The sequence below is a fragment of the Bacillus sp. UMB0893 genome (assembly GCF_002858905.1).
GTDB lineage: Bacteria > Bacillota > Bacilli > Bacillales > Bacillaceae > Bacillus_P.
The window spans coordinates 375232-432902 of record NZ_PKLB01000002.1 but is presented as its reverse complement, the minus strand read 5'-3'; the positions used below and the strand labels follow the sequence as shown (position 1 = coordinate 432902).

Below are 57671 nucleotides of genomic sequence, written 5' to 3'. Positions count from 1 at the left end.
TTTATTTCACCAGACAAGCCAAGTCCATCTGATCAAAATGCTTATACCGAAAAGAAAGAAGTCATTGCACCTTTCCAAAAGAAACTAAAGCAAATGATTGAAAAAACGCTTGAACATAAAAAGATATCACCAAGAAGCGATTTGCATACGGGAAGATTAAGCAAAAAACTGCTGAAGCTTCTAACGGACGAAAATCCGCGTTTATTTTATAAAAAGAAACAGCCTTCTGCACAAATTGACGCAGCGTTTTGTCTGCTTGTTGATTGCTCCGCTTCTATGTTTGACAAGATGGAACAGACAAAACTTGGGATTACCCTGTTTCATGAAGCATTGAAATCTGTATCAGTTGTTCATCAAGTTGTTGGATTCTGGGAAGATACAAATGAAGCAACTGAAACAAAGCAGCCAAATCATTTTAAAACAGTGATTGATTTTCCTTCTTCTCTGCAGAAAAAAAGAGGACCCGAAATCCTGCAGCTCCAACCTGAAGAAGATAACCGTGACGGGTATGCGATCCGTCATATGACGAAGCAGCTTTTATCCAGAACAGAAAGCCAAAAATTCTTGCTTGTCTTTTCTGATGGAGAGCCCGCTGCAGCCGGCTATGAACAAAACGGGATTATTGACACACACGAAGCCGTGCTTGAAGCAAGAAAACGGGGGATTGAGGTTATCAATATTTTTCTTGCAAATGGAGAAATTGACGAAGGGCAGCAAAAAACGATTCAAAACATTTACGGCAAGTTCAGTATTGTCGTTCCTGACATTGAGAAACTGCCAGAAGTACTGTTTCCGATTCTGAAAAAATTGCTGCAAAAAAGTATTCACGCTTAAGAGTGTCTGAAAAAGACACTCTTTTTGTTTTGTGCCGCTTCGTTTGCTACTATATTAAAGAGAGGGGGGATAATAAGTGAAAAATGTGATTCCAATCTTACGGATTTTTTTATGAGAAAAAAGCTAAAGAATTTTATCTTGATTATTTGGGATTTAAGGTAGACTGGGAGCATCGCTTTCAGCCGGATTTCCCTTTGTATCTTCAACTATCAATAGAATCTGTCCAAATTCATCTCTCAGAACATCATGGTGACTGCAGTCCGGGAGCTGCCATTAGAATTGAATGCAAGGATCTTCAAAATTATCATAGTATACTCAATTCTAAAGTATATTCATTTGCAAATCCTGAAATAGAAAAAATACCCTGGAATCTGAATGAGCTAACGGTTCATGATCCTTTTTCAAATCGGATCATTTTTTATCAAAATACATAAGATATAGATGAAAATTGAGAAAGTTTGTCGAAAATCATACGAAAAAGAAGACCATTTACACATGAAAATTAAAAAAGGCAGGACTTTTGTTTTTTGAATTCACTTTTAATTTTTGTTTTTCAGTATTATTTACAAATTTCTTAAGATACTCCTTTGATAAAACGGTCAAGGAATGTTAAAATGGAAATGGAAGCGTTTTAATCCAAACCTATCATTCTTTGAAAGATAGGATAGTATATTACAATAATATCCATTTGAATCTGTTTTCATTACATGAAGCAGATTCACTACCATTGCTGGGGGTTATGTAAGATGTCAGGAACTACAACAAAGCGCAAGATTCGACTTGAGGATTTTCATGGACCGAACCTTGGCTATGTCCTGGAGCTGTTTGATCAATATCAGCAGAATCCAGAGTCGGTTGATGAAGAATTAAGAGAAATGTTTGATGGATGGGATGCACCGCCGCAAGTTCAAGTTAGCAATGAAACATCAGCTGCTGATGTATCTTCTGTCCAAAATGTAACAAGTGCGGACAAAATGAAGAAAATTGCCTATGCAGTGAAGCTTGCTGATGACATTCGAACTTACGGTCATTTAAACGCTTCAATATACCCATTTGAAAATCCCAAAAAAGAGTTTCTTCAGCTGAAAGATTACGGGCTGACAGAGGCTGACCTAGAAGAGATTCCAGCATCCATTCTTTGTGCGGATGCACCTGAAAACGTTAAGAATGGTTTACAGGCCATTCAGTATTTAAAAGAAGTTTATACGAAAACAATTGCTTTTGAATTTTCACACGTTCACCGTTTTGAGGAAAAATACTGGCTCAAGAAAATGGTCGAATCCGGTGAAATTTTCAAAAGCCACTCAAATGAAAAGCGTGCAGCCATCCTTCGCCGTCTATCAGAAGTTGAAGGGTTTGAGAAATTTTTGCACCGTACATTTGTCGGACAGAAGCGCTTTTCAATTGAAGGGCTCGATATGCTTGTTCCAATCCTTGATGAATTGATTTCAAACGCAGTTCATGCTGGAACAAACAATGTAAATATCGGGATGGCTCATAGGGGACGCCTAAACGTTCTTGCTCATGTTCTCGGCAAGCCGTATGAAATTATTTTCTCTGAATTCCAGCACTCTCCAAATAAGGAGCTTGTTCCTTCTGAAGGATCCGTTGGAATCAACTATGGCTGGAGCGGAGATGTAAAGTATCATCTCGGAGCTGACCGTCAGATTACAGATGAAAGCACAAAACGCGCAAGACTGACTCTTGCAAATAATCCAAGCCATCTTGAATATGTAGATCCAATCGTAATGGGCTACACTCGTGCTGCACAGGACGATCGCAAAACAACTGGTTATCCAAAACAAGATGAGAAAGATTCCATGGCGATTTTGATTCATGGAGACGCTGCATTTCCTGGTGAAGGCATTGTGGCTGAAACACTGAATTTGAATTCATTAACAGGCTATCAGACTGGCGGATCAATCCATATTATCGCCAACAATATGATTGGCTTTACTACAGAAAGCAGCGACTCGCGCTCAACGAAGTACGCAAGTGACCTTGCAAAAGGGTACGAAATTCCGATTGTTCATGTAAATGCTGACGATCCAGAAGCATGTCTTGCAGCAGTGATGATTGCGATTGAGTACCGCAAGCTCTTTAACCGTGACTTCCTGATTGATTTAATCGGCTACCGCCGCTTTGGCCATAATGAAATGGATGAGCCTGCGACTACACAGCCGCAATTATATGAAAAAATCCGCAAGCATCCGACCGTGCGTGCTCTGTATGCTGCGCAGCTTGAAGAGGGCGGATATTTAGATAAAGACAAGATTGCAGAAATCGATCAGCAGACATTGGATAAATTTGATACTGCTTATCAAAAAGTGCCATCTAAAAAAGTTACGCAAGTTCATGAAATTGAGCTGCCTGAAATCGTTAACAATGGACTTCCAAAGCTGAAAACATCAGTTGATAAAGAATCTCTTTTACGCATCAATGATGAGCTAGTGAAATGGCCAGAAGACTTTAACGTTTTTGATAAATTAAAGAGAATTCTTGAAAGACGCGCAAACATCTTTGTCGGCGAAGAAAAAGCGGACTGGGCATTAGCTGAGACTCTGGCATTCGCGACAATTTTGGAAGATGGAACACCGATCCGTTTATCTGGTCAGGATTCTGAACGCGGCACATTCTCTCAAAGACACTTAATGCTTCACGACAGTGATACAGGCAATGTTTATTCACCATTGCATACACTATCTAAATCAAATGTTTCGTTTGCTGTTCACAACAGTCCATTATCAGAAGGATCTGTGCTTGGCTTTGAATATGGCTACAACGTATTTGCTCCTGAAACACTAGTGCTTTGGGAAGCTCAATACGGAGACTTCGCCAATGCTGCACAAGTTTTCTTTGATCAATTCATTGCTGCCGGACGGGCAAAATGGGGACAAAAATCAGGGCTTGTGATGCTCCTTCCTCATGGATATGAAGGACAAGGACCTGAGCATTCAAGTGCAAGACTCGAAAGATATCTGCAGCTTGCAGCTGAAAATAACTGGACAGTTGCTAACTTGACAAGTGCTGCACAATACTTCCATCTATTAAGAAGACAGGCTGCAATCTTAAAGCGTGAAGAAGTTCGTCCGCTAGTGATCATGACACCGAAAAGTCTGCTGCGCAATGCTCAAACCATTTCTACTATTGAAGAATTTAGCGAAGGGGAATTCCATTCTGTTGTGGAACAGCCAGGACTTGGACTGAACTACACGGATGTGAAGCGCATTGTTTTATGCAGCGGTAAAATTGCAACAGATTTAACAGATAAATTAAAACATCTTGAAGAAGATGTGAAAAATATTCATGTTGTCCGAGTCGAAGAATTATATCCGTTCCCTAAAAAGGACATCACGGCTATCCTTTCCCGCTACGAATCATTAGAAGAAATCGTATGGGTACAGGAAGAACCGATGAACATGGGTGCATGGACATATATCGATCCTGAACTTCGTGAAGTAGCACCAGCTGGTGTAAAAGTGAATTATATCGGAAGAAAAAGAAGATCTTCAACTGCTGAGGGAGATCCAAACGTCCATAAAAAAGACCAAGAACGCATCGTAACAGAAGCATTGACGTGGAAAAACGAAGGGAGAATTTGATCATGGCTGAAGTAATCGTACCAGAATTAGCTGAATCTATCTCAGAAGGAACTATTGCACAATGGCTGAAGCAACCAGGGGACTACGTTGAAAAAGGGGAATATCTGGTTGAGCTTGAAACAGATAAAGTAAACGTTGAACTTACAGCTGATTATTCTGGTGTGCTGAAAGATGTTGTCAAAGATTCAGGAGACACGGTTCTAGTTGGCGAAGTGATTGCTGTTATTGACGAAAATGGTGAAACAGCATCTGCGCAAACAGAAGAAGTAAAAGAAGAACCGAAAAAAGAAGAGACGCCAAAAGCCTCTGCTCCTAAAGAGGAAAAGCAGGAGCAAACTGAAAGCAAATCACAGCGTCCAATCGCTTCTCCGGCGGCACGCAAGCTTGCAAGAGAGCGCGGAATCGATTTAACTCAGGTTCCTTCAGGTGATCCGCTTGGAAGATTGCGCAAACATGATATTGAAGCATATTCTCCAAATGAAGCGGTACAGAAGCCTGCTGCGCCTCAAAAAGCGCCTGAAGCTAAGCCTGCTGCAAAACAAGCTTCTGATTCTTTTGACAAACCTGTTGAGCGCGAGCGGATGTCACGCCGAAGACAAACAATTGCTAAACGCCTGGTCGAGGTACAGCAAACGGCAGCTATGCTGACAACATTTAACGAAGTTGACATGACAGCTGTTATGGACGTTCGTAAACGCCGCAAAGATAAATTCTTTGAACAGCATGATGTTCGTCTCGGCTTTATGTCTTTCTTCACAAAAGCGGTTATTGCAGCACTTAAAAAATACCCATTATTAAATGCTGAAATTCAAGGTGATGAACTTGTCATAAAGAAATTCTATGATATCGGAATTGCTGTTTCAGCTCCAGAAGGCCTAGTTGTTCCAGTTGTACGCGATGCAGACCGCAAATCTTTTGCCCAGATCGAAGGCGCAATTGGCGACCTTGCAGGAAAAGCGAAAAACAACAAATTAACAATTGGCGATCTTTCTGGAGGTACATTCACAATCACAAACGGCGGCGTTTTCGGTTCTCTTATGTCAACACCAATTTTGAACGGACCGCAAGTCGGAATCCTCGGCATGCACAAAATTCAGCTTCGTCCAGTTGCGATTGACAAAGATACAATGGAAAACCGTCCTATGATGTACATTGCCCTATCATATGATCACCGTATCGTTGATGGAAAAGAAGCTGTAAGCTTCCTTGCAACAATTAAAGATCTTCTTGAAGATCCTGAATCTCTTCTGATTGAAGGGTAATGATATAAAACCTCCAGACTTTGATCTGGAGGTTTTTTTATCCATAGATTTAAATGAAATTTCCAAAGAGAAAGCCCAACAGACTCTTTCTAGTATAAGAAATACAGCAGGATTGTCGTTACAAATCCTACCCAAATGGAAAGTAAGAAGCAATAGCCCATAATATGCCTAATATGAAGACCGACTACACTCAAAATAGGAAGTGCCCAAAACGGCTGAATAAGATTTGTCCATGCATCCCCCCATCCAACTGCCATTGCAATTGTTGCGGGTTCCACACCTAATTCCATTCCAGCTGGAACTTGCAGGGGCCCTTGAAGCGCCCATTGTCCACCTCCAGAGGGTGCCAGCATGTTGACAATACCGGCTGTCCAGTACGTAAAGATATCGAACGTTTCTTTATTTGCAACAGAAATCATTCCGTCAATGATCATTTGTCCTAATCCTGAGCTTGCAAGAACTGCTATAATGCCGGCATAAAAAGGAAACTGCAAAATAATAGGGGATGTCGAGGTTGATGCTTCCTTGAATGCTTCCCCAAATTGCCCAAGTGAACCATGAAGAATAAGTCCAAGAGATAGAAATAAGAGATTGATAATATTTAAGTCTAAATCACGGCCATTTATAAATTCACTTACCACATAAATTAAACCAATAGCTCCTATTGTAATTCCTAGTACAGGTGTACGTTCCAGCTTTTGTGCTGGTGTATCTGCAGTTTCAGGTTCTTTGCTTTGTTTTTTTTCATTCATTTCATTTGCGAGATAAGGTTTAATATTTGTTTTTGGTGCCATAAAGCATATAAATATCGGCATAGTGACAAATAATACAGCGAAAATGATGATAGTCGAAGGGGCAAATATTGTATCAGAAGTGGGAATTACCCCCATCATATCTTCCAAAAAATGATCCTCTGTAGCAACTGTTAAGCCTATTGAACTGGACAAACCGGCCGTATATAAAACGGTAGGAGAATAAGCAGCAGCAACTAAAAGGGGAAAATGGGCCTTTTGGTTTCTTTTTCCAATTTCACGAACGAGAATCGCTCCCACAACAACTGCAAGACCCCAATTAATATAGTATGCAATAGCTGTGACAACAAAGGTTAAAATATATGCTTTATTTGGTGTATTAGCTAATGCTGAAAGAGATTCCAGTCCTTTTCTGACAAACGGAACTGCAGCCAAGACCATTCCTGTCATTAAAAGAAGGACCATTTGCATCGTAAAGGCAAGGTATGTCCAGAAACCATCACCAAATGACTTAAATAGGGTAATCGGTTCAGCAGGATTTGTAAAAAAGCCAACAATAAAAACGAACAAAGTGAGGAGAACAGCAATAACAAAAGCATCAGGCAAATAACGCTGAACACCTTTTGAGACACGGTCAGCAATAGAAGATAACACAACATCACTCCTTTCCGTATTTGGTACAGTATATTCTTTTATTTACCAAACATGTCCAGGACCTTTTAGGATGTCCTTTGTCAATAATGAGTGATTCTCATAACTGTATTTATAATAAAAACAAAAAGAGCACTACTTTATGCTCTCAGAGTGTAGACAAAATCACTTTTAGAAAAAAACATTTCAAAAAAGCGGTTTTTCACAGTCTCATTATCCAGATTTGGATTCTTTTAAGAAGTTATGCTACTAAATATGGGCTCCATCCAAAATACAAAAAGCAGCTGCCGACTTTGTCGACAGCCTGAGAGCACTACTGGTGCTTTTTTTGAATCTGTATCTTCTATTTAATCTTGTATCGGGAACCAGCCCGGTGTATTCACGATAGCCTTCCATAAAGGATCAGGTACTACAAGGCGGGATTGAGCATTTCTATCAAGCTTTGTTTCGATTTCATTTTCTCGTCCTTCAGCTACTTTTGACACCCAATCAGGATCGATAATTAACTCGCGTCCAAGGGCGATTAGCGGAATTCCAGTGCTCATGGCTTTAAGAGCATCTTCTGCAGAATAGATTGATCCAACGCCGATAACAGGAACATCTTTGCCAACACGCTCTTGGATAATTTCCATGCGTGAACGTGTATCATCAATTCCGCGTCTTGGGGCTGACCAGAATTCCATTAAAGAAACGTGCAGATAGTCTAGATCTTTAGCAGCTAATGCGTCTATTAGAGCTAAAGTGTCTTCCATTGTAATCCCTGGTGTTTCCGGCTCTTCTGGAGAGAAGCGGTAACCCACTATGAAAGAATCTTTTGCATGCTCTGCAACGGTTTTTTTCACTTCGTCAACAATTGCAAGAGGGAAAGCAAGTCTGTTTTCGATGCTTCCGCCGAATTGGTCTTCACGTCTGTTTGAATGAGGTGAAACGAATTGCTGAATAAGATATCCGTTGGCACCGTGAATTTCTACGCCGTCAAATCCAGCTTCAATTGCACGGCGAGCCGATTCCCCAAAATCACGGATGATGCTATTAATTTCATCGATTGTTAAGGCACGCGGAGTTGGAGCTTCTCCTGATGGATGCCCTTGTTCTGCAGCAATTGCACTGGCGCTGACAACATCACCATTTGGCACTAATTCTGCAGGAACCATGCGGCCGCCATGGAAAATTTGCAGGACAGCTTTTGCACCTTGTTCTTTTATGGCAGATGCCAATCTCTTTAATGAAGGAATCATGTCATCAGAGTCACTGCCGAATTCACCAGGAAATCCTTTTCCGCCAGGTGTCACATAAGCACATGCTGTGATCACCATTCCAACACCGTTTGCGCGGCGGCTATAGTATGCAACCTCTGCATCTGATACAGTTCCGTCCTCGTTAGAAGAAAAGTTTGTCATTGGTGCCATGACAATTCGATTTTTTAAATCTATACCGCTTTTAAAAGAAAGCGGCTGGAAAAATCCTTGATACTTTGAATTCATAATTCTCGACCTCCGTATTCGTGTTATCTTTTCCATCATACTTATTCAGTTTGAAAGTTGCATTAAATATGCTCATTAGAATTTGTTTAATATCTGTTTATCATTCATTATTTAAGGTAATGGAGTGTGGAACTATGAAAAAAATTGAAGTTGAAGTGATACAAGGACGCGGAAACTATTATGACCTTGGAGTAAAACAAGGAATCATTTACAAGCATTCAAAACTCTTTCTCAACCACCAGAAAAGAAGAGCGAAATCAGCAAAGTCTTATCAAGCAGACATACATGAAGCACAAGCTTGGTTCAATCGATTCGCTCCCGGACTGTGGAGTGAACTTGAAGGATTATCAGAGGGATTAGGCTGGCCGATTGAAGATGTTGTTCATGAATACAGCGGGTTTCAGGCAGACTGGAAAAAATCAGGCTGCAGTGCGCTTATGCAAAATGGGTATTATGCAAGAAACTATGACTATCATCCTAAAACGTATGAAGGCCGCTTCTTAATATGGCAGCCGGAAAATGCATATGCCAGCATTGGATTTGCAACAAGGATGATTGGCCGCATTGACGGAATGAACGAAAAGGGGCTTGTAATCGGCTATCATTTTGTGAATCGGTTAAAGCCAGGAGCTGGTTTCATTTGCTGCACCATTGCAAGATTTATTTTAGATACGTGCAAAACGACTGCCGAGGCTGTGGAAAAATTAAAGGAAATTCCTCATAGGCATGCATTTAACTATTCCATTTATGACGCAGGCGGAAATGCTGCAGTTGCAGAAGCCTCAAGCAGAGGTGTTTCAGTCAAGTACCATAAAAATATGGTTTGCACGAATCATTTTGAAAGCGAAGAAAAATTAAGAGAAAACCGCCATCATATCTTTGAGTCTTTATCAAGAAAAGAAGTGCTGTCGAATGAACTCTCCCCTGAATTAACTGCGATTCAAGCGTATTCTTTATTTAATAGAACGAACGGTCCGATTTTTAAAAAGGAGTATCATAATTGGTCCGGCACGCTGCATTCTGCAGTCTATTTGCCAAAAACCCTGCAGGTTATTGTCGGGGTTGGGGGAGACAGCCATCCGCTGCTCTTATCGTTTAAGGATTGGCTGCAAGGATCAAATAGCTATATCAAAAAAATCAAAGGAATTCTGCAAACGGAAATTGAACTGCCTTTTGAAAGATGACGTTTGAGTCAATGTCATAGTTGGGTACACTGATAAGAAGAGTTGGGGGGAGTAAATATGCAGCAAGTAATCTACATGATGAACCAGAATGAGCGGCTCTTATATAATAAGTGGGATTCTAATGTAGAAAGTCCATTATTCGTAGACAGAGAAGAAAAACAGCAGCTCTTCGGTATGATCTTTAAGATCATCAGTCAATCAGATGAAAAATCAGCAGATGAGTTAAGAGAATGGTATGAGCGCTATTTTAAACAAGATGGTTCTCTCACATACCTTGTTGAAGCCGTGCAGCGGTTCAGAAGATCATTGATAGAGGTCGTTTTAACTGCCAATGATTCCGATATTAGTCTGAACGAATTATATCAAACCGCTGATCAATGGTTTGATCCAATCATTGCTACTCTTGTCAGTGATTGCTCTAATTCATGGAATGAAGAATACCGAAAGCAGCAGCATATCGTAAAAGAACTGACTGCTCCGATTATTCCGATCTCAGCAAGCATTTGTGTCTTACCGCTGATCGGCAATATAAATGATGAAAGAGCGTATGACATAAAGGAAAATCTCCTTGCAGGTGCAGAACGGTATAAATGTGATAATATTTTTATCGATATTACTGGTGTTCCAGTCGTGGATACGTTTGTAGCAAATCATCTGATTCAGGCAGCTGAAGCTGTTCATTTACTAGGTGCAAACTGCATGATCGTAGGTATACGGCCTGAAATTGCCCAAACGCTTATTAATCTCGGAATCTCGATGGATAATATCCAGACATTTTCAAATTTAAGCACAGGCATTCAATTTGTGGAAACGAAGAATACTTAAAGACAGCGTTTATAACGTTGTTTTTTTTTTGAGAAAATTTCAATTTACATAATATTATTATGTTGAATAAGGAATGATCAGTCTAGTCGAACACAATTTAGCGGCAGGTGAAAATGAGATTCTATAATCAGCAGGCTTGTTTATTTAGCAGTATGAAAAAGGGAATCTCTTAATTTTGTAGAATATGGTAAAGGGAAAATCAAAAGGGGTGGCAGACCATGATAACCTTTAAGAAACCGGATGTTGAGCAATTTTTAAAAGTGTTGACGATACAGGATTTTGTTGTTTCGCCTGATAAAAGACAATTGGTGTTCAGCACAAATATCAGCGCCCATTTTAATTTATGGGCGATGGATTTGCCAAATCAGTATCCATATCCGCTAACTTCTATCAACCAAGCCTGCAGCAGCATTCTTTATCATAAAAAATCAAAGTTTATCTTAGCGGGTTTTGATTGCGATGGAGATGAAAATACGCAGCTTTACGCCATTTCTTCTAAAGGCGGATCACAGGTGCCGATCAGGTTTGAAGAGGGCGAGCGTCATATGTTTCCTTTCTTTTCAAAAGATGGAGAGTCACTCTACTATACATCTACTAAGCAGGGGCATGATACACATCTCGCAGCCTACCGATATGAGCTTTCTGCTGAAAAAGAGGAAATGCTGATTGAGGGAACGGATACAGCTGTGTATTTGATGGCAGTTTCACCTGATGAAACTAGTTTTGTCTATTCTAAAAACTACGGGAACACGTCTTCTTTACTGTTTGTGAGAACAAAGGGAGAAGATGTCATGGCTACCCCAGAAAGTGAAATACAATTTACTCAAAGCGATCCCGTCTATATCTCAGAAGAAGAAATTTATTTTATCACAAACTATGAGTCTGATTTTTCTTACTTAGCAAAATTTGAATTACCTAAACGTGAGTTTTCAAAGGTGCTTCAGCTGGAAGGTAAAGATGTCAGCTCGATTAAATATGATTCTTTTTCACAGCAGATATACATCCTTGCGGCCAAAGGGGTTGCAGATGAATTATATTCGTACGATGTAACAGATCAAACGTCAGTAATCATTGACATGCCGGTGGCTCGTGTAAATAAAATTGAAGTGACAGATGAAGGTGAGCTGTTTATACTCGGTCAATCTGCCACACAGCCATTAAATATTTTCTGCAGAATGCCGTCTCACAGCTGGTCGCAAATCACAAATCATGGGGTAACAGGGCTTTCACCTGAGGATTTAATTGAGCCTGAAACCGTGACATACTCTTCCTTTGATGGACTAAACATTGAAGCTTCTCTTTACAAGGCACATGCTGAAAACAGCAATGGACATATGATTATTTGGCCTCATGGCGGACCACAGTCAGCAGAAACCCATTCATTTAGAGCACTTTTTCAATTTTTGCTGAACAGCGGATACAGCATATTTACCCCTAATTTCAGAGGTTCATCCCGTTATGGGTTATCCTTTATGAAAATGGTTGAGGGAGAATGGGGAAATGGGCCCCGTCATGATATGGTCGCAGGAATCGACTGGCTGATCGAGCAGGGATTAGCAGATAAAGAAAAAGTATTTTTGATGGGCGGCAGTTTTGGGGGTTATATGGCGCTGCTCTTACATGGGCGTCATTCAGAATACTTTAAAGCGGTCGTTGATATATTTGGGCCGAGTGATCTTTTTTCATTTATAAACAGTGTTCCTGAATTTTGGAAGCCAGTCATGGATCAGTGGGTTGGAAATCCTGAGCGGGATCGTGAAAAACTGATTGATTTTTCACCGATTACTCATATAGATGGGATGACGAAACCAATGCTTGTCATTCAGGGCGCAAATGATCCTCGGGTTGTCAAAGCGGAATCGGATCAAATTGTTGAAGCTCTTAGACAAAAAGGGCGACAAGTAGACTACATCGTTTTAGAAGACGAGGGACATGGTTTCAAGAAAAAAGAAAATGAAATCCTCGTCTATCGAGCGATTGCTGAATTTTTCAATCAGTTTTTATAATAGAAGGTGAACGAATGAAAAATAGAAAAATCGCCATTGTGACGGGTGCAAGCCGGTTAAAAGGAATTGGGGCTGCCATTTGTCTTGAGCTTGCTAAAGCAGACACTGATATTTTCTTTACTTATTATCGGCCATATGATGCAGAACAGCCTTGGGGTTCAAAAAGTGAAGAGGCTGATTTACTAGAGTCACGTATTCTAAATGAAGGAGTGCGCTGCGCAAGTATGGAGCTTGATTTAACATTAACAGATTCATTTCCGGACTTGTTCGATGAAGTGGAGAGAAAACTTGGAAAAGCTTCGATTTTAGTGAATAATGCTGCTTACTCTACTAATACCGATGTAGAAACGATAAAGTCAGAAAGCCTGGATCTTCACTATTTTGTAAATGTCCGAGCACCTCTGTTATTAAGTGTTGAGTTTGTGCAACGATTCCAGGATGGTCAGGGAGGTCGCATTATTCATATGACATCAGGACAATCTCAAGGTCCTATGCTTGGCGAGCTTGCATATGTCACAACAAAAGCAAGCATCCCTGATATGACAAAAACACTTGCTGCAGAGATTGGCAATAAAGGGATTACCGTAAATGCCGTGAATCCAGGGCCAACAGACACAGGCTGGATGACGGAGGAGTTAAAAAAAGGGCTGGTTGATAAATTCCCAATGAAGCGAATTGGTCAGCCTGAAGATGCTGCAAGACTAGTTTCATTTTTAGCAAGTGAAGCAAGCGAGTGGATTACAGGGCAGACGATTCATTCTGAGGGCGGGTTTTTGAGAACTTAAAAGAAGAATGGAGATTGCCAATCGGTTATTTTTCGGCACTCTTCTTTCTGCTTTAAAAAGGATTTTAGCATTCAAAGTGGAATCTCTAGTACGGGAGGGATATATATATGACAGTCATCAAACTAGCAAAAGAATACTACCGTGAAGCAATTAAACTATCAGAATATGCATTTCAGTATAAAGTACCCGAAGAAAGCATTGAAAAAAGACTTCAAATGATAGAGAAGCATCATGAGGTTTATGGAATACTAGAAGGGGATGAACTTGCGGCTAAACTCCATCTTCTTCCGCTTGAAGTGTATCTAGGAGAAACGAAATTGAAAATGGGCGGTATCGCTGGTGTAGCAACTTATCCTGAGTATCGCCGAAGCGGTTACGTTAAAGAAATGCTTACATATCTTCTGGATACAATGAAAAAAGAGGGATACAGCGTTTCAATGCTTCATCCATTTTCAGTGCCATTTTACCGTAAATACGGGTGGGAACTGTTCAGCAGCAAACTTAAGGCTTCATTGAAATCAGAAGACCTTATTATGAAAAAACAAACAGCAGGAAAAATTAAACGCTATAAAAAAGAAACGCATTCAACTGAAATAGAGGAAATGTATGCTCAATTTGCTAAGCAATTCTCTGGCATGCTGGTTAGAGAAACATCTTGGTGGCAGGAGTCCGTTTATGATGAATTGACAGCAGCTGTTTACTATAATGAAGCAGGCGAACCAAAGGGGTACATGCTGTATGAAGTGAAAAATTCCAAAATGAAAATCGAGGAATTTATTCCGCTAAATCCTGAAGCAAGAAACGGCTTGTGGAATTTCATTTGTCAGCACGACTCTATGATAAAAGAGCTTGAGATCATTACATATGAAAATGATCCGTTATTGTTTTCACTGAATGAACCAAGAATCAAGGCTGAAATAACTCCATATTTTATGGTGCGGATTATTGATGCGGAAAGCTTTCTGAAATCGTATGATTTTTTATGGACCGATAATGAGGATCAGCTCCTCTTGAACTTGTCTGACCCGCATGCATCTTGGAATAACGGGACGTATTTGATTAAGAATCAGGAAGTCAGCAAACTAAGTATAAAAGAAACTGAGACATTATCAGGAAAAGGCTTGTCATTGAATATTAATACTCTTTCAACTGCACTGTTTGGCTACAAATGCCCGCTTGATTTACATCAAATCACCCATATTGAGGGATCAGCAGAGGATGTGCAAAAGCTGCAAATGCTTATTCCTAATAGACAAGCCTACTTCTATGATTTCTTTTAAATTCAAATCAAAAAAGAGAGAATCAGATTAGAGATTCTCTCTTTTTTGATTCCGATAATGACTCAAAGCAAGCAGCGGGAAAATTTTATTGTAGCCAGGATAGCGGATATAAAATTGCTTTGGAAGACCGATGCCTGTTGGGTAAGTGTTGCTTCTTTCATCAAAAGGCTGCATGAGACGACTGATTCCTTTTTGTATGGATACGTCATTCTTATCGAGCACACATAAAAGTGCATCAAGCGCCCAGGCTGTTTGAGATGGTGTGCTAAAACCGAGCGGGAGGTAGGTTTTTACTTCACAGCTTCTGCATGATTCACCAAAGCCGCCATCCTCATGCTGGATTTTCAATAGCCATTTAACAGCTTTCATAATGGCCGGATGAGAGTTTGATAGACCTGCAGCTTTTAATCCGGTTATAGCAGCCCATGTGCCATATATGTAGCAGACACCCCATCTTCCATACCATGATCCATTTTTCTCCTGATGATTTTCAAGCCAGGAAACGGCTGCTTTTACAGCAGGATGATTTTTCGTCAGGCCTGCAAAATTTCCAAAGTATTCAAGAACACGTCCTGTCAAATCAGCTGTTGATGGATCTGTTGCCGCATCCTTGGCATTTTCAAGGGGGATGGAAGCAAAAATAGGATTATTGACATTTCTTTCAAATGCACCAAAACCCCCGTCTCGGTTTTGCATAGATATAAGCCAGGATGATCCTTTATTCCATGCCTCGAAGTACATAGAATCACTCATGGATGGTTGTGTAATGGCACGGAGGGCGGCAGCTGTATCATCATTGTCAGGATGGTTTGTATTGATATTGGAAAATCCCCATCCTCCAGCCTTTGCCTCCGGATTATGGATTCGCCAATCGGCTTTTTTCGTGTGCTGGCGTGAAAGCAGGTAAGTGGAAGCACGTTTAATCATTGGATCTTCAGAAGGTACATTTGCTTTCTGCAGGCTATAGCTGAGCAGGGCTGTATCCCAGACAGTTGAAGTCGAATTTTCGAGAGTGGTTATTTTCTCATCTTCATAAAGAAGGGATTTCAAACCTGAAATAGCTTGCTGTATTTGAGCTGATTTTTCCTTATAGCCTAGTGCAAGCAGGGCGTAAATCATAAAGAACGTGGCGCTTGCATAACTGAAGAGAGTGCCATCTTTCTCAATTCGCTGCAGCATGTATTTTTCAGCTGCCTTTTCTCCCAATGTGTGATAATAAGCAGGAAAAGATAAGAATCCTCGAATCATGTTTCTAATATGGCCTGGATTCATGCGTTCACTGTCTGAAAATGAAAGCCAGTCAATTGATTTAGGCTTTGATGCATATAGGTGAGAAATGTCTATGTTAGTGGGAGGACTATGGATATATCGTTTATTCATTGCGAGAATCATCGGCATAAAATGAATTCTTGCATACGAACTCATTTCATACATGCTAAATGGAGACGAGGCTGGCAGCAGCAAATAGGAAAGCGGAAAGCGGAACAATTTTGGCCATGGATAGAGACCATTTACTGCCAAAAACCATTTTGTCATAAAATGAACATTTGAAAGACCGCCATTGGAAAGAATATAGGTTTCTGCACGGATCAAGATTGGATCCGTTTTTTTATAGAAACCAGAATAGAGCAGCGCTGTATATGCTTGAACAGTTGCAGTCAAATTGCCTTCCTTTTCATCTTCATAGAGCTTCCAGATGCCATCCACAGACTGCAGTGTCAAGATGCGCTCTGAAAGCTTTCTTATTAATTCATCATCGTTAACCTGCAGAGAACGGAGAAGAATAATCATGAACGCATCAGTCATTGGACCGCCTTCAAAGCAAAAACGCCAAGAGCCGTCTGTATGCTGTGACTGCCGGAGATCATCAATCATCATTTGAATATAGTTGTTTACTTTTTTTGTTGAAATCACTGTTTTCACCTCATCTTCTTCAATCTATTCAGGAAAAGAGGAGGTTATCACAGTAACGGTGTTCCGCGCATCTTTTATATAGTATAATAAGGGCAAATTGTACAAAGGAGAATGCTGAATGATCCATCAAGAATGGCTGAACAAAGAAACGATTAAAGTGGTAACATGCAAACATACAAATGCAGAAAAATACATGGTGAACCGTGTTTTGACAGCCGGAAATACATATGAAGTGAAAAATGAAACAGAAGAGTTTTATTTTGTCATTGATAACAATGGGAAAGTAAGCGGGTTTTACAAGGACTATTTTGAAGAGAAATAAATAAAAAAAAACAGCCATCTGATTTTCAAGGTCAGATGGCTGTTTTCATTCTGCTCCACTGTCAAAGGCAGTGGAGCTTATCTTATTGTTTAGGAAATTAATAAAAGGTAAAAGGATGTGAATAATGAAATAAAGGTATCTGCGTCCAGCTACGGCGCCTAGCTCACAGTGAAAAAGACAATTGCTCAGAGGAAGGCAAAAAGCGCCTTCTCCGGTTAAATGACACTTGATTCTCAGGTGCGTCATTTAACCCAGGTCAATTCCTATTTTCTTCGCAAGCTGAGCAAGGCTCCTTCGCTTTTGTTCTTAACGCTGAAGATTAATCCAAACACTTTTAACTTCTGTATAGTTAGAGAGGGCATATGATCCCATTTCGCGTCCGATGCCGGATTGCTTGTAGCCGCCGAATGGGGAAGCAGCATCAAATGCATTGTAGCAGTTGACCCATACGGTTCCTGCTTTTAATTTGCTTGCCACATAATGGGCATTTGCAATATCGCGTGTCCATAGACCAGCGGCAAGACCAAATTCACTTTGGTTTGCGCGGTTAATCACTTCATCTAGATCATCATATGGCATTGCTGCAATGACCGGTCCGAAAATTTCTTCTCTGGCAATCGTCATTTCATCTTTAACAGCCGAGAAAATCGTTGGTGAGACGAAGTAGCCGTTTTCAGATGGAGAACCGCCACCCGTTAAGATTTCAGCGCCTTCTTCAACACCCTTTTGGATGTAATTCAGAACACGGTTTTGCTGCTCATCTGAAACGAGCGGCCCGATTTGAGTTTCAGGTTCAATTCCAGCACCCTGGCGAATATTTTTCGCATGAGAAACCATGTCTGCCACAACGTTATCATAATGTTTCTTTTGGATAAAAACACGTGAGCCTGCACAGCATACTTGACCCTGGTTAAACATAACTCCAGTTAGAGCACCCGGAACTGCAGCAGAGAGATCTGCATCAGGAAGAATTATGTTAGGCGACTTCCCGCCAAGCTCAAGTGTTACGCGCTTCAGTGTTTTTGATGCTTTCTCCATGATCATTTTACCTACAGGTGTAGAACCTGTGAAAGCAATTTTGTCTACATCCGGATGCATAACAAGTGCATCTCCGGCTGTTTCGCCGAAGCCCGGAACGATATTGACTACTCCTTCAGGGAACCCGGCTTCTGCAATCAGTTCAGCTAAGTATAATGCGGAAAGAGGCGTTTGCTCAGCCGGTTTTAGCACGACTGTACATCCAGTCGCAAGAGCCGCCCCTAATTTCCACATAGCCATTAAAAGAGGGAAGTTCCAAGGAATAATCTGTCCTACAACTCCGAGTGCTTCATGTCTTGTATAATTAAAAAATTGTCCGCTTACCGGAATGGTTTGTCCGACAATCTTAGTTGACCAGCCTGCATAATATCTCATATGTTCAATAGCTAAAGGAACATCGGCATTTGTTGTTTCATTAATAGGTTTACCGTTATCAAGCGTTTCAAGCTGTGCCAGCTCAGTTTTATTTGCTTCCATTAAATCAGCAAGCTTGTACATAAGTCTGCTTCGCTCAGCAGCGCTCATTTTTGACCAAGGACCTTGATCAAATGCTTTTCTTGCCGCCTTTACAGCAAGATCAATATCAGCCTTGTCTCCTTCATAAACAGCAGCAAGCGTTTCGCCAGTAGCCGGGTTAGGAGTGTTAAATGTCTTTTTTGAAACGCTCTCCACAAACTCCCCATTAATAAATAGCTTTTTCTTACCTTGCAGAAATTTCTCCAGCTTTTCTCCAACTTTCAACGTTGCTTGACTCATAAATCAGCCTCCTAATAATAGTGGTGAAAAAATATGTAGAAATCATGCTGAAAACAGGCAGTAAAATGCCAGACATAATGCTACAAAATTGTAAGCGATTACACTAAAAATAATATACTAAAAATTCTAAATTTACAATATATAAGACTCGGATTTCCTTTAAAATAATAATAGAGACAAAAAGATGAAATGGGGTGGAGGAAATGGAAGAATTACTTGAAAAATTGATTGATCTGTTTAAGCGGAATTTGCAGTCTAATTTAACCGGAATTTACCTCCATGGATCCATGGCGATGAATGGTTTTCAAAAAGAATTCAGCGATGTTGATTTGCTGGTCGTTGTTAAGGAAAATATAGAAAAGAAAGAAAAGCAAACCATTATAAATGATCTTCAATCATTAAAAGCAGATCTTCCAGCTAAAGGAATTGAAATGAGCATCATCAAGGAAAAAGCAATTTCTCATTTTGAGTATCCAACTCCATATGAGCTACATTATTCAGAAACTCACCAAGAAATAGAGAAAGGATATGATCCTGATTTAGCAGCACATATGACGGTTGTTTATCATCGCGGAAAATGCTTGTACGGTTTGGAGATCAAAAAACTCTTTGTGCCAATCGATGAAATTTATTTTTTGAAATCTATTTTATCTGATGTCATCGGTGCTGAAATCACAGAAAATCCAATGTATTATACATTAAATTATTGCAGGGTTCTTGTCTATTTTAAGGAAAAAAAGATCGTTTCCAAAAAAGAGGGAGGAGAATGGGGACTTCGCCATTTGCCTGAACCGCATCGGTCGGTTGTCGATTATTATTTTAAAGAATATACGAAGCATGAAACCGAATCATGGCTGAAGCCGTCCAAACAGGATTTGATCATGTTCGCATCTTTTATGGAGCGTGCCATAAATGGAAACGGGCATCTTTAATTTAGGCTCTGTTAAACTTTAATATTGATTTTTCTATGTAAAATTACCATTTTAAAATTTATCAAAAAATTTAAAAATATAAATATATATTTTTTTAAAGCGTGTTACATTCGAAATGTAGCTAACAATACTAATTGAGAAAGGAAGAAAAAACTTAATGAAATTTAAAGTCGAAACACTCCCAAACTACCGTATTGCTTATATGCGACGAGTTGGTCAATATGGTCCTGCCAATATTGAAGTAATGGAGAAGTTAAAAAAATGGGCTAAGGAGAAAAATCTTCTAGAATCTGCAATCCTATTTGCAATTCCACAAGATAATCCAGAAACAACGCTTCCTGAAAACTGTAGATTTGATGCTTGCATTGTTATTCCAAATGATTATCAAGTGGATGATTCAGTTTTTGAAGGTGAACTTTCTGGTGGAAAGTACCTTATTTACGAAGTCAACCATACAGCAGTGGATATTCAAAAAGCATATTCTGATATTTTTCCATCCCTACGAAGCAATCGATATCAAATGGATAACAAACCTTTTATGGAAAAATACATTGGTGATATGATTAGCAACCCCTATTGCGAAATATGTGTTCCCGTAAAACCGTTATAGTTTGAGTAGCTTTTTTACTTGTTTGGTACTTTTTCATCATCAGGAAGCAAAAATTGAAGGAGTAGAACAAGAAGTTATCAGTGCCAATAACTTCTTGTTCTATTTTCAATAATTGACCTGTTAGCGAAAGAATCAAATGATGTTAATAGAAATTCCTTAATATGCTGTTTAGTGCTTTCGTTACTACGACTATCGACAAATAAATACCAAGCAAGGTAATTATCAAGATATTTTGTAGCTACACCTTTGAATCGGTCTATCCAACGTTTTAAACGAGAATGAAGACCATTGACATTTTGGATGTGATTTAAGACCTTAATAACGTGTTTACCATCGTCTGATTTAATACGATAATGCTCTAAACCTTATTCTTTTGCATAGGTTTTGTATGCTCTCCAAGCATCGGTACTAGCACGTTATTATTAGATAGTTTAGAACCAATTAAAGTATCGACTTTGGTTTTCACAATCCTCCCCATACAAGTAACTTTTGAGATGGTTCCTTTTGTTCGGTCTCTGGCAACGAGAACACAAACATGTTCGTGGCTAATTCCTCTGTGCTTAGATTTACCGCCACGTTTACGAGGTTTACGGTCAGTAATACCACGTTGTCCCTTTTGTGAGTATAGGAAATAGGTCTCGTCAATTTCAACGATACCTTCAAATTGTTCAAAATCCATTTGTTTCAAGGCGTTTAACAGTTTGTGCCTCCAATAAAAATGAGTAAACCAAGTAACCCCTACGATTTCAGCCAATTTTCGCAGGGAATATCCTTTGAACATACAATCAACAAAGGTAATCCATTCGTTGCCCTTTCGAGTACGGTACAAGACGGTGTTGGTTCAGTGAAAGTTTTGCCACAACATTTACAGCGATACCGTTGCCGACCATTATATTTTCCGAACCGAACAACGTGTTCTGATGAACAATGAGGACACTCAAATCCTTCCTTGAAGCGAGTTTCTCTCATTTCATTGATAAAAACGACCTCCAGCAGAGGAAGAAGGTCCAACATAGCGTTTAACTCATTGATAGACTTGTTCTTTTTGGGTGTGTGGTAATTTGTCGATATACTTTAACAAGTTGCTAAACGCTTTGCTCACCTTGACAACCTCCCCAAACACTCGTTCTAATAATATCAAGATTTCAGACAAGTATCAAATAATCAACATTTACCTTTAACAGAGCCTTAATTTAAAGGAGATGCCTGTTTCGTTCTCTCATTGACATGAACACCGTGAATAAGCAGGCAAAATTTTCAAATGTATCACATTCAAATGTTCCGAAAAAGCAATGCAGCTGCTCCTCCTCGATATTCTCCAATATTCCTGACATTTCGATTGGATAGCGATACCTGTCGAAAAACTCTCCATATCCATATTCAATAAATACTTGTTCCATTTTCACCTCAACCTTTCTTCCTAACAGTATGAAAGAAAATCAATTTCTCTAAACTGCTGCTAAAAAAGTTTATTTTCGCAAACTTAGTGGAAATGTTTAAGAGTTTTACGTAATAGAGTGTTTTTTTAATCAACTTGTAGGAAACTATATAAAAAATTAAGTTCAGATATGAAGGATAGTTTTCAACTTCCAGCTACGGTGCCTAGCTCACTGTGAAATAGACAATTGCTCGGGGGAGAAGGCAAAAAGCGCCTTCTCCGGTTAAATGACACGTGATTCCCAGGGTGCGTCATTTAATCCAGGTCAATTCCTATTTTCTTCGCGAGCTGACCAAGGCACCTCCGCTTTAGTTGCGTCTTTGCACACGCTAAGACAAAAACATACTTAGAATCTATAAACAGAAAGGAACATATCATGATCGGTATACTTCTTGCATTGATTCCGGCTGTTGCTTGGGGAAGTCTTGTACTCGTCAGTGTAAAGCTTGGAGGAAATGCTTACAGTCAGACATTAGGAATTACGATTGGCGCTTTTTTATTTTCTCTTATCATGTTTTTCTTTTCAAATCCAGATTTAACACCTCTCGTTTGGTCAATCGGGATCGTTTCCGGTATTTTCTGGACAGTGGGGCAGCTAAACCAGCTGGCGAGCGTCAAACACATTGGAGTTTCTAAAACTGTTCCGATTTCTACTGGAATGCAGCTGGTGGGAACAACATTGTTCGGTGTGCTTCTATTTAAAGAATGGGATACTACGATGACTGTCATTTTAGGCAGTATAGCGATTCTATTGATTATCGGGGGAGTTATCTTTACTTCGGTTGGTCAAAAAGCGGATGAAGAAGCCGGGAACAGTCTTAAAAAAGGGTTACTCATCTTATTTATTTCATCACTTGGCTACATAGGATATGTCATTATTATTCGCTACTTTAAGATCGATGGCTGGGCTGCGATATTGCCTCAGGCGATTGGCATGGTAGCAGCTGCAATCGCTTTAACGGCAAGACATAAACCGTTTGATAAATACGCTCTGCGAAATATTTTAACAGGTTTAATGTGGGCTGCAGGAAATTTAGGACTTTTGCTGTCCCTGCCGAAAATTGGGGTAGCGACAAGCTTCTCCCTTTCACAAACTGGAATTATCATCTCGACTCTTGGCGGTATTTTCCTGCTTGGAGAAAAGAAAACAAAAACACAGATCATCTTTGTCATCATCGGCTGTGTACTGATTATTGCCGGCGGAGTTTTACTCGGCTATACAAAACGATAACAGGAGGAATCATTCATGTATCCAAGCTTAAATGGAAAAGTAGTTGCTGTTACAGGTGCATCATCAGGACTTGGAAAAGCGATTGCCCAGCGCTTTGCTAAAGAAGGGGCTAAAGTGGTCGTCAATTTCCTGACAGAGGATGACAAACCTGATCTTGTTATAGAGGAAATTAAGTCAGAAGGCGGAGAGGCTTCAAAAGTTCAGGGAGATGTTTCACAGGAGCATGACGTAAAAAGAATTGTTCAATTCGCAGTTGATACGTATGGAACATTAGATGTGATGGTGAACAATGCAGGAATTCAAGCTGAAATTCCTACTGAAGAACTCTCGCTTGAGAACTGGAATAAAGTCATCCAGACAAATTTAACAGGTGCTTTTCTCGGAAGCAGAGAAGCGATTAAACACATGCTGGATCATAATATTAAAGGCTCTGTCATCAACATGTCATCCGTTCATCAGCAAATCCCATGGCCTCACTTTGCCCATTATGCTGCAAGCAAAGGCGGTATAAAACTGCTGACAGAAACGCTGGCATTGGAATACGCTTCAACAGGCATTCGCGTAAATAATATTGCACCAGGTGCAATTGATACCCCAATCAATGCTGAAAAATTTGCAGATCCTGAAGCGAAAAAAGATGTCATTGAACTCATTCCGATGGGTTACATTGGAAAGCCTGAAGAGATTGCAGCGTGTGTTGCCTGGCTCGCCTCCTCAGAAGCAAGCTATGTTACGGGAATAACGCTGTATGCTGATGGCGGGATGACGAAATATCCCAGCTTCCAGGCGGGGAAAGGGTAAATTAAGTGTTATTGTCCTGCAGCTGAACTACGGCTGCAGGTCTTTTCTTTGGTAGAGGACAGATAGTGCTGAAGTAATCAATTTTCACCTTCCAGGATATTTTCCTCATTTCCCAGCAGCCTAAAATCCCTTCTTTTGTCCGTTCAGAAATTAAATCTCTTTCAAATTGAGCAATACCCCAAAGATAGTAAACAACATAAACCCATATGCTGTTGTTGTATCAAGCCAGCATTTCTTTAAACTGAAGATGAATTGCACAAAGAAAGTACTGATTTACAATATCTTAACATTGGATTAATGTGGGGTTTATATTGAGTAATTATGATTAAACCGTAATAAACAGTAATAAACATTAAAAATCCCACAAATAAATGGAGGTACTTTTTATGAATTACACATTCAAGAAGAAATGTTACAAGTCTATTCAAGCTGTGATGGTAGGAGTGAGTGTACTAGGATTAGCTGCTTGCGGAGCTACTAAAGAGGAGGCAGCTCCCGTTGTTAAGGATGCAAGTTCGTTAACCCTGAAAGAAATTGAAACAAAAGCAAAAGAAGAGGGAACCATTAATAGTGTCGGTATGCCTGATTCATGGGCTAACTGGGGAGAAACGTGGAATGAAGTGATGAAAAAATATACATTGGAACACAATGATACAGATTTATCCAGTGCCGAAGAGATTGCCAAAATGGAATCTGAAGGAGAGAATGCAACAGCAGATATCGGCGATGTAGGGATTTCCTTTGGACCAATTGCGGAACAAAAAGAATTAACGATTCCATATAAAACTTCCAATTGGGACGAGGTACCTGACTGGGCAAAAGATGACAACGGCGATTGGGTTGTTGGCTACCAAGGAACGATTGCATTCTTTACTAATAAAGAATTAGTGGATAACCCGCCAAAGTCTTGGGATGACATATTAAAAGGAGATTACAAAGTAACAGTTGGAGATGTTCAGCGTGGTACACAGAACCAAATGGCCGTTCTTGCTGCCGCTATCGCTTACGGCGGTGATGAAACAAATCTACAACCAGGAATTGACTTTTTTACTAAGCTTGCCAAGCAAGGCCGCCTTAGCTTAACTGATGCGAAGCCTGCTAACATCGAAAAAGGGGAAGTGGAAGTTGCCCTTGTTTGGGATTTCAATGCCCTTGGTTACGCTGACCAAATCAACCGCGATCAATTTGAAGTCACCATTCCAAGTGAAGGTTCAGTCGTAAGCGGCTATGCAACTATTATTAACAAATATGCAAAGCATCCCCATGCAGCGATGGCAACTAGAGAATATATCTTAAGCGATGAAGGACAAATTAACTTAGCTAAAGGGTTTGCGCGTCCAATTCGCGATGTAGAACTTCCGAAAGAAGTAGCTGAAAAAATGGTTCCAGAAGAACAGTACAAAAAAGCAAAACCAATTAAAGATTACAAAGCTTGGGAAGAAACGGCTAAAAATTTACCGCAGATTTGGCAAGAAGAGGTGTTAGTCCATGTCAAATAAAGTAATCGCAATTGTTGTTGATGGTATGAGATATGACAAAGCATGTGAGGCTCTTGGATTTATTCAGCATCTAGTTGAAACAAATCAGGCAGCACTTTACAAAGTAAAGTCGGAACTCCCAAGTCTTTCCCGTCCATTATATGAAGTGTTACTAACGGGTACACCGGCATCAGTGAACGGAATTACGTCCAATCAGGCAGTTCGCTTATCTACTGAGAAAAGTCTCTTCCATCTTACGAAAGAAAACGGCTTAAGAAACGGAACGGTATCGTATTACTGGGTAAGCGAACTTTATAATCGCGCGCCATTCCATTTTATTGAAGATCGTGAGCAAGAGGATGAATCTCAGCCGATTCAATATGGAAAATTTTATTGGGATGATGACTATCCAGACAGTCATGTGTTAATGGATGCAGAAGCCTTGCGCAGAAAGCATGACCCGCACTTTTTATATATTCATCCGCTCGGTGTAGATGTAAAAGGAGAAATTTTCGGTTCGGAATCGAAAGAATATCGTGAACAAATCTTAAAAATGGGAAGCTTGCTGGCACAACTTTTGCCAATTTGGATCAAAGAAGGTTACCACATTTTAATTACATCTGATCATGGAATGAGTGAATATGGCAACCATGGCGGCACAACTGATGGTGAGCGCGATGTCCCGCTCTTTATCATTAGTCCAAAAGTTGAGCCTGGCGTTTACAGTGAAGTGATTCCGCAATTAGCTTTTGCACCGCTCGTTTGTGAACTTTTAAATATTGAGCCTTCCAATAAAATGATTTCATATCAATTGCCAGGTCTGAAAGGAAAAATAATCCTTTAAAAAGGTACATTATTCAACTTTAAAATGAAGAATGAAGGTTGATTGGAATTGGTTTAGCGAACATACTGTTAAACCAATTCCCAAATTGTTAGAGAACATTGAGGAGCGAGAAGTCTTGCGAAAAATAAAAAAACAAAAAATTTATTTATTAGCTCTTTTACTGCCATTTATATTGTTTGTGATTGGATTTGAAATAGGACCATTAGTGGCAATGATTAAAAATAGTTTTTATGCAGACAATGGAATTCAAGTTACGATTAATCAATACATTACCATATTTAAAAGTGAATTTTACTTGCAAGCCATTCAAAATAGCCTTGTCATTTCCTTAGTTTCTGCTGTGACTTCTGTGATTATAGCAGTCGTTGCTGCCTATTCGTTTACAAAGTTCTCACAAAAAATACAAAATCGCCTGTTGATGATTACCAATATGACTTCGAACTTTGAGGGGATTCCCCTTTCATTTTCATATATTATTTTACTTGGAAACAATGGGTTGTTTACGCTGCTTTTTTCTATGATTGGCTGGGATGTGTTTGCAGATTTTAATTTATATTCATGGACGGGCCTCATTCTTGTTTATGTTTATTTTCAAATTCCGCTTGCTGTTATGCTCATCTACCCGTCTTATCAAGGAATTAAGAAACAATGGAAAGAAGCCTCTTCATTATTAGGAGGGTCAACATTATCATTTTGGCTTCACATTGGGATTCCAGTTCTATTGCCTAGTATTGTAGGTACATTCAGTATTTTGTTTGCTAATGCGATGGGAGCTTACGCTACAGCCTATGCCTTGGTCGGCAGCAACTATAACTTATTGTCGTTGCAAATTGCTTCTCTAGTTGCTAGTGACGTTGCATTAAAGCCTCAGCTAGGCAGTGCGATGGGAGTGCTTCTAGCAGCGACCATGATAGGGGCGATGTGGTTCAATGAACGAATGATGCGCCGCATTAGGAGGGATTTACGATGAAATCTTCATTGACTTTTCATAAAGTGCTTGTTGGATTACTAGTTGTCTATTTATTAATTCCGCTAGTAGGAACATTTTTATTCTCGGTTGCCGGTAAATGGGATCATACCATTTTGCCTGAGAGTTATACAATGAAATGGTATATTGAATTATTTCAAGATGAACGGTTTTATGATGCTTTTCAACGAACACTGTTTTTAATTGTCATGTCTGTCGGTCTTAGTGTTGTTATTATGATTCCGACTATTTTTATCATCACAGTATATTTCGCTAAATGGGAAGGATTGCTGCAAGCAGCAGCTATGCTTCCTTATGGAATTCCTCCTATTGTTGGAGCTGTTGGATTAATCAAGGTATATTCAGATGGACCCATTCAAATTGCCGGAACACCCTGGATTTTAATTGGTGCTTATTTTATAACCATTCTGCCATTTATGTATCAAGGTATTCGTAACAGTCTTCGTACGGTTAATGCTGTGCAGCTTGTTGATGCAGCTGAATTACTGGGTGCTACAAAATTTCAGGCGTTTCGCACAGTGGTGTTTCCTAATATTATATCTGGGATTTTAGTGTCTACCTTATTATCAGTCGCTCTTTTATTTAGTGAGTTTGCTTTTGCCAATTTGCTTGTCGGGGGCCGATTTGAAACCATTCAAATTTATCTTGCTGACAAATTAAACAGCAGCGGTCACTTAACAAGTGCAATTGTTATTACTTATTATTCAGTGATTTTACTTTTAACGGGGACTGTATTAAAACTTACATTTAGAAACGAAAAAAATCCTGTCGTGACAAATAAGAAGCGAATTCTTTTATTTTTTAAAAAACAACACCGTCATAAAAATACTGCTTTAGAAGGTGAAAAATAATGAGCTATGTAACCATCGATCAAGTGAGTAAGGGGTATGAAAATCAAGTCGTTTTAAACGATATTTCTATAACATTAATAAAAGGAGAATTTGCTACACTTCTTGGGCAAAGCGGATGCGGAAAAAGTACATTATTGCGTTCCATTGCGGGGCTTGAAGGCGTTGATGCAGGAAGAATCTTAATTGATGGAAAAGATATTACTAATTTATCACCGCGTCAGCGTGAAGTCGGTATGGTGTTTCAGTCTTATGCACTTTTCCCAAATATGACCGTTTTTGATAATATTGCTTACGGCCTTAAGATGAAGAAGGTAAAAAATAGTAAATCAAGAGTAAAAAAGATAATTGAGATGGTTGATTTAATAGGAAAAGAAGAGTCTTATCCTCATCAATTATCTGGCGGGCAGCAGCAGAGGGTTGCTCTTGCCCGTGCGCTTGTCATGGAGCCGAAAGTACTGCTTTTGGATGAGCCGTTAAGCGCATTGGATGCTAAAATCAGAAAAAGTTTGCAAAAAGAATTAAAGAGAATACAGAAAGAATTAAATATTACAACTATTTTTGTTACTCATGATCAGGAAGAAGCAATGACGATGTCTGATCGAATTTTTGTCATGAATAAAGGACAAGTTGTACAATCCGGTTCTCCATCAGAAATTTATACATCTCCAGTCAATTCATTTGTTGCAAAATTTATCGGAAATTATAATGTTTGTAATATGGAAGTTTTCCATAAACTTGTTCACAGTACAGAATTAAAGGGGAATGAAGTCGCCATACGTCCTGAAATTTTACAATTAGTTTCTGTTGGTGAGGATAGCTTGGATTTACAAGAGAACTGGGGAATTAACGGGTTTATTAAAGATGTTTCCATGACAGGGAATGTTTTAAGATATGAAGTAGAAACAGAGGAGTCCGCTTTCCACGTAGACTATCTTCACCACCGTGAGAAAATGTTTGAGCAAGGAGCACGCGTTCATATTCTTGTACCGAAGAAAGAATGCATTATTTTATAAATTATTGATGAGTGTGGGAGGAAGAAAGATGTCTGTTTTGCCAGAAGAAAGAAAGAATGAAATTTTAAAAGAACTGAACAAAATTGGAAAAGTAAAAGTTATGGAATTAGTTGATCAATTTAATGTTTCAGAGGAAACAATTCGACGCGATTTGATGATATTAGAGGAAAAAGGACTTTTAAAGAGGGTTTACGGCGGAGCGATTAAAACAGTCTTTGAATTTGAGGAACCTCCATTCAAACAGCGTACAACGGTGAATCAAGATGCGAAAGTCAAGGTTGGCAAAAAGGCAGTTGAACTCATTTCTAACGGAGATGTGATTGCCATAGATGTAGGAACAACCATGCTTGAATTTGCGCAGTGTATTGAAAATAAAAAAGACATTACAATTTTAACTAATTCTCTTCCTGTGTCGTCTTTGTTAACCGAATTGCTTAATCAAAATAAGTTTACAGGACAAATTCTATTACTGGGAGGACAAATTGATCCAAAACATCAATCTATATGCGGCGGTCTCACTGAACAAATGTTAAATCAATTTAATATTGATAAAGCGTTCATTTCAGCTGGCGGTGTTTCCATTCAAAGCGGGGTTAGTAATTATCATTTACATGAAACATTAGTTTCACGCAAGATGGTCGAGGTATCCAAGCAAGTTATATTGCTAACGGATTACTCTAAAATTGGTGTCGACACATTTTGTAAAGTTTGTCCTCTAGAAAAAGTCGATGTGATTGTCTGCGAGCAGCCATTTCCTGAGGAATGGAGAAATCATTCAAAATTAGAGGAAATCAATTGGATTCAAGCATAGTCTATCCATAAAAGGACATATCGAGACGGAAGAGGGAGTTCTCTCTCTTTTTTGATAGATTTTTATTGATAGCAGGTAAAAAGCTAGAAAGAAAATTTAATAGATAGAATGAGAAAAGGAGCCAAAAGCATGAGTTTCATTGCGATAGATTTAGACGGAACATTATTAAACGACCAGAATGAAATTAGTGAAGAAAATATAAAGGCGATTCAATATGCCCAAGATAAAGGCTTTGAAGTAGTTATTTCAACAGGACGGGCTTATTTTGATGTTCAAACCATTTGTGAAAAAGCCGGGATTTCCCCATTTGTAATCGGGACAAATGGCGCGACCATTCATTCAAAAAGCGGAACGTGCATTTCTTCTATTACAATAACTAAAGATCGTGTCGAATCTATTCTCCAATGGTTAGATGAACGGAATTATTATTACGAAGTGTATACTGATAAAGCTATTTATACTCTTAAAAAAGGAAGAGAACATTTCCATAATGAGATTAAAAGTTTGAAAAGCGCAGATTTGAGTACAGATATGAAAGAATTAGTTGAAGTAGCAGAAAGGCAATTTGACCAGTTTGGATATGTTTTAGTAGAAAACTATCATGATATCTTAAAACAGGAGGAAGAATTCTATAATATTTTAGCATGTTCTTTTGATAAAAAGAAATTAGAGGAAGCATGGAACCAATTCAAAAAGTTTGATGAGTTGATGGTTGTTTCATCTGCTGATCATAACATTGAAATGACTAGTAAAAGCGCTTCAAAAGGAACGGCCCTTGAAAAATTGGCTTTCTCGATGAATGGCTCCTTAGAGCAAGCTATGGCAATCGGGGACAGCAACAATGATTTATCCATGTTCCAGAAAGTTGGATACAGCGTAGCAATGGGAAATGCGAAAGATGTCATAAAAACGGTTTGTACAACGACAACCCTTAAAAATGATGAGAATGGGGTAGCTAATGCGATTTATAGATATATGGAGAACTTCGTGGTTCAAAAATAAGTGTCATTTATTGCAGGGGCACAAGTATTAAAACGACTTCTGGACATTAAGATGACACTATGCAGATACAGTCCCAATGGAGGAGAAGAGAGATGAAAACGATTCAAGATTGGATAAAAGAATATCCTTTACTAAACGAGTTAGTTGCTGCAAAGGAAGTATTTTGGTCAAATCCTAAATATGAAGCATTTGAAACTGGATTAAAAAAACTACCGCTTAATGAGAAAGATGTAAAAGATGCCGAGGAAAGGTTAAAGCGTTTTGCTCCTTACATTGCTAAAGTTTTTCCTGAAACAAGAAAACGAAACGGAATCATTGAATCTCCTATTGTACCCATCCCGGCGATGCATCAGCAGTTATCACGCTTGTATGAGCATCCATTAGAGGGGACATTTTTATTAAAATGTGACAGCCACCTTCCCATTTCAGGTTCCATTAAAGCACGCGGTGGCATTTACGAAGTGTTGAAACACGCAGAAATGTTGGCACTTAAACATGGTTTATTAACGGTAAATGATGATTATTCCATCCTTGATAGTGAAAAACTCAGAAACTTCTTTTCTCAATACTCAATTGCAGTGGGGTCTACAGGCAACCTTGGGTTAAGTATAGGTATCATGAGTGCCAAATTAGGATTTAATGTAACGGTCCATATGTCTGCTGATGCAAAGAAATGGAAAAAAGATCTTCTTAAAAGCAAGGGAGCAACAGTTATCGAATATAAGGAAGATTACAGCAAAGCTGTAGAAGAGGGCCGAAAGCAGGCGGATAGCGAACCGAATTGTTACTTTATTGATGACGAAAACTCTCGTGATTTATTTTTAGGCTATGCGGTGGCAGCGAATCGACTAAAAAAACAATTAGAAGATTTAAATGTAACTGTAGATGAAAACCATCCACTATTTGTTTACCTTCCGTGCGGAGTAGGCGGTGGGCCGGGAGGAGTGGCTTTTGGTTTAAAACTAATGTATCAACATCGAGTACATTGTTTCTTTGCAGAGCCTACACATTCTCCATGTATGTTACTTGGGCTAGTAACAGGGCTGCATGATAAAGTTTCAGTACAAGATTTTGGAATTGACAATATCACATCAGCAGACGGCCTTGCTGTCGGAAGGCCATCAGGATTCGTTGGTCGAACCATCGAGCCTTTATTAAGCGGAAGTTATACTGTAAGTGATAATGAATTATTTAAACTATTAAGCGCATTGGTTGATACAGAAAACATTCAACTGGAGCCTTCCGCATTAGCCGGTGTAATCGGGCCGGTAAAGTTATGGACTGAGAAAGAAGGAAAAGAATACATACAAAATCATAACTTAACAGATAAAATGAAAAATGCTGTACATCTCATGTGGGCTACCGGCGGAAGTATGGTTCCTAAAGAAATGATGAACGAATATTATAAAAAAGGAATAACCTTATCACATTAATTGTTGTAGTTCCGATTTGAATTGTATTTCTAAACAAGGGAAATTAAATGACTAAAGATAGGAAGCAGATTTAAGATAACTTCAGTTTTGAGCTGGAGTTTTTCTTTTGATTGCAGATGTTTTGTAAAGAGGCCTTCGGGAAGTCATTCCGAAGGCTTCATATCCAAACAAGTTTTTAACATTTCAATATAATAATTACCTATAATGTTCTGTTCGTTCATATGCAAAAAATATTTGGTATTCACTTGCTATTCCTTGTTTGGGAATTGACAGCTTCGCTGGTACTGCCCGAAGAAGGGTATTTTCTCTTTATATAAAAGAAAAGATCTTAAAAACGATTTTTTTTTATTTTTTTGATGAAAACAATCATGTTCAGAGAGTTTGAGATTTTCTGTACAAATAAGTTGGTATCAATCCTTATAAAAAAATAAATAAGAAAAGTTTAAGTCGAGAGCAGTGTCATATTCCGGATTTAATAAAGGGACAGATTATTTAGTAAGGTTCCCAAATCAATTGTATATTGTTTCAGGCTTTCCGTATCCTGGACAAAATTGTATTCACTCATATCAACCATTCATGGTCTATTGATTTTTCCATTCAAAAAATAATGCAGTTTCGCTTTAAATGTAAAGATTTGTTCATCCACTGTTCATATAGGAGGTTTATTCTAAGGATGTAAAAAAGAGATTGGAGGAATTAATTATGAACATTGCGTGGAAAGAAATTAAGAAAAATAAAGTAAAGTTTTTGATTTTAGGTTCAATTGTTTTTCTAATTAGCTTATTAACGTTTATTATTTCTGGTTTGGCGAATGGATTATCACAAGACAATGCAGCATTAATTAAAGATTTACCAAACGGACAATTTTATATGAATGCAGATGCAGACGAAACCTATAATCTGTCAAGAATAGATAGTAGTATCCAGAAAAAATTGTTAAACGAACATAACGATTCTACAGCACTATCAATTCAAATGGGTTTTTTGAATGATAAGAATGGCAAACAACGAAGCGTTGCATTTGTCACCTCAACTAATTCAAAGTTGTTTAAGGATGTCAAAGACGGGGAGATCATACTAGATCGCTCAATGGAGGATAAAGGTATTAAAGTTGGAGATATTTTAACGAACAATCAATTTAGTGGCGAGTTTATTGTAAAAGGTTTTGTTGACCAAAAGAAATTCAGCCATGCACCTGTCGCTTTTATTAATATAGAGAACTACAAAGAAATTTATAGAGTAGAGGAAATGCAATTGGTTTTCGTACCTGGAAAGGATAAAGCACAAGAAGTAACTGAATTACAATCATTTTCTAAGAAACAATTTCTCAATACGATTCCAAGTTATAATGCAGAACAGATGACCCTTAATATGATTGTGTGGTTTTTACTTGTGATTAGTGGAATGTTGTTCGCAATTTTCTTCTATATGATGAATGTCCAAAAAATTGGAATGTACGGCATATTAAAAGCTATCGGATTGAAAACAAGTGCCATATTCAAAATGATGTGGACACAAATGCTTTTTATTACAGCAATAGCACTTGGTTTATCTATGGCAATCAGTCAAGTTTTTAATTTGATTGCACCTAAAGGAATGCCTTTCAGTTTATCCATTGAAACAACAACGCAATTGTCGCTAGTGTTTTTAATTATTGGATTTATTGGAGCTACACTTTCAGGAATACAAATCAAAAAAGTCGACCCATTACGAGCGATTCAACAAGGAGAGATTTAATATGGGGTTTTTTACAATTAATGAAGTTAAAAAAGAGTTCATTAATGGTGAAGTAAAGGAAGAAATATTAAAAGGAATCAATCTTTCTCTTAAAAAAGGCGAGATAACGGCATTAGTGGGTGCTTCAGGATCTGGTAAAAGTACACTGTTAACAATAGCAGCAGGACTTCAACCCGCATCAAATGGTCAGATAATATTTGAGGGGAAAAATATGAATACCATGAATCAAGAGCAAATTCGGAAAATACGAGCAAGTAAATTCGGCTTCGTCTTTCAATATGCACATCTCGTTCCTTTTCTTACAGTAGAAGAGCAACTGTTGTTAATGCTGGATGTTTCCGAGTCGAAATTAAAGAAATATGAACAAAAAAAAGAAATTGAAAAAATTCTAAAATTGGTTGAAATGGTTCATCGGAAAAATGCCTTTCCGTCTTCATTGTCCGGTGGGGAAAAACAAAGGATTGCAATTGCTCGTGCAATTATCCATAAACCTAAAGTTCTTTTTGCAGATGAACCATCTGCAAGTCTAGATTCAAAAAGGTCTAAAGATGTTATGTCATTAATCCGGGATCTAACTAAAACCCTTAACATTACTACCTTAATGGTTACTCATGACAAAGAAATGCTTTCTTATGCTGATCATATTATTAAAATGAGCGATGGTCTAATTTTGCAAAATGAAGATTCAATCCTTTAGATTCGGGAAAAGGCTTGAAATTCGCTTTTAATATTTATTATACAGTCCTGCCATATTGCGATGGACATAGGTTTCCAAAAAATATAGTGATTTTTATGTAATAGGAGTAAACATTATGACGAACATTCTAATTGTTGACGACGATATGAATATTTTAAAGCTTGTAAATATCCATTTATCTGAACAAGGTTATAAAGTATTCAAAGCAAAAGACGGAATTGAAGCTTTGGAGATCCTTAATAAGAAAATGTGTAATTTAGCAGTTGTTGACGTGATGATGCCTTTTATGGATGGCTATACACTAACGAAAGAGATTCGAAAGCAGTATAATATCCCAGTCATCCTTTTAACTGCTAAAAATCAAATCGAGGATAAGGTGCAAGGATTTCAAGCAGGAACGGACGATTATCTAGTTAAGCCATTTGAACCGAAAGAATTAAGCTTTCGTATAAAAGCTTTATTGCGGCGATATGATAATCAGCTAGATGAATCTATTGTTCGCATAGGCAGTACAGCTTTAAACAAAAAAAGCTATGATGTTCAAATCGGAGACCGAACTATACTTTTACCTTTAAAAGAGTTTGAACTTTTGTATTTTCTAATGTCAAAACATAGGCAAGTGTTTTCCAGAGACCACCTAATTGAACATATTTGGGGTTTAGAATATGAAGGAGATGAACGAACCGTAGATGTTCATATAAAAAGGTTAAGAGAACGTTTTTCTAAATTGACGGATGATTTTCAAATTAAAACAGTACGCGGGGTTGGATATTCACTGGAGGCAAAACGCGAATGAAATCTCTTTATGTAAAATTTGTTGTAATTACAATTGGAATCATGATTTTAAGTAGTATTTTTGCTTTTTTAATATCCAATACTTATTATCAGCAAAAATTAAAACCCTATAACGATAAAAAAGTCACAAAAATTGCCCAATCTATCACTGCGTTTACTGACGAGTATCCAAATATCGACTTAAAAGAGTACCTGGAACATATTTCATCAATTGGATATCAAATTTATTTGGTTGATAATTTTGGAGAAGAGGCTTTTTTTGGCGCACCATTCAGGGACAAAAGTCTTTCTGTTTCAACGCAAGAGCATGTACTAAACGGTAATATTAATCATGGAATTCTTCATTTTCCACAGGAAACATTTGTAACAGGCTTTTTCGCTAATGAATTGAAAAATACAATAGGTGTTCCATTGGAATATAACGGAAGAAATTATGCTCTTTTCATCAGACCAGATATTAAACTCCTTTTCAATGAGATGCATCTCTTATTTGGATGGCTGCTTACATTAACGATTATGCTGAGCATGTTCATGGTCGTTTTTAGTACAAAATATTTAGTAAAGCCTATTTCAAAACTAACTATGGCTACAAAATCACTTGCAAATGGTGACTTCAATGTTGAACTCAATACTGCTCGGCATGATGAGTTGGGAGAACTTTCCCAGAGTTTTTTACGAATGGTAAGAAAATTGGAACAAATGGATGATATGCGAAAGGAATTCATTTCGAATATTTCACATGATATACAGTCACCTCTATCTAATATAAAAGGATATACGAACCTATTGGAAAATAGATCTATGAGCAAAGAAGAACGAACCCAATACGTTTCTATCATTAACGGTGAAATTAGAAGGCTTTCTACTTTAACAAAACAATTATTACTTCTTGCCTCGTTAGATCGAAATGAGGAAATTATGAAGAAAAACCCCTTCAATGTTGGGCAGCAAATTAAGGAAGTTGTGCGAAATTATCAATGGGTAATAAGTGAAAAAAGTATAATGCTTAGCTACTCTTTACCGGATATGGAAATCATAGGTGATCCATCTTTACTGAATAATGTTTGGGATAACCTTTTATCAAATGCCATTAAATATAATAAAGCGAATGGCAGCATAGAGATATCGATTGAAAAAAGAGGAGAATGGATCTTCATAACCTTTAAGGATACAGGAATAGGATTGAATAATGCAGTGATAGAAAGGATATTCGATCGCTTTTATCGGGCAGATACCGCACGTACACGAACGGTCGAGGGAACAGGACTGGGTTTATCAATTGTTTGGACTATTGTGAAATTGCATAATGGTCATATTAATGTGAAAAGTATAGAAAAAGAAGGGACTACTTTTATTGTTGAATTACCTGTTAATTAGTCATGATTTCAATTTGTCATTCATTGCTGATGGAATTGCCAATCGGTAATGAATGACTTTTTGTTTGTAAACTTTTAATTATCTGCTGTTCATATTCATGGAGTAAATTATAGAAGAACATGAGAAGAGTGCTCATTTATAAAAATATTTTACATGTGGTGAAGTGGTGCTTTCCTGGGAGCTGTTTTTTGTTCTTCTCTATTAATACAAGAAGCATAATCACCTATTTCTTTTCAAACCTAAAGAAATGTATATAATTGAAAGAGATGGAAAAGAGAGATGAGGGGGACGCAGAGGTGACTGCAAATACATCGATTTTAGAAAACATGAACGTCTATGCCCTGCTTGACAGTATAGGAGAGGGCCTCATTTTTGCAGATAATGATTTTAAAATTATATGGTTCAATCAGACTGCCAGAGAGATATTAAAAAAAGTCGGACCGTTTGTCGGGATTGAAAATCCTGATACTTTTATTGGATACGATGTGCAAAAATTCCACGGAGAGCGGCAGCAGCGAATCTTGATGAACGGACCTTTTCCTCACAAAGCTCAAATCAAATTATTCAATCATTTTACTGCTCAGATCGTTGTTGATCGGTTAAAAGACCATGAAAATAATGAGACAGGCTTTGTATTAACATGGCGTGATGTCACGCAATATGAGAATGTCATCGAAGAAGGAAAAGCATTGATGGAGGAAATGTACACGCCGATTATTGGAACGGCTCTTGATGCTGCTTTATTAATTGCATTGACTGGAACTCTTACTGAAGCAAGAATGGAGAGCATGAATGCTAAGATACTGCAGGAAACATCCAGGAGAGGTGCTGATTATGTGATTTTTGATTTTACCGGGATAGGTGATACTTTTGAAGAAAGGATATCCTGCCAGCTAAATCAAATCGTAGAATCTCTAAGGCTTATGGGCACTGATTCCATTTTTGTCGGGCTCAGCCCGAAGCTGGTGCAGCATATTACATTAAATGGAATTGAAATAAATGTCAGGACCTTTCAATCCTTCAAACAAGGCATCAATTATATCTGGAAAGAAAAAGGATACCAGCTTCTGAAAATAAGCGATTAGCCACTATTGGCTGTTCGCTTATTTTTTGTATAAAAATCAAGTCTTAGCACAGAATAATGGCAATTAAATGATTGGAGGAATATGAATGAAAAAAATACAGATGATTGCTGCTGCAGGAATCTCTTTTTCCCTTCTTTTTAGTGCCGGCTGTGCAATGAATGATAACGCACGGGAAAATGACAATCTCATGAATAATGAGCTGAAAAATGTGACGTATGATGAGCAAACAAAAGAACAAGATCGTATGGATGTGGCAGATAACGCTGCAAAAAAGGTATTTGATTTAAAAGAAGTAAAATATGCGAATGTTATTGTAACAGATCAAAATGCATATGTAGCAGTCGTTTTGGAAGGTGATCCAAAAACTGAACTGACGCAGGAAATAAAGGATAAAATCGCAGACCAAGTCAGATCTACAGATAACAATATCAAGGATGTTTACGTGTCCGCAAATCCTGATTTTTTTGACCGCATGAATGATTATGCTGAAAAAATCAGAAATGGACAGCCTATTTCAGGACTTGCGGATGAATTTAATGAAATGATTAAGCGGATTTTCCCACAAGAAAAATAGGATAAAAAGAACAGACCAGGAAAAGATCAAATTGGTCTGTTTTTTTTTGCAGGAATCACTTTAACATTGGAGAATTAAGGGATATACAACCGTAATCAAAAGCAATCGTGATTCAGTTAAAAAAATACACATTGTCTGAAACAATCCGCATTCTTTATGATAACTAGTAATCTATTTAACTTATACCGTACTTCATATGGTCAGGAGGGGGAAATCGTATGAAGAACAAGTTTTATTGGAAGCTGTTTTTATGTATGATGGGGGTCATATTTGCTTATACAGCTGCAGTAACGTTTGTTTATTATTTAAAAAATCACGAATTTTCAAGCTATGAGAGAGAACAAAGCCAAAAGGAGCTGTTAAAGCAGACGAAAGAGAATATAGATAACCGTCTGCAAGTTGCACTGAGCGGAATTAATCAGTTAAGGTCTACGGAAGCATTCCAAAATTTCAGTGAAAATCAAAATGAACAGCTTAAATACTATTATGTAAGCGAGCTTCACAAGGAACTGCAAAAAAACTCGAATGCATTCAGTCAGTTTGAATACAAACTCGGTGTGATGAAATCAGATGATGATCTCATTGTTACACCAGATATGACAATCAAAAAGGCAAGGTATTTTCATCAGCTCGGTTTAAGTAAAGAAGAAAACGAGCAGGCTGCAAAATACTTGGCAGGAAAAAAGAACAGTTTCAGTCAATATAATATGTACACACTCGCAAGCGAAGATAAAAGCAACCCTTATGTCACGTTGCTGAAAAAGGAAAAAATCAGCAGTGGAAACAATGTCGTATTCTTTCTATCCTTTCACAAAAGGAACTTTTTTCCTGAATTAACAGATGTTGAAAACACCGGATTTGCCATAACATCCGGCAACCGTATTACAAGCCATCATTCCATGCTGCCTTCTTTGTCAGTGCATGATGTTCTAACTAAACACGTATTGCAGGAGGCCTTTGAAAAGAGTGCAAATTCTGAAACAGATACACAGCTTACATCGGGTGAATACACCATTAAGACCATGAATTCTGAAGTCTTAAAAGACTGGAACTACCTGTACTTCAGTTCTAAGAATGAATTTGGCCTCTCGTTTTGGGAGATGCTTGCAGAATCATTGCCTGTTTATGTCTTGTTTTTATTGTCCGGTTTTCTGATTACACTGGTCATTGTGAATTACACGTATCGGCCAGTCAAAAAAGTGCTCGATCATCTAAGAGAAGGACAAGAAAGTGTCGGTGAAGACGAGTTTTCCTTCATTTATTCTGTTACAGAAAAAATGAAAACTGTTAATCAAACATTGCGTTCAACGATCGAGACCAATCAGCTGCCGCTTAAAAATAAATTTATGAAAGACCTGCTGCTCGGGCTTGTTGAAAACGATCAGATATCTATAAAGCTGGAACAGTTTGATCTCAAAGCTTTAAAAGAAGGAAGAGTAATCTTGTTTGAGTTTACTCATTACAAAGAATGGGGTGAATCACTAAGCAGGGAAGGCATCCTTACTTTGAAAATTCAGCTGCTGAATTACTTGAAAAAACATCTGGAGCTAAGCAACTTCTATGAAATAATTGAGATGGAAAGTGAAAAATTGGCAGTTTTGACTAGTGAAGTACAGCTGGAAAAAATAAGGGAATGGCTGAATAAATTTAAAGCAAGTTTAGATGAAGGACTGCAATCGACGATGTTCATTGCAATCAGCGAGGTTGTTCAATCTCCTGCAGAATTTGAGCGCGGATATAAACAAGTGCGCAGTCTGCTGGAATACAGGTACACAATAGAGCGCAAGAGTATTGTGACATTTGAAGATGTAGAGGAGTTTGAACAAAGCAGCTATTATTTCCCTCTTGAGACAGAGAAAGATTTAATTGATTTAAGCTTGCGCGGAAAAAAAGAAAAGGCATTAGCCATCTTGAAGAATGTTTTACAGGATAACCTTTATAACCGCCAGCTAGACGAAGCAGCTTTGAATCGTTTTGTCTTTGCCATTTCAGCCTCATATAATCGGATCCTGTCACAAGTCAGCCAATCAGACAGAAATAACTTTAATCAAGAAGAAAATCTTTATGAAAAACTCGAAATAATCCGCGGCAAAAGGAAGCTTGAAGATACGATTAGCCGCCTCTTTGAATTGCTGCTGACTAAAATACAGGCTAAAACAGAGCAAACGGATTTATCTGTTGCAGATCAATTAATGAATTTTATTCATATGAATTTTCAAAAGGATCTTTCATTAACAGATCTTGCAGAGCATTTTAATCTATCCTCAAGTTATGTAAGCACTATTTTTAAAGAGAAAACAGGCGAGAACTTCAAAGAATATTTGAATATGTACAGAATTAAGGTTGCGAAAGAAATACTTGCGAACAGTGATGTGAAAATAAGCGAGCTTGCAACAATGGTAGGTTTTAATAATGTAAATACATTTATTCGCATTTTCAAGAAATATGTGGGTCTTTCTCCAGGCCAATATGAAAAAACGTCCTAAAGTGCCGGAAATCGGCACTTTTTTAGATGATCATCATTTCTTTTGATTCTATATGGCGTTGCTTGAAAATTCGTGATTTGTCAAAAAACTGAAGATAGAAGAGCAGCTATTTATGGGCTATTGTAAGGATAACCGATCGAATCAAACGAAAAGGGGACCTTACAGAAAGGAAGAAATGAATGAACAGTGAAATTCAGCCGCTCCAACAAAAAAAAGAAGCCAGGGTGCCTATTCCTAAGATCCCCAGGCTGCAGCGGATCAAAAAAGGTTTTGGCAGAGATAAATACCTTTACTTTCTTCTCGTTCCATTTATCTCTTGGTATCTAGTGTTCTTGTATCTGCCAATGTATGGACTGCAGATTGCGTTTAAAGATTACAGTATTTTTCAGGGAATCGCAGCTAGTCCCTGGGTAGGATTGGAGAATTTCGTCACGTTTTTTGAAAGCGATTACTTTTATCGCACACTTAAAAATACTGTGCTGATCAGCCTTTATACACTGCTGTTCGCTTTTCCAGCACCAATCATCCTTGCCCTTCTTTTTAACGAGATCCGCTCAGTAACGTATAAGAAGTTTGCTCAGACGTTTACGTATCTCCCTCACTTTATTTCCATTGTCGTTGTAGCGGGGATTGTCGCAAATTTCCTTTCACCATCCAATGGGCTTGTGAACATCATCTTAGATAAACTTGGTATGGATAAAATATACTTTCTGACTGAGCCCGATTATTTCAGATCCATCTTTGTAGGAATGAATATTTGGAAAGATGTCGGTTTCAACGCCATTATTTATATTGCGGCAATCAGCGGGATCAATCCGCTGCTGTATGAAGCAGCAAAAATGGATGGGGCCAACAGGTGGAAGCAAATGCTTCATATAACATTGCCAGGGCTGATTCCAACGATCTTAATCCTGTTTATTTTAAACATCGGCAGCTTTTTGGAAGTCGGATATGAAGCGATTATTCTGCTCTACCAGCCAGCTACGTATGAGACAGCAGATGTCATCAATACGTATGTCTACCGTGCAGGATTGCAGGGCGGAGAATATGAAATTGGAGCAGCAGCTGGATTGTTTAATGCAGTTGTAGGTCTCATTCTTGTTGTCACAGCTAATAAAATCACGAAAAAATTCAGCGAGAATGGAGGACTGTGGTAAATGAAATCACCTGGAAGCAAAACAGCAGATATCGTGATTTATGGAATAGTCAGCTTGATTGCCCTTCTTTGCATTTACCCATTCATCTATGTCTTCTCAGCATCAATCAGTTCTGCGGATGCTGTAATTAAGGGGGATGTTCTCCTCCTTCCAAAAGATATCACCTTTGATGCGTATAAACAGGTATTAACAGAGCCTGGAATATGGATGGCGTATGGCAATACGATTTTTTACACAGTTGTTGGCACACTTTTCAGTATGTTTGTTACCATCTGCGGTGCCTATCCGCTGTCAAAAAAACGGTTAAAGGGCAGAAGTTTCTTTGCATTCTTTATCGCATTCACAATGTGGTTTAATGCAGGAATCATTCCAACTTACTTGAATTTAAAGACACTCGGGCTGCTTGATACTAGGACAGCCATCATTGTAGGGTTTGCGGTATCGACGTTTCTCGTTTTTATTATGAGGAGTTTTTTCCAATCGGTTCCAGACTCGTTGGAGGAATCAGCCAAAGTAGATGGAGCCAATGATTTTCAAATACTTTGGAAGATCTTCCTTCCATTATCTAAACCAGCATTGATTACAGTAGGATTATTTTACGCAGTCAACAGATGGAATGGCTATTTTTGGTCTATGATTGTGCTGACCGACGAGAGCAAAATTCCGCTTCAAGTTTTGCTGAAAAAACTGATCGTTGAAATGAGCGTGAAGGAAGATATGGCCAACTCACTTGATGTTGCATCACAATCTTCAGCTGAAACCGTTATTTATGCCACGATTATCGTTTCAATCCTTCCGATTGTAGCGGTATACCCATATTTGCAGAAGTATTTCGTGAAGGGAACAATGATCGGTGGAATTAAAGAATAGTGATTCTCAGCTGAAAGGGGGTTGTCATAAGCCCGGGAACAAAAGTGATGCGGTATGGATTTATTTAATTGTTAAAAGAACTAGAAGGGGGAAATCATTTTGAAGAAAATAGCACTCGTTTTATTTTCAAGTATGCTGCTTACGGCTGGAGCTTGTTCGAATCAAAGTGCAGGAACAGATTCAAAGCCTGCAGAAGATAGTGAAGCTTCAAAAAAACCAATGGAAATGAAAATTCATCTCCATTACAACAATGGTCTCGTCATTTTTAATGATGATTGGAAATCGTTTAAAAAAGCTGCAGAATATACAAATGTAAATTTAAAGGGAACCGCTCCGAAAACATCGACTGACAGCCAGGAAGCCTTTAATTTAATGATTGCATCAGGCGAAATTCCTGATTTGGTTCACGGGACCAAGGCTGATTTAACGAAATACGGAAAAGAGGGAGCGTTCATGCCTCTTAATGACCTTATAGAGGAGCATGCGCCAAATATTAAGAAGTATTTAGAGGACATGGATGGCTTGGAAGAATTCGCAACAGCTTCTGACGGGAATTTATATTTTGTGCCATTTTTAGCTGATGGCCAGGCACAGCAAGGCTGGTTCCTCAGACAGGATTGGATGGAAAAGCTTGGACTTAAAACACCTAATACAACGGAAGAATTATATGAAGTTTTAAAAGCATTTAAAGAAAAGGATCCTAACGGAAACGGTAAGCAGGATGAAATTCCTTACTTCTCAAGACTTCCTGAAAGTCTTGGAGATTTAACGATTTTATGGGGAGCACGCCATGACTTGTATTTAGATGGAGACAAGATTCAGTATGGCCCAAATGAAGAGAATTATGGCAAAGCACTTGAAGGTTTGGCAAAATGGTACGGAGAAAAATTGATCGACCCAGAGATTTTTACAAGAGGAGCCAAAGCAAGAGATATATTGCTTGGCGATAACACTGGAGGAATAAGCCATGACTGGTTTGGAAGCACTGCCAGCTATAACAGCCTCTTAAAAGATCAAATCGAAGGGTTTAAATGGGAAACCTTTGCTCCGCCGGAAAATACAGAAGGCGAGAGAGTGGAACCAACAGTACGTAATCCGTTTGGAGACAATGCCGGGGTTGCCATTGGGCATTCAACGAAAGATCCTGTCAGAGTCATTAAATACCTTGATTTCTTCTATTCAGAAGAAGGCCGCCGTCTTATGAACTATGGGGTTGAGGGAGAGACGTATGACCTTGTTGACGGTAAGCCTGTATTCAAAGAAGAAATTCTAAACACGCCTGATGTTCCGACAACGCTTCGCGGAGAGGGATCTCAGATTATCTTCTCCTACCATCAAGATTTCGAATATGAAAAGCAGTGGCTGAATCCGATTGCATTAAAAGGTATAGAAGAATATACCGCAAATAAATATTTTGCTGAGCCATTGCCGCCATTCTCCTTTACGGAAGAAGAAGAAAAGAAAGTGACTGAAATCGCAGCCGACTTAAAAACGTATCGTGATGAAACGATGCAAAAATGGGTCATGGGTGCTGAAAAAGTAGATTACAAGAAATTCCAAGAGCAGCTTGAGAAACTTGGTGTAAAAGAATATATCGAGCTTCATCAGAAAGCATACGAAAGAGCTAAATAAAGGGAAAGAAAGGACTGAGAGCAAAACATGATCAAGCAGCAGTCAGAAATCAGCAAGGTTGCGGACGAAGGTCTTCTTCAAAAAGAGAGGTTCTCTGTCCATCCTCAGGTAAATCGTGAATTTTACGAAGATGCAATGGCTTATATTCTCGAGAAAATCGATCAGAATCTTCATGCTTTCACTTATAAGTTTCCAAGTCCGAGCAGCAATAACCTGGTTTATCAAGCGATTGATAATGTGGAATGGACGACAAGCTTCTGGACAGGAATGCTTTGGCTAGCCTATGAATACACAGGAGATGAAAAGTACAGGAGAGTTGCTGAAGAACATGTTGATAGTTTTGATCAGAGAATTCGTAAGCAAATTGAGGTCGCCCATCATGATGTCGGATTCCTCTATACCCTTTCATCTGTCAGTGCTTACAAAGTAACTGGAGATGAAAAAGGGAAAGAAGCTGCATTAAAAGCCGCACAGCTCTTGATGACCCGCTATTACGAAAAAGCAGGCATCATCCAGGCATGGGGAGATTTAAGCGATCCAAAACAGCAAGGCAGGATGATTATTGACTGTACGATGAATCTCCCTCTCTTGTACTGGGCAAGCGAAATAACTGGAGATAAAGCCTATCGCGAGGCTGCATACAGTCACGCAAAACAGTCTGCCCATTATATTGTAAGGCCTGATGCCTCAACGTTTCATACGTTCTATATGGATCCAGTGACTGGGAAACCGCTATACGGAAACACTCATCAAGGGTTTTCAGATGACTCTTGCTGGGCGAGAGGGCAAGCATGGGGAATTTACGGTTTCCCTTTAAGCTATCATTACACAGGAGATTCAAGTTTTATAGAGGTTACGAAAAAACTGGCCAATTATTTTCTGAATCGGCTTCCCGAAGATTCCGTCTGCTACTGGGATCTCATATTTACAGAAGGTCCAGAGGAGAGAGACAGTTCAGCAGCTGCCATTGCAGCTTGCGGCTTGCTTCAATTAAGCAAAAATCTTCCGCTTGCAGATGATCTGAAACCGTACTATGAAACTAGCGCTTTGCACATGATTCATTCACTGGCTTCATATTACACAACAAAAGAAGAGCCTCATGCAAATGGCATTTTGAAGCATGCTGTGTACTACAAGGGCGGTAATCTTGGAGTAGACGAAAGCTGTATCTGGGGTGATTACTACTATATGGAAGCACTGACAAGAATATTGAAGGATTGGAAAATGTACTGGTGATTAGAAAAGCGCAAGCGCCTTGGTCAGCTCCGAAAGGCAGAAAAGGCTCTGACCGAGGAGTTAGGCGCTGGAGCTGGACATAGATGGCTAGAAGTTATCTGAATTTTGATCGCATTAGAAAAGCGCAAGCGCCTTGGTCAGCTCAGGCATGGAAGAGAAATTCTGACTAGCAGTTGGGTGATGAGCTAGGGATCTATTCGCAAAATAAAATACTTCCTTAACTCGTAAAAAGCTGACTCATAACTATTTAAATCGTTTGAGTCAGCCTTTTTTCAGAGAATCATATAAGAAGCAACTTTATATCAGAGGTCGGTCCCTTAAAAGGAGGTTTAACAATGGCAGAAAGAGGCTTGCTAAGCGGAATCTATTTATTCATGGAGTGGATTGCGCGATTTGTATATTTGCAATTTTTATGGGCTGTTTTTTCGGTAGCCGGTCTGATCGGATTCGGTTTTTTTCCGGCAACATTCACCATGTTTGCGATAACAAGGAAGTGGATTAGGGGGAATACAGATCTTTCCCTCTTTAAAACATTCAAGGAGATGTTTCGCCGTGACTTTTTAAAAACTAACGCTATTGGTTGGATGACAGCAGCAGCTGGATTCATTCTCTATTTTTATTTGCGGCAATTTCAATCACTAACCGGCACTTTATCAATCGTCCTGTTTTTTCTTGCTCTAATCCTCTGTCTTATATTCATCATGACATTATTTTTTCTTGCACCTGTTTATGCGCAATATGAGCTCTCAGTTCTTCAATCTGTAAAGATTGCAGCGATGATGGCACTTTCACATCCCTTGCATGTGATCTCGATGGGATTTACGATTTATTGTTTCATCTTGTTCATGCAGAAAATACCTGGACTTCTTCCTTTTTTCAGCTTCAGTTATCTCGTATTCGCTTTAATGTGGATTGCAAATCTTGCATTTATGAGAAAGGAAAAAGCGCCTGGCTTATAACTGCTGCTTTGTTCATCAATGGACCGAAGCGGCTATTTTTTTGCAATAGGTTTTTATCCGACTAAATTAGGGCATATAATGATTGCTATGATCTAAATTTAGGAGGAGTTTTATTGGCAATGCTGCACGTTCATAAGCTGAAAAAGAAGCGGGTTCTGCTTCTTGTTCTTATTCTTATTATTTTAATCAGCACCGTAATTTACCAAAGCTACAAACCTCTTCCGAACAATATTTCCTATGAAGGCGATGTTCATAAAGTAGAAGAAGTCACTTTTTTATATGACTTGACCTATAAAAAAGACCGCAGAGTAAAAGCAGATCAAATGATATTTGATGCGATTTTTAAAGCGATTGATGATGCTGAGGATTTTATCGTGATCGACCTGTTCTTATTCAATGGCTACTACGATAAAGGGGAAACATATCCGAAAATCAGTGAAAAATTAACGAAGAAGCTTCTTAAGAAGAAGAAAGAAAATCCTGAAATGGATATTGTTTTTATCACAGATGAAATAAATACATCGTATGGATCTCATCCTTCTAAGGAGTTAGATGCATTTAAGGAGGCAGGCATTAATGTTATTATGTCAGACTTGAATGCACTGCGGGATTCGAATCCGCTCTATTCCAGTGTATGGCGAACATTTATTCAATGGTTCGGCCAATCAGGCCCTGGCTGGCTTTCAAATCCTTTTGGAGAAACGGCTCCAGATATTAATGTAAGATCCTATTTTAAATTGTTTAATGTAAAAGCGAATCATCGTAAAGCTATTGCTACTGAGAAAACCACGATCGTCTCATCTGCCAATCCTCACGATGCGAGCGGCTACCATTCAAATACCGCTTTTCAGGTAAGCGGCAATATTATTGGTGATGTGCTCAAATCAGAGCAGGCCATATCAGATTATTCCGGAGGGCCAAAGCTTCCTGAATATAAAAAAACGGATAATGAAAAAGGAAATATTGAGGTTCAACTATTAACAGAAGGTAAAATTCATAAACATCTCTTAGAAGCCATAAACGCATCTGAAAAAGATGATACCATTTGGTTGGGGATGTTTTACCTTGCAGAGAGAAAAGTCATCGAATCTCTTATTTCTGCATCCAACAGGGGAGTAGAAATTAAAATGATTTTAGATCCTAACCAAAATGCATTCGGACAGGAAAAAATTGGCCTGCCGAATCGTCCGGTTGCAGAAGAACTTTTGGAAGACAGCAAAAACAAAATCGAAATTCGATGGTACAACACAACCAAAGAACAATATCATCCGAAAATAATCTTCATAAAAGGAAAAGAAAAATCGACAATCATAAGCGGTTCTGCCAACTTTACACAGCGAAATCTTGATGATTTAAACCTCGAAAATGACATAAAAATTGCTGCTCCTGCTAATGAAAAAGTGATGAAGGATGTAGAAAGCTATTTTAACCGTTTATGGACGAATAAAGATGCAGACTTTACTCTTGATTTTGAGGAATACAGGGATGATATGCCATTTTTCAAACGTTCCATTTATGCGGTTCAGAAGCTTTTCAGATTTACTACTTATTGAAAGGAAGGCTGCCGATCGCGCCTGTGAGCTGGATACCTGCTGCCAGCTTTTTTCTATTGATAAATTTGAGTTATTTTCATCCTCTAAAAAGGATTTTTAAAGTTGAAAATCCAATTATATAGTAGAGGTGAAAAGGATGAAATTAGTAGAATATACAGACAGAAGATTATATTGCGAAAAAGTTGAACCATTCCTATTGCAAAAGGAAGCTGAGAATAATCTGACTCTTGGATTGATCGGAACTTTTCATCGAACAGTTCCTGCTGCAAATGTTTATACGGCAATTGTTGAAGCAGATGAACAAATTGCGATGACATTGCTTATGACACCACCTCATAATTTGATTCTTTCGATTAATGAAGATGTAATGAGTGAAAGAATGATGATTGAGACAGTTCGGTCACTTGTCCAGAATGGTATGCATTTTCCCGGAGTTGTTGGTGAGCGCAAATGGACAGAAGTATTTGCAAGGGTATGGGCAGATGAAACTTCACGGAGGGCTGCCATAGCAATGGAACAAAAAATTTACATCTTGAAAGAAGTTTCCGCCATTCAGCAGAGCAGAGGTAAATTTATGCTCGCTGATTTATCGCACCATCCGCTCCTGACAGAATGGATGGTTGATTTCATGAATTACACGAACGAGCCTCCGATCAGTATAGAGAATGCTGCCGGAAGAATGAAGCAGTTTATTAAGGAAAAGTCGGTCTTTTTATGGATGGCAGATGATATTCCTGTATCGATGGCGAAAAAATCAAGATCTACTAAAAATGGAGTTTGTGTATCTCTTGTCTATACGCCGGACGAATTAAGAGGAAAGGGTTTTGCAAGCAGCTGTGTGGCAGAACTAAGCAGGCACCTTTTAGAAGACTATGCATTTTGCACACTGTACACTGACCTTGCAAATCCGACGTCGAACAGCATCTATCAAAAAATAGGCTACAGCCCAATTCAAGATTCTGTTATGATTTCATTTTCATAGATTTTAAAAAACACTTTCAGATTAGAATGAAAGTGTTTTTTAGGCTCTATTTCTGTGAACATACTTAATAAACACAAGTTGAACGGTTTCATTCTATTACAAAGGTGGAAATAAAAGGACAAAGGCGGTGAGAGAATGAACACACAGGTTTTAGTTATCGGAGGCGGAGTAGGCGGTTTAACAGCTGCTTTGAAGCTTGCCAAATGCGGAGTGGATGTATGTGTTGTCGAACAGACGAAAGGTTCTGCACTACCATATAAAGGGGAGTTACTGCAGCCGAAAAGCCTGGAAATCTTTTCTCAAATTGGGATTGAAAAGCCCATTATAGAGGCTGGTCATCAAATAAATGAAATAGAAATGCAAGAAATGAAAAGAAAAAAAGGCAGTTTCATCAAATTGGGCGCAGCCACAATGAGGTATAACATTATTGAAAGTAAATACAATTTTGCCTTGATGATTCCTCATGAAAAACTGAAGGCCGTTCTGCTCAAAAAAGCGCAGGAGCATTCAAACTTTCATTACATCCAGCCTGCCAGATTCAATGGATTTAAAGACGGATGTGCTGTTGTATTTATGAATAATGAAGAGACTATCATAAAAGCCGATTATTACATTGGAGCTGAGGGCAGAAGATCAAGGGTGAGAAACGCCATGGATATCAAATTAATTGAACATGAATATGATCATCACTTTCTAACGGTGACGTTTGAAAGGCCGCCAGAGCTTACTGAGGGAAAAATCATTTCAACGCCTCATGTCTTTTTCGGTCTTTTCCCACTGCCAAATCAAGAGGTAAAAACCGTTTATTTAATTCAATCTGGAGAATATCAATCGCTAAAAGAACGCGGAATCGAGCATATACACAAAAAGTATATCGATTTATGTCCTGAACTAGATGGATTTGTGACGAAATTGACAGACTGGAAGAAGATTCAGCTGATGATTCCTGTTCATTTTCATGCTGACACATACGTGAAAGGTAATATGGCGATTATCGGTGATTCTGCACATAATGTACATCCTATGGCAGGGGAGGGGATCAATCTTGCCATTCAGGACGGTGATGTGCTTGGGGAATTGCTTTGCTGGATGTATAAGTATAAAGAACATGATGCCAGGAATTTAAAATGGTATGAAAATGTCCGCAAATCTAGAGTAGAGTTCATCTTAAATTTAAGTCACTTAGCAGCTCTTGCCTACTCAAAACCATTTCGGTACTTTGGCTCTCTGAGAAATAGAAGTCTTCAGCAAATGACAGAAGATGAAAAACTTCATACAAAACAAATGCTCAATATATCTGGTCTTGGCATTTGGAAAGAATCCTTTTTTGATCGTCTCGTTCAGATTGGTATGCTTCCTCCCCGAACTATGCAAAATATTGAACTCCTGCATACTAGATATATGTATACGTACGAAAATGATTATCCGTGGGAATCCAAAGGGAGGTATGGATCATGATTTTAACAGAGTATTTCCGTTTGTTCAAAGCGAGAAGCTTAATGCATTCTGCAAAAAGACATTAAAGACTTCAAATAATAAATGAAATAGACCAGCTTATAAAAGCTGGTCTATTTTTTCAATCATATGGAGAAAAAAGCGTTCCGTTTCTGCAGAATCATCAAATTTGGCCTGTGCCTGCTTTTCATTTCCCCCGCCTTTGCCTTTAAAGAAAGAAAGGTACTCTTTAAATAATGTGCCGCAATGGAGTGTCCCTTTTTGTGAAAGAAAGACGCATCTTTCATCGAGTGAAGCGAGAAGAACATAAGATCTTCCTGATTCGAGTAAGCGGGCTGCAATCATTTGAAGTTCTTTTAACGATTTCTTTTCAAATAGGTTATGAACGAATTGTGCTTGCTGTTCGTTTCCAATTTTCTCAGCTATAAAAGCAGCATTATCTGCTTTCAGCTGTTCATTTTCTTTCTGTAAAAGTTTTGTTTCCTGATCAAGTGCCTGCAATCTAGAAGGAATATCTGTTTTTGAAGTTTGGAAGAATTGGCTCGTAATCTGTACGGTATCCAGGCTGGTTTGATAATCAGCAAGTGCACGGAAACCGCATTTAAAATGCAGGCGGATCCTGCCTTTTTGTTTTTCGGTTTTCATTAGCTTCAGGATTCCGATTTCTCCTGTGCGTTCAACATGTGTGCCGCAGCATGCAGAAGTATCGATGCCTGCTATTTGAACAATACGGATGTTTTCTGTTACATCTGGCAGCTTCCGTAATGGCAGGTCTGCCAGTTCATGCTGCTGAGCAAAGAAGGTATGTATGTTTCTATTTTCAAAGATATATTGATTGGCTTTTTCTTCAATTTGTTTCATTTGCTCTGCAGATATTTGTGTTGTACTTAAATCGATTGTGACCGTATCTGACCCTAAATGAAAACTTTCTGTATGAAAATCAAAGAGTTCCATGCAAACTGCAGATAACAAATGCTGTCCGGAATGATGCTGCATGTGATCAATTCTCCTGCTGCTATTCAGTTTGCATGTTACTTCATTGGTAGTCGGAAACACTGAAACGATATGGTATACATCTTCGTTTTCCTCAAGTAAACCTCTAATTTCCAAATCATTTATCGTTCCTTCATCAGAAGGCTGTCCGCCGCCCTCAGGATAAAACGCTGTTTCTTTTAATTTCACAAGCTTTTTCCCGTCACGCTCAACCTTTTCAGTTACTGCTGTTTTCCATTCAAATCGTTTAGGTGCTGTGTAATATAATTTTTCAGTCATCATCGTGTCCTTTCCGCGTATTCCATCTTCATTATATCAAACTCACCATATATAATTAAGGAAGACGGATTAGATTACTTGTATTGAAAAAATTAGGAATACGAACGAATATTTGTATCTAGATGTCTAGTTATATGTTACGCTTAAGGTATATTGAAATTTGCCGAATATTATTTCTTGACAGACTTTTTCAAAGATGAAGAAGAAATCTGATCGGTAGGTGATTTGCATGAATCCCGTTAAAGAGTTGAGTCAATTATTTATCGATGGTCAGCATAGTCTTTCATGGAATTATTTAAACAGTATGATCGAAGCTGATACAACCAGTGCAGAAGTGTATGGACTTTTGTCAGATACAATGGACACGATCGGAGAATTATGGGAAATGAACCTTGCAACAATGGCAGATGAATATGTTGCAGCAGCTGTTTGCAAATCAATGATATCAAATTATTTTTATTTAAAAGTAGATCAAGCACACAACGAAATGGTTCCAATACATTATACAACGAAGCCGCGAGTCATGCTGCTTTCTATGAGAAATGAAAAGCATACAATTGGTATGATGATGACTTCATACTTATTTAAAGAGTATGGCTGGGATGCCAGCTGTATTGAACCACAAGTATCAATGGAGAATATCCATCAATATACTGAGAAGTGGAAGCCGGATGTCATTGCTTTTTCTGCCAGTGTCATTTACAATATTCCAACTGTGATTTGCTACATAGAAGAGCTCCAAAAATTAAATTATTCTCCTACGATTATGCTTGGAGGAAAACTGACAGCTGATTTTGATCTCTATTATTACTGTCCGCCGAACACCGTGGTGATTCAAAACATTGACCAGCTCGATAGGTGGATTGAAAAATCTAACTCAGGGGACTGATCGCCATGGAAATGCAATTAATCGCAAGTAAATATGATAAAGTACCGTTTCCTTATTTTTTAGTTGATCGGAAGCTGAAAATTGTATCTGTTTCTAAGTGCACATTTAATCTATTTGATGAGGAAGCAAATTTCCTTGATATAGTAGGAATTGGAAGCAAGAAAAAAGCAGCTAAATTTATATTGGACACGCCATCCATTACAAAAATTGAGCTGAATTTAAAAACTAAATTAAACCCAATGACGTTGTTTGATGTTTATATTCAATACGAAGGAAAAAACTATATTCATATCTTCTGCATTGATAAAGAAGAATCTGTTGATCAAATCTATCAGGCTGTAAAAACACTAGAGGGTGATTTGCAGTATGCGAACCTCAATTTTTTAAAAAAACAGGAACAGCTTGAAAAATCCCTGCAGCAAATGAAAGAAATTGCGATCAATCATGAAAGCCTGGCAACTGCAGGACAAATTGCAGCAAGCATTGCACATGAAATCAGCAGCCCGCTTACTGGCGTAAAAGGATTTCTTCAGCTTATCAAACCGCACCTTATCGATATAGGAAAAGGTCATTATGCTGATGCTGCACTAGAAGAATTAAATCGTGCAAACGATGTTATATATGAGTTTTTAAATGCATCAACAGAAAAAATGCAGGAAAAACAACCTATCCTGCTTAGTAAACTAATAAATGACATCGTATCGATGTGTAAAAGCGAAGCAATTTTATTGAACTGTGATCTTTCCTATTCAATAAACACACCAGAGACAATGATTTACGTTGATGTGAAGCAATTGAAGCAGGTTTTGTTAAATATGGTCAAGAATGCCATGGAAGCCATAAAGGACAGTGATCAAAAGGATCATGGAATGATTTCAATTACAGGCACTTTAGATAATGATCATGTTACGATCAGGATTTCTGATAATGGAAAAGGAATGAGTGCAGCTGTTAAAGAATCTCTATTCAATCCATTTTTCACTACAAAAGAACAAGGCACTGGAATTGGTCTTGCTGTTTGTAATGAAATCATAAAGTCGAATAATGGAAAGATTCATGTTGAAAGCGAAGAAGGACGAGGTTCTGCTTTTGAAATTACGCTTCCATCCATGCTATAGCAAAAAACCAGATTGAATCATTCAACCTGGTTTTTTTGTGTGCTTAAAAGTTAGACAAAAACTTTTATAATTTGACTTATTTTGAAGCTGGTGAATACAAAAATAATCAATAAATCGGTATAGGGTAGAAATCGAAAAACCATTGGAACATAAGACAGAAAGAAAAGAAGTGTAATCTATTTGAATCAGGGAGGAGATTGCTTGCTTATGGAAGAATCTATCCAATATAAGACTGCATTGCCTAAAAGCCGTGTTCATGTGACAAATCAAATTAATCTGACATTCGGCGGCGACTGGTCTGCCATTGTTTTACTTTTAGGGTATGGACTTTTTCGTTTCTTAAAAAAAGATATAAATAAAAATAAATTTAAAGCGTATACTAAATAAAAAAAGGAGTTATGCTCATGTACTTTGCGAAAAAGGGTGCTGAAGAACCCGTTACAATTATTGAAGACACAACAGTATACGCTTGTGAATCAGAAGCTTGTAATGGATGGATGAGAAAAGATTTTTCAACGGCAGATATGTCCTGTCCGATGTGCGGAAGCCAAATGTCGGAAGAAGTACGTGAGCTTCCGCAAATAAAGATGGATTACAATCCTTTTAGTAAATAAACCTGGGGCTGCCAAATTTTACTGGCAGCCCTATTATGTCTACTCTGCTTATATGTATATGTATCCATGCAGGCACCTCCATAAGCAACATTGACAAATACAGTCATTTCATATAAAATAATTAAGTATTATTGCATTAAAATTCACTTTTTATAAAGAGTCATCAATTAATATGGTACTTTTTATAATTGGTGAATTTTTTTTTCCAGTTAACGTTTATGATTTTTCTAACGGCTTTACATGATACTAGAATTAAAATGCGAGAGGAGAGTCATGAATGTATAGAAAAAAACCAGAAGATATCGTAACAGAGGAAACGAAAGTTTGGATTTGCGTTTCTGAAAACTGTAAAGGGTGGGTTCGCGATAATTTTAAGAGCAGTGAAAGCGAAACCCCAGTATGTCCTCTTTGTAAAAGTGAAATGAAAGCAAGCACAAAGGTGCTTGAAGTAATAAATAATCACAAAAAATACTAACATAAAAAACTCTATTTTAGAGTTTTTTTTATTTGGAGAAAATTTGATTTTCTCGTTATGTATAGCCATTTACAGCTTTCAAATGTAAAATGGGGTTACAGTCATTTGTAAGGAGGGGTATTCCTTTGTTAGAAAAAGCGAAAGAGCATTTGCAGCATTATTTTGGATATTCATCATTTCGTCCAGGTCAAGAAGAAATTATCAGCCATGTTTTAAACGGTCATCATTCTGCGGGCATCATGCCGACAGGAGGAGGCAAGTCAATCTGCTATCAAATCCCGGCACTCTTATTTCCCGGTATTACCCTCGTCATCTCACCTCTCATCTCACTCATGAAAGATCAAGTGGATTCACTGGATCAGGCTGGTATCCCTGCAACCTTCCTTAATAGCACAATCTCTCAAACTGAAGCCAGTGCAAGGCTGGCTGATTTAGAAGCAGGTAATTATCGTATATTGTATGTTGCACCAGAACGATTGGAGTCTGCGTTTTTTTTAGAGCAGCTGCAAAAAATGAATGTTTCAATGGTTGCAGTTGACGAAGCTCACTGTATTTCACAATGGGGACATGATTTTCGTCCAAGCTATTTAAGAATCAAACAATTAAAGAATCAGCTGAAATCAAAACCTGTCTTTTTGGCATTGACAGCGACTGCAACTCCTGTAGTAAGAGAAGACATTTGTGAATCACTCGGTATTCAGGAGGAATATACAACAGTAACTGGATTTGAACGAACCAACTTATCTTTTAAAGTCAGCAAGGGAGAAAATCGATACGATTTCATCGAACGATACATAGAAAAGAATAAGACTGAGTCAGGTATTATTTATGCTGCAACAAGAAAAGAAGCAGAGCTCCTATTTGAACGCTTAACGAAAAAAGGATTTCTTGCTGGCAAATACCATGGCGGAATGAAAGATCATGAACGGGGATTACAGCAGGACTTGTTTCTAAAAGATGATATTCAAGTCATGGTAGCAACAAATGCATTTGGAATGGGCATCGACAAATCAAATGTCAGATATGTAATTCACTATCAGCTGCCAAAAAATATGGAAAGCTACTATCAAGAGGCGGGGAGAGCAGGAAGAGATGGATTGGATAGTGAATGTATTCTTTTATACTCGCCTCAGGATATTCAAATTCAGCGCTATTTAATTGAACAATCCACTTTTCAGAAAGAAAGGCAGCATGCTGAATTAACTAAGCTCCATCAAATGAGGGATTATTGCCACACTGAAGGCTGTTTGCAGACTTTTATATTGAATTATTTTGGAGATTCCAAAGCCGAGACTTGCGGAAAATGCAGCAATTGTCAGGACGAACGCACACATGAAGATGTAACGAAGGATGCTCAAATGGTTTTATCGTGCATGATCCGTATGGGACAGAGATTCGGAAAAACAATGATCAGTCAGGTATTAACGGGGTCATCCAATAAAAAAGTCATAGACTTTAAATTTAATGAACTCTCAACGTATGGCATATTAAAACACCGAACAGCAAAAGAAGTCAGTGAGTTTATTGATTATCTGACATCTGAGCAATATATCGGCATAACAGGCGGACAATTTCCTGTTCTCGCAGTAGAAGAGAAAGGGCTGAACGTCCTAAAAGGCAATGAAACGGTTCATCGAAAAGAGAAAATGAAAATTGTGGAGGTCCAGGCGAATGACGAGCTATTCGAGCAGCTGAAGGAACTGAGAAAACAGCTGGCAAAAGAAGAAAACGTTCCGCCATTTGTCATTTTTTCTGATAAATCATTAAAGGACATGAGTGCGAAAATGCCAAGTACGATTGAAGAATTTCTTTCTGTCCAAGGAGTAGGGGAGTCAAAACTGAAAAAATACGGTGAAGCATTTATTGAAAAGATCGGTGCTTTCGCAGAAAAGAATCCTAACTTGGAGAGAACATCGCATGCCCGCACATCTGGGAAAAAAGAACGGAAAGAATCTTCCCATTTGGACTCCTATCAATTATTCAATGAAGGACTGAGTACGGAAGAAATAGCGGCGAAAAGAGGTTTATCAGTAATTACGATTGAAAATCATCTTCTTCGCTGTGCAAAAGAAGGAATGATTGTTGATTTTGAATCTTGGATACCAGAGCAATATGAAGCTCAAATTGAAGAGGCCATCCGCAGCCACGGATATGGTTTGCTGAAGCCTCTAAAAGAAATTCTTCCGGATGAAGTGAGTTATTTTATGATAAAAGCAGCTATTGTAAAAAGAGAGCTTGTTCATTAAGAAAAGCGCAAGCGCCCGTTTAACGCAGGCATGACAGAAAAGAATCCGGCAGAAAAGTCCAGGTTTGACTTTTTGCCGGATTTGATCTGGCCGAGGAGCTGGGCGATTCCGCTCGCCATCAATCTGCAAAAATTTATACTTTCTTATTTCTTAAATAAAAACAGCTGGAAGTTCCAGCTGTTTTTTTCTTTAAATACAGTTCATAGTAAGGAACTGCCCCTATTAATTCAAGTTTCCTTTAATCAAAACTATTTTCTAATTCGTCAACAAGCGTTCCAACATATGCGACAGCTTTTCGAATCGCATCTGGACTAGACATGTCAACACCTGCATGC

The 57671-nt window shown here is 38.4% G+C and carries 49 protein-coding genes and 3 pseudogenes (2 of these 52 only partly in view); 43 read left to right on the top strand and 9 right to left on the bottom strand.

Annotation, left to right across the window (positions count from 1 at the left end):
- From CYJ36_RS07750 to odhB, 4 genes and pseudogenes are all read left to right on the top strand, one after another.
- Positions 1-834: the 3' portion of a vWA domain-containing protein gene (locus tag CYJ36_RS07750; protein ID WP_101566458.1), read on the top strand. Its footprint begins 1089 nt before the window's first position; 834 of the gene's 1923 nt are visible here — the last part of the coding sequence; the start codon falls outside the window, past its left edge; its stop codon occupies positions 832-834.
- Between the two features lie 76 nt (positions 835-910).
- Positions 911-1268: pseudogene (locus tag CYJ36_RS07745) on the top strand (glyoxalase superfamily protein).
- A 312-nt stretch (positions 1269-1580) separates the two neighbouring features.
- Positions 1581-4436, top strand: coding sequence for a 2-oxoglutarate dehydrogenase E1 component (sucA, locus tag CYJ36_RS07740; RefSeq protein ID WP_101566456.1), 2856 nt, complete (start codon positions 1581-1583; stop codon positions 4434-4436).
- Between the two features lie 2 nt (positions 4437-4438).
- The gene (gene odhB, locus CYJ36_RS07735; protein ID WP_101566454.1) at positions 4439-5698 is read left to right on the top strand and encodes a 2-oxoglutarate dehydrogenase complex dihydrolipoyllysine-residue succinyltransferase; all 1260 of its coding nucleotides are present in this window, start codon (positions 4439-4441) and stop codon (positions 5696-5698) included.
- Positions 5699-5787: 89 nt separating this feature from the next.
- Here the strand turns inward: odhB and CYJ36_RS07730 are convergent, their stop codons facing one another.
- Both CYJ36_RS07730 and CYJ36_RS07725 read right to left on the bottom strand, forming a co-directional pair.
- A complete protein-coding gene (locus tag CYJ36_RS07730; protein WP_101566452.1) occupies positions 5788-7104 on the bottom strand; it encodes a short-chain fatty acid transporter in 1317 nt (438 codons plus the stop codon).
- Positions 7105-7448: 344 nt separating this feature from the next.
- A complete protein-coding gene (locus CYJ36_RS07725; RefSeq protein ID WP_101566450.1) occupies positions 7449-8585 on the bottom strand; it encodes an NADH-dependent flavin oxidoreductase in 1137 nt (378 codons plus the stop codon).
- Between the two features lie 134 nt (positions 8586-8719).
- On the opposite strand from CYJ36_RS07725, the gene CYJ36_RS07720 reads away from it, so the two are divergent.
- From CYJ36_RS07720 to CYJ36_RS07700, 5 genes are all read left to right on the top strand, one after another.
- Complete coding sequence (locus CYJ36_RS07720; protein ID WP_101566448.1) at positions 8720-9769, top strand: C45 family autoproteolytic acyltransferase/hydolase; 1050 nt, start codon at positions 8720-8722, stop codon at positions 9767-9769.
- 57 nt (positions 9770-9826) lie between these two features.
- The gene (locus CYJ36_RS07715) at positions 9827-10594 is read left to right on the top strand and encodes an STAS domain-containing protein (RefSeq protein WP_101566446.1); all 768 of its coding nucleotides are present in this window, start codon (positions 9827-9829) and stop codon (positions 10592-10594) included.
- Positions 10595-10812: 218 nt separating this feature from the next.
- Entirely contained in the window at positions 10813-12600 is a 1788-nt protein-coding gene (locus CYJ36_RS07710; protein ID WP_101566444.1) for a S9 family peptidase, read from the top strand.
- Between the two features lie 14 nt (positions 12601-12614).
- Positions 12615-13385 carry an SDR family oxidoreductase gene (locus CYJ36_RS07705; protein WP_101566442.1) on the top strand — a complete coding sequence of 257 codons (771 nt, stop codon included), beginning with the start codon at positions 12615-12617 and terminating at the stop codon, positions 13383-13385.
- A gap of 107 nt (positions 13386-13492) precedes the next feature.
- Complete coding sequence (locus CYJ36_RS07700) at positions 13493-14665, top strand: GNAT family N-acetyltransferase (protein WP_101566440.1); 1173 nt, start codon at positions 13493-13495, stop codon at positions 14663-14665.
- A gap of 27 nt (positions 14666-14692) precedes the next feature.
- Here the strand turns inward: CYJ36_RS07700 and shc are convergent, their stop codons facing one another.
- Positions 14693-16579, bottom strand: a complete 1887-nt coding sequence (gene shc, locus CYJ36_RS07695) for a squalene--hopene cyclase (RefSeq protein WP_257962418.1) — start codon at positions 16577-16579, stop codon at positions 14693-14695.
- A 118-nt stretch (positions 16580-16697) separates the two neighbouring features.
- Here shc and CYJ36_RS07690 point away from each other — a divergent pair, with 118 nt between their 5' ends.
- Positions 16698-16901: a DUF6501 family protein gene (locus tag CYJ36_RS07690; RefSeq protein WP_101566436.1), complete on the top strand. Its 204-nt coding sequence runs from the start codon at positions 16698-16700 to the stop codon at positions 16899-16901.
- A 306-nt stretch (positions 16902-17207) separates the two neighbouring features.
- Here the strand turns inward: CYJ36_RS07690 and CYJ36_RS07685 are convergent, their stop codons facing one another.
- A complete protein-coding gene (locus CYJ36_RS07685) occupies positions 17208-18695 on the bottom strand; it encodes an aldehyde dehydrogenase family protein (RefSeq protein WP_101566434.1) in 1488 nt (495 codons plus the stop codon).
- Between the two features lie 203 nt (positions 18696-18898).
- Between CYJ36_RS07685 and CYJ36_RS07680 the strand changes: the two genes are divergently transcribed.
- Both CYJ36_RS07680 and CYJ36_RS07675 read left to right on the top strand, forming a co-directional pair.
- Positions 18899-19627, top strand: a complete 729-nt coding sequence (locus tag CYJ36_RS07680) for an aminoglycoside adenylyltransferase domain-containing protein (RefSeq protein WP_101566432.1) — start codon at positions 18899-18901, stop codon at positions 19625-19627.
- Between the two features lie 157 nt (positions 19628-19784).
- The gene (locus tag CYJ36_RS07675; protein WP_101566430.1) at positions 19785-20237 is read left to right on the top strand and encodes an AraC family transcriptional regulator; all 453 of its coding nucleotides are present in this window, start codon (positions 19785-19787) and stop codon (positions 20235-20237) included.
- Between the two features lie 77 nt (positions 20238-20314).
- Here the strand turns inward: CYJ36_RS07675 and CYJ36_RS07670 are convergent.
- A pseudogene (locus tag CYJ36_RS07670) lies at positions 20315-21339 on the bottom strand (IS1595 family transposase).
- Positions 21340-21430: 91 nt separating this feature from the next.
- The gene (locus CYJ36_RS07665) at positions 21431-21637 is read right to left on the bottom strand and encodes a hypothetical protein (RefSeq protein WP_142382690.1); all 207 of its coding nucleotides are present in this window, start codon (positions 21635-21637) and stop codon (positions 21431-21433) included.
- A gap of 417 nt (positions 21638-22054) precedes the next feature.
- Here CYJ36_RS07665 and CYJ36_RS07660 point away from each other — a divergent pair, with 417 nt between their 5' ends.
- Together CYJ36_RS07660 and CYJ36_RS07655 are read left to right on the top strand one after the other, a co-directional pair.
- Entirely contained in the window at positions 22055-22906 is an 852-nt protein-coding gene (locus tag CYJ36_RS07660; RefSeq protein ID WP_101566550.1) for a GRP family sugar transporter, read from the top strand.
- A 15-nt stretch (positions 22907-22921) separates the two neighbouring features.
- Positions 22922-23707 carry a glucose-1-dehydrogenase gene (locus CYJ36_RS07655; protein WP_101566426.1) on the top strand — a complete coding sequence of 262 codons (786 nt, stop codon included), beginning with the start codon at positions 22922-22924 and terminating at the stop codon, positions 23705-23707.
- Positions 23708-23794: 87 nt separating this feature from the next.
- Here the strand turns inward: CYJ36_RS07655 and CYJ36_RS24345 are convergent.
- Positions 23795-23950: pseudogene (locus CYJ36_RS24345) on the bottom strand (recombinase family protein); the annotation flags it as partial.
- Positions 23951-24093: 143 nt separating this feature from the next.
- Between CYJ36_RS24345 and CYJ36_RS07645 the strand changes: the two are divergent.
- From CYJ36_RS07645 to CYJ36_RS07535, 23 genes are all read left to right on the top strand, one after another.
- Positions 24094-25206: an ABC transporter substrate-binding protein gene (locus CYJ36_RS07645; RefSeq protein ID WP_101566424.1), complete on the top strand. Its 1113-nt coding sequence runs from the start codon at positions 24094-24096 to the stop codon at positions 25204-25206.
- Positions 25196-26029 carry an alkaline phosphatase family protein gene (locus tag CYJ36_RS07640; protein ID WP_101566422.1) on the top strand — a complete coding sequence of 278 codons (834 nt, stop codon included), beginning with the start codon at positions 25196-25198 and terminating at the stop codon, positions 26027-26029. The genes CYJ36_RS07645 and CYJ36_RS07640 overlap by 11 nt, the downstream gene beginning before the upstream one ends.
- 31 nt (positions 26030-26060) lie before the next feature.
- Positions 26061-26999: an ABC transporter permease gene (locus CYJ36_RS07635; RefSeq protein WP_257962417.1), complete on the top strand. Its 939-nt coding sequence runs from the start codon at positions 26061-26063 to the stop codon at positions 26997-26999.
- The gene (locus CYJ36_RS07630; RefSeq protein WP_101566418.1) at positions 26996-27868 is read left to right on the top strand and encodes an ABC transporter permease; all 873 of its coding nucleotides are present in this window, start codon (positions 26996-26998) and stop codon (positions 27866-27868) included. The genes CYJ36_RS07635 and CYJ36_RS07630 overlap by 4 nt, the downstream gene beginning before the upstream one ends.
- Complete coding sequence (locus CYJ36_RS07625) at positions 27868-28881, top strand: ABC transporter ATP-binding protein (protein WP_101566416.1); 1014 nt, start codon at positions 27868-27870, stop codon at positions 28879-28881. Before CYJ36_RS07630 ends, CYJ36_RS07625 begins: the two co-directional genes overlap by 1 nt.
- Before the next feature lie 28 nt (positions 28882-28909).
- Positions 28910-29692 (top strand): DeoR/GlpR family DNA-binding transcription regulator, encoded by a 783-nt coding sequence (locus tag CYJ36_RS07620; protein ID WP_101566415.1) that lies wholly within the window; start codon positions 28910-28912, stop codon positions 29690-29692.
- Between the two features lie 129 nt (positions 29693-29821).
- Positions 29822-30694: a Cof-type HAD-IIB family hydrolase gene (locus CYJ36_RS07615; RefSeq protein WP_101566413.1), complete on the top strand. Its 873-nt coding sequence runs from the start codon at positions 29822-29824 to the stop codon at positions 30692-30694.
- Positions 30695-30786: 92 nt separating this feature from the next.
- Complete coding sequence (gene dsdA / locus CYJ36_RS07610) at positions 30787-32127, top strand: D-serine ammonia-lyase (RefSeq protein ID WP_101566411.1); 1341 nt, start codon at positions 30787-30789, stop codon at positions 32125-32127.
- Positions 32128-32829: 702 nt separating this feature from the next.
- Positions 32830-33864, top strand: coding sequence for an ABC transporter permease (locus tag CYJ36_RS07605; RefSeq protein ID WP_101566409.1), 1035 nt, complete (start codon positions 32830-32832; stop codon positions 33862-33864).
- A 1-nt stretch (position 33865) separates the two neighbouring features.
- Complete coding sequence (locus tag CYJ36_RS07600) at positions 33866-34561, top strand: ABC transporter ATP-binding protein (protein WP_101566407.1); 696 nt, start codon at positions 33866-33868, stop codon at positions 34559-34561.
- Between the two features lie 115 nt (positions 34562-34676).
- Positions 34677-35357, top strand: a complete 681-nt coding sequence (locus CYJ36_RS07595; protein WP_101566405.1) for a response regulator transcription factor — start codon at positions 34677-34679, stop codon at positions 35355-35357.
- Positions 35354-36733, top strand: a complete 1380-nt coding sequence (locus tag CYJ36_RS07590; RefSeq protein WP_101566403.1) for a sensor histidine kinase — start codon at positions 35354-35356, stop codon at positions 36731-36733. The genes CYJ36_RS07595 and CYJ36_RS07590 overlap by 4 nt, the downstream gene beginning before the upstream one ends.
- A gap of 296 nt (positions 36734-37029) precedes the next feature.
- On the top strand, positions 37030-37818 hold the full coding sequence (locus CYJ36_RS07585; protein WP_101566401.1) for an STAS domain-containing protein: 789 nt from the start codon (positions 37030-37032) through the stop codon (positions 37816-37818).
- 85 nt (positions 37819-37903) lie between these two features.
- On the top strand, positions 37904-38392 hold the full coding sequence (locus tag CYJ36_RS07580; protein WP_101566400.1) for a YhcN/YlaJ family sporulation lipoprotein: 489 nt from the start codon (positions 37904-37906) through the stop codon (positions 38390-38392).
- A 218-nt stretch (positions 38393-38610) separates the two neighbouring features.
- Positions 38611-40878 carry a helix-turn-helix domain-containing protein gene (locus tag CYJ36_RS07575; RefSeq protein WP_101566398.1) on the top strand — a complete coding sequence of 756 codons (2268 nt, stop codon included), beginning with the start codon at positions 38611-38613 and terminating at the stop codon, positions 40876-40878.
- A 179-nt stretch (positions 40879-41057) separates the two neighbouring features.
- Complete coding sequence (locus CYJ36_RS07570; RefSeq protein WP_101566396.1) at positions 41058-42035, top strand: ABC transporter permease; 978 nt, start codon at positions 41058-41060, stop codon at positions 42033-42035.
- Entirely contained in the window at positions 42036-42905 is an 870-nt protein-coding gene (locus tag CYJ36_RS07565) for a carbohydrate ABC transporter permease (RefSeq protein ID WP_101566394.1), read from the top strand.
- Positions 42906-43004: 99 nt separating this feature from the next.
- Complete coding sequence (locus tag CYJ36_RS07560) at positions 43005-44537, top strand: extracellular solute-binding protein (protein WP_101566392.1); 1533 nt, start codon at positions 43005-43007, stop codon at positions 44535-44537.
- Between the two features lie 27 nt (positions 44538-44564).
- Positions 44565-45773: a glycoside hydrolase family 88 protein gene (locus CYJ36_RS07555; protein ID WP_180850138.1), complete on the top strand. Its 1209-nt coding sequence runs from the start codon at positions 44565-44567 to the stop codon at positions 45771-45773.
- Positions 45774-46108: 335 nt separating this feature from the next.
- Entirely contained in the window at positions 46109-46732 is a 624-nt protein-coding gene (locus tag CYJ36_RS07550) for a YesL family protein (RefSeq protein ID WP_101566390.1), read from the top strand.
- 119 nt (positions 46733-46851) lie between these two features.
- Positions 46852-48285 (top strand): phospholipase D family protein, encoded by a 1434-nt coding sequence (locus CYJ36_RS07545; protein WP_180850153.1) that lies wholly within the window; start codon positions 46852-46854, stop codon positions 48283-48285.
- Positions 48286-48421: 136 nt separating this feature from the next.
- The gene (locus tag CYJ36_RS07540; protein ID WP_101566388.1) at positions 48422-49267 is read left to right on the top strand and encodes a GNAT family N-acetyltransferase; all 846 of its coding nucleotides are present in this window, start codon (positions 48422-48424) and stop codon (positions 49265-49267) included.
- Positions 49268-49402: 135 nt separating this feature from the next.
- Positions 49403-50725, top strand: coding sequence for an FAD-dependent oxidoreductase (locus CYJ36_RS07535; protein WP_101566386.1), 1323 nt, complete (start codon positions 49403-49405; stop codon positions 50723-50725).
- Positions 50726-50821: 96 nt separating this feature from the next.
- On the opposite strand, the gene CYJ36_RS07530 is transcribed toward CYJ36_RS07535, so the two are convergent.
- Positions 50822-51994 carry an alanyl-tRNA editing protein gene (locus CYJ36_RS07530; RefSeq protein ID WP_180850136.1) on the bottom strand — a complete coding sequence of 391 codons (1173 nt, stop codon included), beginning with the start codon at positions 51992-51994 and terminating at the stop codon, positions 50822-50824.
- Between the two features lie 229 nt (positions 51995-52223).
- Between CYJ36_RS07530 and CYJ36_RS07525 the strand changes: the two genes are divergently transcribed.
- The 6 genes from CYJ36_RS07525 (at position 52224) to recQ (ending at position 57336) form a co-directional block, all read left to right on the top strand.
- The gene (locus CYJ36_RS07525; protein ID WP_101566382.1) at positions 52224-52883 is read left to right on the top strand and encodes a cobalamin B12-binding domain-containing protein; all 660 of its coding nucleotides are present in this window, start codon (positions 52224-52226) and stop codon (positions 52881-52883) included.
- A gap of 5 nt (positions 52884-52888) precedes the next feature.
- Positions 52889-54001 carry an ATP-binding protein gene (locus tag CYJ36_RS07520; protein ID WP_101566380.1) on the top strand — a complete coding sequence of 371 codons (1113 nt, stop codon included), beginning with the start codon at positions 52889-52891 and terminating at the stop codon, positions 53999-54001.
- A 207-nt stretch (positions 54002-54208) separates the two neighbouring features.
- On the top strand, positions 54209-54388 hold the full coding sequence (locus CYJ36_RS07515; protein WP_142382689.1) for a hypothetical protein: 180 nt from the start codon (positions 54209-54211) through the stop codon (positions 54386-54388).
- Between the two features lie 17 nt (positions 54389-54405).
- Positions 54406-54615 (top strand): cold-inducible protein YdjO-related protein, encoded by a 210-nt coding sequence (locus CYJ36_RS07510; protein ID WP_101566376.1) that lies wholly within the window; start codon positions 54406-54408, stop codon positions 54613-54615.
- Between the two features lie 277 nt (positions 54616-54892).
- Entirely contained in the window at positions 54893-55090 is a 198-nt protein-coding gene (locus tag CYJ36_RS07505) for a cold-inducible protein YdjO-related protein (RefSeq protein WP_101566375.1), read from the top strand.
- Positions 55091-55215: 125 nt separating this feature from the next.
- Positions 55216-57336: a DNA helicase RecQ gene (gene recQ, locus CYJ36_RS07500; protein ID WP_101566372.1), complete on the top strand. Its 2121-nt coding sequence runs from the start codon at positions 55216-55218 to the stop codon at positions 57334-57336.
- Positions 57337-57574: 238 nt separating this feature from the next.
- Here the strand turns inward: recQ and pepF are convergent, their stop codons facing one another.
- A protein-coding gene (gene pepF / locus CYJ36_RS07495) for an oligoendopeptidase F (RefSeq protein WP_101566370.1) crosses the window boundary here: on the bottom strand, positions 57575-57671 show its end. It continues 1718 nt past the right edge of the window; only the last 97 of its 1815 coding nucleotides appear in the window; its start codon lies off the right edge, out of view — the gene reads right to left on this strand; the stop codon is at positions 57575-57577.

Coding starts and splice junctions, on each gene's coding strand:
- sucA (WP_101566456.1), top strand. CDS start 1,581: ATGTCAGGAACTACAACAAAGCGCAAGATTCGACTTGAGGATTTTCAT.
- odhB (WP_101566454.1), top strand. CDS start 4,439: ATGGCTGAAGTAATCGTACCAGAATTAGCTGAATCTATCTCAGAAGGA.
- CYJ36_RS07725 (WP_101566450.1), bottom strand. CDS start 8,585: ATGAATTCAAAGTATCAAGGATTTTTCCAGCCGCTTTCTTTTAAAAGC.
- CYJ36_RS07720 (WP_101566448.1), top strand. CDS start 8,720: ATGAAAAAAATTGAAGTTGAAGTGATACAAGGACGCGGAAACTATTAT.
- CYJ36_RS07715 (WP_101566446.1), top strand. CDS start 9,827: ATGCAGCAAGTAATCTACATGATGAACCAGAATGAGCGGCTCTTATAT.
- CYJ36_RS07710 (WP_101566444.1), top strand. CDS start 10,813: ATGATAACCTTTAAGAAACCGGATGTTGAGCAATTTTTAAAAGTGTTG.
- CYJ36_RS07705 (WP_101566442.1), top strand. CDS start 12,615: ATGAAAAATAGAAAAATCGCCATTGTGACGGGTGCAAGCCGGTTAAAA.
- CYJ36_RS07700 (WP_101566440.1), top strand. CDS start 13,493: ATGACAGTCATCAAACTAGCAAAAGAATACTACCGTGAAGCAATTAAA.
- CYJ36_RS07690 (WP_101566436.1), top strand. CDS start 16,698: ATGATCCATCAAGAATGGCTGAACAAAGAAACGATTAAAGTGGTAACA.
- CYJ36_RS07685 (WP_101566434.1), bottom strand. CDS start 18,695: ATGAGTCAAGCAACGTTGAAAGTTGGAGAAAAGCTGGAGAAATTTCTG.
- CYJ36_RS07680 (WP_101566432.1), top strand. CDS start 18,899: ATGGAAGAATTACTTGAAAAATTGATTGATCTGTTTAAGCGGAATTTG.
- CYJ36_RS07675 (WP_101566430.1), top strand. CDS start 19,785: ATGAAATTTAAAGTCGAAACACTCCCAAACTACCGTATTGCTTATATG.
- CYJ36_RS07665 (WP_142382690.1), bottom strand. CDS start 21,637: ATGGAACAAGTATTTATTGAATATGGATATGGAGAGTTTTTCGACAGG.
- CYJ36_RS07655 (WP_101566426.1), top strand. CDS start 22,922: ATGTATCCAAGCTTAAATGGAAAAGTAGTTGCTGTTACAGGTGCATCA.
- CYJ36_RS07645 (WP_101566424.1), top strand. CDS start 24,094: ATGAATTACACATTCAAGAAGAAATGTTACAAGTCTATTCAAGCTGTG.
- CYJ36_RS07640 (WP_101566422.1), top strand. CDS start 25,196: ATGTCAAATAAAGTAATCGCAATTGTTGTTGATGGTATGAGATATGAC.
- CYJ36_RS07635 (WP_257962417.1), top strand. CDS start 26,061: ATGAAGGTTGATTGGAATTGGTTTAGCGAACATACTGTTAAACCAATT.
- CYJ36_RS07630 (WP_101566418.1), top strand. CDS start 26,996: ATGAAATCTTCATTGACTTTTCATAAAGTGCTTGTTGGATTACTAGTT.
- CYJ36_RS07625 (WP_101566416.1), top strand. CDS start 27,868: ATGAGCTATGTAACCATCGATCAAGTGAGTAAGGGGTATGAAAATCAA.
- CYJ36_RS07620 (WP_101566415.1), top strand. CDS start 28,910: ATGTCTGTTTTGCCAGAAGAAAGAAAGAATGAAATTTTAAAAGAACTG.
- CYJ36_RS07615 (WP_101566413.1), top strand. CDS start 29,822: ATGAGTTTCATTGCGATAGATTTAGACGGAACATTATTAAACGACCAG.
- dsdA (WP_101566411.1), top strand. CDS start 30,787: ATGAAAACGATTCAAGATTGGATAAAAGAATATCCTTTACTAAACGAG.
- CYJ36_RS07605 (WP_101566409.1), top strand. CDS start 32,830: ATGAACATTGCGTGGAAAGAAATTAAGAAAAATAAAGTAAAGTTTTTG.
- CYJ36_RS07600 (WP_101566407.1), top strand. CDS start 33,866: ATGGGGTTTTTTACAATTAATGAAGTTAAAAAAGAGTTCATTAATGGT.
- CYJ36_RS07595 (WP_101566405.1), top strand. CDS start 34,677: ATGACGAACATTCTAATTGTTGACGACGATATGAATATTTTAAAGCTT.
- CYJ36_RS07590 (WP_101566403.1), top strand. CDS start 35,354: ATGAAATCTCTTTATGTAAAATTTGTTGTAATTACAATTGGAATCATG.
- CYJ36_RS07580 (WP_101566400.1), top strand. CDS start 37,904: ATGAAAAAAATACAGATGATTGCTGCTGCAGGAATCTCTTTTTCCCTT.
- CYJ36_RS07575 (WP_101566398.1), top strand. CDS start 38,611: ATGAAGAACAAGTTTTATTGGAAGCTGTTTTTATGTATGATGGGGGTC.
- CYJ36_RS07570 (WP_101566396.1), top strand. CDS start 41,058: ATGAACAGTGAAATTCAGCCGCTCCAACAAAAAAAAGAAGCCAGGGTG.
- CYJ36_RS07565 (WP_101566394.1), top strand. CDS start 42,036: ATGAAATCACCTGGAAGCAAAACAGCAGATATCGTGATTTATGGAATA.
- CYJ36_RS07555 (WP_180850138.1), top strand. CDS start 44,565: ATGATCAAGCAGCAGTCAGAAATCAGCAAGGTTGCGGACGAAGGTCTT.
- CYJ36_RS07550 (WP_101566390.1), top strand. CDS start 46,109: ATGGCAGAAAGAGGCTTGCTAAGCGGAATCTATTTATTCATGGAGTGG.
- CYJ36_RS07545 (WP_180850153.1), top strand. CDS start 46,852: ATGCTGCACGTTCATAAGCTGAAAAAGAAGCGGGTTCTGCTTCTTGTT.
- CYJ36_RS07540 (WP_101566388.1), top strand. CDS start 48,422: ATGAAATTAGTAGAATATACAGACAGAAGATTATATTGCGAAAAAGTT.
- CYJ36_RS07535 (WP_101566386.1), top strand. CDS start 49,403: ATGAACACACAGGTTTTAGTTATCGGAGGCGGAGTAGGCGGTTTAACA.
- CYJ36_RS07530 (WP_180850136.1), bottom strand. CDS start 51,994: ATGACTGAAAAATTATATTACACAGCACCTAAACGATTTGAATGGAAA.
- CYJ36_RS07525 (WP_101566382.1), top strand. CDS start 52,224: ATGAATCCCGTTAAAGAGTTGAGTCAATTATTTATCGATGGTCAGCAT.
- CYJ36_RS07520 (WP_101566380.1), top strand. CDS start 52,889: ATGGAAATGCAATTAATCGCAAGTAAATATGATAAAGTACCGTTTCCT.
- CYJ36_RS07515 (WP_142382689.1), top strand. CDS start 54,209: ATGGAAGAATCTATCCAATATAAGACTGCATTGCCTAAAAGCCGTGTT.
- CYJ36_RS07510 (WP_101566376.1), top strand. CDS start 54,406: ATGTACTTTGCGAAAAAGGGTGCTGAAGAACCCGTTACAATTATTGAA.
- CYJ36_RS07505 (WP_101566375.1), top strand. CDS start 54,893: ATGTATAGAAAAAAACCAGAAGATATCGTAACAGAGGAAACGAAAGTT.